General features: G+C 33.1%; 33 protein-coding genes (1 of these 33 running past the window's edge). 6 read left to right on the plus strand and 27 right to left on the minus strand.

All coding sequences use genetic code 11. The features are described from left to right. The first annotated feature begins 393 nt into the window (after positions 1-393). Entirely contained in the window at positions 394-1671 is a 1278-nt protein-coding gene (locus NTX22_09305) for a hypothetical protein (protein MCX6150707.1), read from the plus strand. A 458-nt stretch (positions 1672-2129) separates the two neighbouring features. On the opposite strand, the gene NTX22_09310 is transcribed toward NTX22_09305, so the two are convergent. The 15 genes from NTX22_09310 to NTX22_09380 all read right to left on the minus strand — a co-directional run bounded on the left by NTX22_09310 (position 2130) and on the right by NTX22_09380 (position 36381). Continuing rightward, entirely contained in the window at positions 2130-4016 is a 1887-nt protein-coding gene (locus NTX22_09310) for a hypothetical protein (protein MCX6150708.1), read from the minus strand. A gap of 123 nt (positions 4017-4139) precedes the next feature. Continuing rightward, a complete protein-coding gene (locus NTX22_09315; GenBank protein ID MCX6150709.1) occupies positions 4140-4880 on the minus strand; it encodes a prolyl oligopeptidase family serine peptidase in 741 nt (246 codons plus the stop codon). Between the two features lie 272 nt (positions 4881-5152). Then, entirely contained in the window at positions 5153-5428 is a 276-nt protein-coding gene (locus tag NTX22_09320) for a hypothetical protein (GenBank protein ID MCX6150710.1), read from the minus strand. Positions 5429-5432: 4 nt separating this feature from the next. Next, complete coding sequence (locus tag NTX22_09325) at positions 5433-5765, minus strand: hypothetical protein (protein ID MCX6150711.1); 333 nt, start codon at positions 5763-5765, stop codon at positions 5433-5435. 9 nt (positions 5766-5774) lie between these two features. Then, positions 5775-7565, minus strand: coding sequence for a flagellar filament capping protein FliD (gene fliD, locus NTX22_09330; GenBank protein ID MCX6150712.1), 1791 nt, complete (start codon positions 7563-7565; stop codon positions 5775-5777). Between the two features lies 1 nt (position 7566). After that, entirely contained in the window at positions 7567-7911 is a 345-nt protein-coding gene (locus NTX22_09335; GenBank protein ID MCX6150713.1) for a flagellar protein FliS, read from the minus strand. A 78-nt stretch (positions 7912-7989) separates the two neighbouring features. Next, complete coding sequence (locus NTX22_09340) at positions 7990-8820, minus strand: flagellin (protein MCX6150714.1); 831 nt, start codon at positions 8818-8820, stop codon at positions 7990-7992. A 581-nt stretch (positions 8821-9401) separates the two neighbouring features. Beyond that, positions 9402-10232: a flagellin gene (locus tag NTX22_09345; protein ID MCX6150715.1), complete on the minus strand. Its 831-nt coding sequence runs from the start codon at positions 10230-10232 to the stop codon at positions 9402-9404. Positions 10233-10426: 194 nt separating this feature from the next. Continuing rightward, positions 10427-11977 (minus strand): glycosyltransferase family 2 protein, encoded by a 1551-nt coding sequence (locus tag NTX22_09350; protein MCX6150716.1) that lies wholly within the window; start codon positions 11975-11977, stop codon positions 10427-10429. Positions 11978-12089: 112 nt separating this feature from the next. After that, on the minus strand, positions 12090-17282 hold the full coding sequence (locus NTX22_09355) for a glycosyltransferase (GenBank protein MCX6150717.1): 5193 nt from the start codon (positions 17280-17282) through the stop codon (positions 12090-12092). Further along, positions 17266-24138, minus strand: coding sequence for a radical SAM protein (locus NTX22_09360; protein MCX6150718.1), 6873 nt, complete (start codon positions 24136-24138; stop codon positions 17266-17268). Before NTX22_09360 ends, NTX22_09355 begins: the two co-directional genes overlap by 17 nt. A gap of 197 nt (positions 24139-24335) precedes the next feature. Next, complete coding sequence (locus NTX22_09365) at positions 24336-26201, minus strand: hypothetical protein (protein MCX6150719.1); 1866 nt, start codon at positions 26199-26201, stop codon at positions 24336-24338. Between the two features lie 148 nt (positions 26202-26349). Then, positions 26350-31593, minus strand: a complete 5244-nt coding sequence (locus NTX22_09370; protein MCX6150720.1) for a PAS domain S-box protein — start codon at positions 31591-31593, stop codon at positions 26350-26352. A 7-nt stretch (positions 31594-31600) separates the two neighbouring features. Further along, positions 31601-33691, minus strand: coding sequence for a PAS domain S-box protein (locus NTX22_09375; GenBank protein ID MCX6150721.1), 2091 nt, complete (start codon positions 33689-33691; stop codon positions 31601-31603). After that, the gene (locus NTX22_09380) at positions 33691-36381 is read right to left on the minus strand and encodes a PAS domain-containing sensor histidine kinase (protein ID MCX6150722.1); all 2691 of its coding nucleotides are present in this window, start codon (positions 36379-36381) and stop codon (positions 33691-33693) included. The genes NTX22_09375 and NTX22_09380 overlap by 1 nt, the downstream gene beginning before the upstream one ends. Before the next feature lie 240 nt (positions 36382-36621). Here NTX22_09380 and NTX22_09385 point away from each other — a divergent pair, with 240 nt between their 5' ends. Both NTX22_09385 and NTX22_09390 read left to right on the plus strand, forming a co-directional pair. Then, positions 36622-37170 carry a GNAT family protein gene (locus NTX22_09385; protein MCX6150723.1) on the plus strand — a complete coding sequence of 183 codons (549 nt, stop codon included), beginning with the start codon at positions 36622-36624 and terminating at the stop codon, positions 37168-37170. Positions 37171-37226: 56 nt separating this feature from the next. After that, entirely contained in the window at positions 37227-38393 is a 1167-nt protein-coding gene (locus NTX22_09390) for an Sb-PDE family phosphodiesterase (protein ID MCX6150724.1), read from the plus strand. 341 nt (positions 38394-38734) lie between these two features. Here NTX22_09390 and NTX22_09395 read toward each other — a convergent pair whose 3' ends face one another. The 3 genes from NTX22_09395 to NTX22_09405 all read right to left on the minus strand — a co-directional run bounded on the left by NTX22_09395 (position 38735) and on the right by NTX22_09405 (position 41180). Beyond that, the gene (locus NTX22_09395; protein MCX6150725.1) at positions 38735-39148 is read right to left on the minus strand and encodes a hypothetical protein; all 414 of its coding nucleotides are present in this window, start codon (positions 39146-39148) and stop codon (positions 38735-38737) included. 62 nt (positions 39149-39210) lie between these two features. Continuing rightward, a complete protein-coding gene (locus NTX22_09400; protein ID MCX6150726.1) occupies positions 39211-39786 on the minus strand; it encodes a hypothetical protein in 576 nt (191 codons plus the stop codon). 323 nt (positions 39787-40109) lie between these two features. Further along, positions 40110-41180 carry a hypothetical protein gene (locus NTX22_09405; protein ID MCX6150727.1) on the minus strand — a complete coding sequence of 357 codons (1071 nt, stop codon included), beginning with the start codon at positions 41178-41180 and terminating at the stop codon, positions 40110-40112. Positions 41181-41711: 531 nt separating this feature from the next. Here NTX22_09405 and NTX22_09410 point away from each other — a divergent pair. Further along, positions 41712-42908: a DUF116 domain-containing protein gene (locus NTX22_09410; protein MCX6150728.1), complete on the plus strand. Its 1197-nt coding sequence runs from the start codon at positions 41712-41714 to the stop codon at positions 42906-42908. Between the two features lie 98 nt (positions 42909-43006). Here NTX22_09410 and NTX22_09415 read toward each other — a convergent pair whose 3' ends face one another. From NTX22_09415 to NTX22_09425, 3 genes are all read right to left on the minus strand, one after another. Further along, positions 43007-43561 carry an isoprenylcysteine carboxylmethyltransferase family protein gene (locus NTX22_09415; protein ID MCX6150729.1) on the minus strand — a complete coding sequence of 185 codons (555 nt, stop codon included), beginning with the start codon at positions 43559-43561 and terminating at the stop codon, positions 43007-43009. 18 nt (positions 43562-43579) lie between these two features. Beyond that, positions 43580-44980 carry a family 1 glycosylhydrolase gene (locus NTX22_09420; GenBank protein MCX6150730.1) on the minus strand — a complete coding sequence of 467 codons (1401 nt, stop codon included), beginning with the start codon at positions 44978-44980 and terminating at the stop codon, positions 43580-43582. Positions 44981-45042: 62 nt separating this feature from the next. Beyond that, complete coding sequence (locus NTX22_09425; protein MCX6150731.1) at positions 45043-45720, minus strand: DUF4918 family protein; 678 nt, start codon at positions 45718-45720, stop codon at positions 45043-45045. A gap of 298 nt (positions 45721-46018) precedes the next feature. On the opposite strand from NTX22_09425, the gene NTX22_09430 reads away from it, so the two are divergent. Next, complete coding sequence (locus NTX22_09430) at positions 46019-47506, plus strand: M20/M25/M40 family metallo-hydrolase (protein MCX6150732.1); 1488 nt, start codon at positions 46019-46021, stop codon at positions 47504-47506. A gap of 211 nt (positions 47507-47717) precedes the next feature. On the opposite strand, the gene NTX22_09435 is transcribed toward NTX22_09430, so the two are convergent. The 6 genes from NTX22_09435 to NTX22_09460 all read right to left on the minus strand — a co-directional run bounded on the left by NTX22_09435 (position 47718) and on the right by NTX22_09460 (position 52804). Then, entirely contained in the window at positions 47718-47954 is a 237-nt protein-coding gene (locus NTX22_09435) for a 4Fe-4S binding protein (GenBank protein MCX6150733.1), read from the minus strand. A 48-nt stretch (positions 47955-48002) separates the two neighbouring features. Continuing rightward, positions 48003-48473 carry a hypothetical protein gene (locus NTX22_09440; protein MCX6150734.1) on the minus strand — a complete coding sequence of 157 codons (471 nt, stop codon included), beginning with the start codon at positions 48471-48473 and terminating at the stop codon, positions 48003-48005. Between the two features lie 208 nt (positions 48474-48681). Further along, entirely contained in the window at positions 48682-49731 is a 1050-nt protein-coding gene (locus NTX22_09445; GenBank protein MCX6150735.1) for a beta galactosidase jelly roll domain-containing protein, read from the minus strand. A gap of 100 nt (positions 49732-49831) precedes the next feature. Further along, positions 49832-50266 carry a HEAT repeat domain-containing protein gene (locus NTX22_09450; GenBank protein MCX6150736.1) on the minus strand — a complete coding sequence of 145 codons (435 nt, stop codon included), beginning with the start codon at positions 50264-50266 and terminating at the stop codon, positions 49832-49834. A 237-nt stretch (positions 50267-50503) separates the two neighbouring features. Beyond that, positions 50504-51190, minus strand: a complete 687-nt coding sequence (locus NTX22_09455; protein MCX6150737.1) for a response regulator transcription factor — start codon at positions 51188-51190, stop codon at positions 50504-50506. Positions 51191-51211: 21 nt separating this feature from the next. Beyond that, entirely contained in the window at positions 51212-52804 is a 1593-nt protein-coding gene (locus tag NTX22_09460; protein ID MCX6150738.1) for a HAMP domain-containing sensor histidine kinase, read from the minus strand. Positions 52805-53182: 378 nt separating this feature from the next. Here NTX22_09460 and NTX22_09465 point away from each other — a divergent pair, with 378 nt between their 5' ends. Continuing rightward, positions 53183-57671, plus strand: the 5' portion of a protein-coding gene (locus NTX22_09465; GenBank protein MCX6150739.1) for a T9SS type A sorting domain-containing protein. The gene runs 53 nt beyond the window's last position; 4489 of the gene's 4542 nt are visible here — the first part of the coding sequence; its start codon is at positions 53183-53185; its stop codon lies beyond the right edge, outside the window.

Here is a 57671-nt window from a genome sequence, read left to right on the forward strand (position 1 = left end):
AGGATTGTACTTGCCTACTGCAAGTAGGTTGGACTAAAGTCCAGGATTTTTTGAGGATTCCGATACTCCGGCATAAATGCCGGAGCTATTCAAGTACAAAATTTCCTTAGGTTGACGCCTATGTGCTGCAAGCAGGGATGACATATAAAAACTTTATTTATTCTGAAATCAAAACAATTGTACCAATTTTGATTGAAAAACATAATCGTTAAGTTGACGCCTATATATGGAGGGCAGGCACAATCCGGTTTATAGGACAATTTGTAAATTGGATAAATTATTTTCTTAAGTGGCTGCATCAATGGGTTTGGTTTTAGTGTTGGGTGCGTAAAGTATTTGAAATTGGGGAAACAACCTTTTTAACAAATTAGTTGAATATACAAAAGTGGGAAAATGAAAAAGTTATTGTTCCTTTTTTTTATCTCTTTACTATTTCTACCTTCGTGTAAAAAAGACGAAACTCCTGTTAGTAATCAAGATACTAATTTAAAATTTATGGGGACCTGGATTGGCAACAATAAACCTGCCCCGCATGCTGTTGACAGTTATACGTTCATTTTTACAGAGGACCGTTATTCTAAAAGTTGGGTGAATCAAGCTGGAGCCATAACTGAAAAAGGAAACTATACTACAACAGAAACACAGCTTACATTTAAACCTGATGGTGAATCCCACCAGGGATGGATGGTTGTTGACTATACCATTAATGATACAAATTTAACAATACAAAATTGGGAGGGTGATGGTTACCCGCTTATCCTAAAAAAACAAGGAACAATTGAACTTCCTCTATCTGCTCCGCTACTTATATCACCCGCTGATAGTGCAATAAATGTTTTCCTTACTCCAACACTTAATTGGGCTGCAAGCAGTGGAGCAATAAGTTACACTGTACAGGTATCATCAAGCAGTAGTTTTATTAGTTTTAATTATAATCAGAGCGAACTAACCGGAACGAATCAACAAGTAACCGGACTATCAAATAACACTAAATATTTCTGGCGGGTGAATGCCGCCAACAATTTCGGAACTTCTGCATGGGCTGAGGTTTGGTCTTTCACCGTACAAGCTGGTGGAAAAACTGGTGAACCTTGTCCTGGTATACCGACTGTAGCCTACGCTGAAAAAACGTATCATACAATTCAAATAAACGAACAATGTTGGCTAAAAGAAAACCTTGATGTGGGAACAAAGATTCTTGGATACCAAAACGCAAGTAACAATGGAACAATAGAAAAATACTGCCCTGAAAATGATCCAAGCAATTGTGCGATGTATGGCGGTCTATATCAATGGAGTGAAGCGATGGCATATGACACAACACCAGGTACAAAAGGTATTTGTCCTGATAGTTGGCATATACCCACATTAGCAGAGTTCCAAACATTGGCAACCGCAGTAGGTGATGATGGAAATAAATTAAAAGCAGCAGGGGAAGGAACCGGAATAGGAGTTGGCACAAACACAAGTGGTTTTTCCGGGTTGCTTGCGGGTTCAAGATACAACAATGGTTATTTCGGTTATTTAGGATACTACGCTTCCTATTGGTGTTCAACTGATTTCGATTCCACGCACGCATTCAGCTTAGTATTGTTCTACGATTATAATGATATTACTTTGAGCATCTTTAACAAGGTTTACGGTTTTAGTGTTCGGTGTATTAAGGATTAAGCTTTTTAGCGATTTGCGTTATCCCACGGCATTCCGTTACCGTAATTAGTAACTCATATCCCGGACGAACTGGAAACAAGCATGTAAGAATTGGTTAATCGACAAAACGGGAAGCAACGATTCTGCAGTTTTAAGAATATTCATTACTAAATTCTTTTTCCATTTTACACAAGATTTAAAAACTAATTGAATATTTACCATCTCACGCCCGCTTGCCGTGTCTGTTGCACAACTCTGAAACGTTCTTCCACTTGGCAGTCACGGTCCATGAGCCTGTCCGAGAACTTAGATTTGTTAAATTAATTTTCACAATATTGCATTTAAATAATTTATAACCCCCTCTTATTGGATTTTTATTCTTGCAATACTAGTTCTCGGACAGACTCTTGGTCCGTGACAGCCAAGCCGGGTAGTTGTACAACGGACTTGGTAGGCAAGGTTTGACGTTTGACATTTCACTACTGCTTTTCACTCCACATTAAAACAGCAAGCGCAAATTCTCCGTTGCACCATGAAAGCGGGGAAGCCGGACTGCAATCTGATTCATTTAAATAAATTCTTTCCGGCATCAAGCCATAGCTGTTGGAGTTATTTATCATCCAATCAATATGTTTTATTGCAGCAGTTGGATTGCCGGTAATAGAAAAATATTGTGATAGTGCAGCAGTTGGAAAGAAAAATGCATCTCCGCCATAACCGGATAACCACGCATTATCTTTTGCTTCGAAGTATTGCAAGCCACCGCCCAGAACTGTTGTATTCTTCAAATAAAACTCAACTGACTTTTTCACTTCATCATTTTCCGGAAATCCCCAAAGTACTCCAAACGGAATGGTTGTATCCCAAAGATTTATCTTCTCACCTTTTTTATCTGCAATACTTCTGTTGTCTTCGGTTTTAATTCCGGTAAATCGAACAGCTGTGTAGGTCTGCCTTTTCTTATCAAAAGTAAAATCAAGCGAAGAAGAAATTTTTTCGAACGCATCTTCATATTTTTCTGTGCGTTTAGGATCGCCAAATCTTTCCGCAAATTTAGATGCCGTTTTCAAAGCGGCAGCGCAAATCATATTTGTTGTTGGCAGGTAGCCAGTCCATTCAACAATCCCTCCTTCATAAAGCAATCCGTTCTCATCAATTTTACTAACCAGAAAATCTGCTAATTCAAAAATCAAAGATTTGTCCGCAAGCCATTCAAGTTTTTGTTTGTAGAACTCATTAACAAGCCATATAAAATAACCGTTAGCATCCCACTCGGGTTCATCGTAGCGTGCACCGGAGCCGGCATCTACTGCTTTTGAGTAAGCATCATATCTGGCAAAATATTCCCCGGCGCTTTTCTTTGGTATTTCTGGTTTTGCCCAAAACGAAATAATTTGTTTTGCTTCATCATAATGACCTGTTAATAAAAATGCTCTGGCTGACATCATTGCATCGCGGGGATAAAGCTGGGGCATGCCATTAGTAAGAAATTGTCCGGTAATATCAGCCGGTACCATTCCATTTAAATTAGCAGCTTTAACTGAATAAAGAGTTCGTTTATAATAATCTAAATATTTTACACCATCTTTGTTATTCTTAATCTTAGGCAGCTTTCCACTATTCATCCAACTATTCCAGAATTTGGAAGAAGCAGCAGACAAACTTTTTTCCAATCTTAAGATTTTCAAATTTGCTTTTAATTCATTTAGCGAGGTTCCAGCTAAAATTAAAATCTCTTCTTTATTACGGCAGGAAATTGTAATAATTGAATCGTTAATAGAAATTTCTTTGCCGATCACTTTTGGTGCAAAAATAATGTACGTCCCATTTGTCCATTGTGCAATTGCTACATTATCCTCTTTCTTAAATGATGAAAGAATCGTTTTCCGATCTGTAATAATATTTTTTCTAAGATGGATTTGGCAGCTTGTTGTAGTTGGAATTTTAGAATTCTTCAGATCCAATGAAAGAACAACAGCATTTTCAGGATGGACAAAACATTTTACATCCTTGTAGGATCCATTGCTAAATAAAGTACGGGTTATTGTTGTAAAGAAATTTTCCAATCCAACGGAATCTTCAACAATTTTAACTGTGTTTCCTCTTTCATCAAAAACATCAAATGTAGTTGAAGCAATGTAGTCTGTTGTATAATCATTTAAATAGAAATGTTGAATTCCTTTGCCTTTAGTAATTTTAGTCATCCTCGCATCATCGGAATAGACAAGACAGATATTTCCATTACCAAGGATGGCGTTTCCTTTCCAGGGACGTGTGGATAATTGAATATCCTGTTGCGCCATTAGGTTTGAAACCATAATTAAAAAAAATGCCGCAATAATATATTTGGAAAAATTATTTTTCATTAGTTCCTCGTTCCTTTAATTTTAATTTTGAGATCCTAAACTTAAAAATATTTCATCTTACTTTTTTTCAATTAGCTCTTACCTTAAACAAAAAATTCAATTGAACTAAATCCCTGGTAGAAATTATTTAGAGCCCAATGATTGCTGCTGCATCCATTCATACAATTCAGGATTATTATATGTCTCTGTCCAGGAGTTATGTCCTGCTTCCGGATAAACAGTAAATTTAACATTACCGCCACAGGCTTTAAGAGCATTCACCATAGTTTCCGCTTCTTTAACAGGAACTACATTATCTTTTTGACCATGAAAAACCCAAGCCGGAATATTTTTTAATTTGCAAACTGCGTCCGCATTTCCACCACCACAAATTGGAATAATTGCGGCAAATCTATCAGGGTATGTAATAGCTAAATCCCATGTGCCGTATCCGCCCATACTTAAACCTGTAACGTAAACTCTGGAAAGATCAACTTCATAATTAGCCTCTATGTTATTCAATAATGCATCAAGAACATCTGTAGACCATCTTTCATCATCTGGACATTGAGGAGAAACAATTATAAATGGAAAATTTTTCCCTTGATCAACTAACATTGGAGGACCATGCTTTTTTACTAAATTAATATCCGTTCCTCTTTCACCAGAACCATGTAAGAATAACACCAGCGGATATTTAGTTTTTTCTTTTCCATAATCTTCCGGAAGATAAAGCAGGTATCCGGTAGTAACTGTTTTCCGATATTCCTTTGTAAAATACTGCGGCTGTTGACCCGGTTTTGTTTGGATAATTTGAGTAGGTGAACAACCGGTTAAGATCATTCCAGAAATCAGAATCGAGAGAATTAAAAGTTTCTTCTGCATCAGATGTACTCCTTTAATTGAGGAAATTTTATACAAAACTTATCAATTAAAAAGGAAAATATCTATTAGCTGTTTGAAAAAACTCTTGCGGCATTTCTGGTTACTTTTGTCAAGAGGTAAACAATATAACTTGAAAAGACTTCTTCCATAAAGTATGATAACAATTATTGTAACTTTTTTGGTGAAGGATTTTTATTTGATTTAAAAGAATTGAGAGACGCATAAAAGTGCGCCTCTATAAAATTGAATTTATTATTTTGGGGATTTGAGGATTAGCTTCCCTTAATCTCTTTTAGCACTGCATCAGCAACTTTGCTAAGTACCTCATCAGAATTATAGAACCCCTTTGCTATTTTTAATTTAATCTCTTCTAAATTCTTAGAAGCAACCTTCCCCTCATTTAAAATTTTCGCTTGTTCAGAAATTTCTAATTTATCAACTTGTTTAGCCGAAACAGAATTCGAATTTACTTTCTTAGTTTCTGCATCAGAAAATTTTTGGGGATCGGGTACTAAATTAATATAATTATTTGGACCATGAACTTTCAATTTTTCACCTTTTGTATAGTGCTAATTTTTTTTGATTTGTAAGATTGCTTAGTTCAATGCTTACCCTGTTTATTTCTTCTTCCTTATCCTTAATGATATTATCGAAAGTATTTTTAGTTTTTTTAGTCACATCTTCTAATTCTAAGTCTATTTTTTTCATCTCCTCTGCAGTTGCCTGGCTTTTTATCTCATTTTCGGAGTTTTTCAAGTGAAGGGCAATTGTTTTTATCTCTCTAAAATTATCGTTAAAATTTTCATCAGTTATGCCCAAAAGTTTTTCAATAACTGAATTCCAATCCATTTTTAACGAAGCCACTTTAGTTGATAAATCAATCATATGCTAAATTTATCCTCCAAACATCATCGTTTGCATATTCACAATTAATTGCACTTGCATCTGCATTTGTTGGTATTGATTTCTTAACGATTCCACGCTTTTATCAATTCTTTTTTGGGAAGCAGTAATTGAATCATTTAGATAAACAGCCGATTTATCAACCGATGATTTAGCGCGTGTTAAATATCCGTTTGTTCCAACATATAAATTAACTCTATCATAAAGTGCGGCGGCAATGCCATTTGAAGAGGTAAAAAGGGTTGCAACCTGATTAGTATTATCACGAACCGCATTTTCAAGTTGAGTGCTGTCACTTATTGTTAAGCCAGAAGTTGAATTAAAAGTAATACCTAACTTGGAAAGATTGTTTATTTCGCTTGCACTAATTCCGCCAACTGAAGTTACAGCTAAATTGTTTAATGTAGATAAAATTGAAGATGCATTTGAATCGCCCAGCAACAAACCTCTATCTCCATTTGTTTTGGCACTGCTGTTAGTTTTAATGTAAGTATAAATATCATTAAATTTATTTATAAAACTTTCTATTTTTGATTTGATACTTGCAGTATCAACAGCAAACGAAACAGCAACAGTTGTATCAGTTGGCTGCATAACAGATTTTAAGTTTACTGTTGCACCGGATACTAAATCAGTTATGCTATTAGAATTTCTTTCAATGTTAAGACCATTAAATTCAACCATAGCATTAAGAACAGAAGTACCATAAATAAATCCTGGTGTATCATCTCCACCGGTATTTTGAACAAATGTTGTTCTCGTTCCACCAAGATTAAGACCAATGGAGCTTAGAGCTAAATTAGTTCCACCGGTTTCAGAAAGATTTGTAATTCGAAAATCATTGCCGGATTCCTTAGCGGTTAATGATAATTGCGTTTTGGAAGTAACCGGAGTAAACACAGAAGCTGTAACAATGCCAGATGCTGCTTTTTCTTTTGTTGCGCTAATGTTAAGATCAGAAACCAAATCAAATCCACTTACTGTAGAAATGGAAATATACTTAGATTGATCTTTTACTGTAAGTTTTAATTTTACATCTCCGGCGCTTGGAGAATCCACAACCTTTTCTGCAGTTATACCGGAAATATTTGTGTTTATACTTGTAATTAGCTGGTTTACTAAATCATTATAATCGGTTGCGCTTGCAATAGAAATTGTAGTTTCTGTACCATTTAAATTTATTTTGAATGAGCTTGCACCACCACTGTAAACACCTGCTCCAGATTTTGCATTGGAGGTTATTACCGCTTTATCAAGATTAATTGCATTCTGTATTTTCGCCATCACGTCTTCGTTAGTAATCCCATTGGTATCAAAATCCGAGGAAATAAAATCAACATCAACATTAGAAGTAAATTCACCTCCGCTGCCATCACCAGTTTTTATCGCAAAAGAGCGCGACCCCTCAGTCGTTATAATTGATGAATAGTCTGTTGAATTCATTTTACTTCCAATAACAAGATCATTCTTAGCCATTTGATTTACACGAAGCGAATAAGAGCTTGCTGCTGTAGTGCCGGATGCAGTAACAGAAATAAAATTTGCATTTGATGAAGAAGCTGATTTGTTGGCAAAAACCGAACTGCTGTCTGTGTTCTTTAATTCACTTAAAATAGTTTTTAGATCGCTAAGCTTTGTGTTTAAAGTCGAGTAGGCTGTAGATAGGTTTTGATACTTTGTCTTTCGGGTACTCAAAGGATCAATTCTTCTATTCACCTCCATTGCCTGGTAATTATTTACAAGCGTATCAATAACAGAGGATGTTAAAAAATTACTTGCCATTTTAAGCCTTGTAGTTTTTAATCGCGTTAACCCAGGCGTCTCTTAAATCGGTAAGCACTTGTTTTACAGAATCATGGTTACCGTTCCTCATTTCTTCCTGGCAGTAATAATATAAACGGAACAAGCCAACAGCAATTTCTCTGGAATTTTGGTCGTCAAATCTAAGAGCATTTATTAATTCCTGAATAGCATTGTTAGTTTTAATCAAGTCGTGCCTGGAACAACTGGCAATTGCAAAATCATAAATCTTTATAATTATTTGTTGTGGCGATGCCTCAAGAATTTCTTTTACTAAGTACTGGTTCAATCTATTGTTTTGAGTATTGGGATAATAAGAATAATTCATGTCTTTTCCATTTTCAATTTAGTAATTAAAAATACCCCCGGAAAAACACCGGGGGTACCACGTTTTTCAAACTGTCTCTTATCTAAAAAGTGAAAGAAGATTTTGTGGAGAAGCATTCATTTGAGCAAACATTGCTGTTCCAATCTGTTGAGCAATTTGCCCTCTGCTGGCATTCATTTGCTCTAGAACAACATCTGCATCAAATATGTTGGAAAGTGTTGATGCATTGTTTGTAATTGATGCTGTTAAGAATTCTTCTCTTGAACCAAGAGACTGCTGCAGGTTACCAATTCTGCCTAGCGCGTTTCGTACATTATTTACAACTGTTGTAGTATCAGCATTTATAACATCTGAATCAGTAGTTGACTGAAGACTGCCGGTACCAATTAGAGTTGCCATTGTACTAGAACTTAAAATACTTGTGTCCGCAAAATCCACACTAAACGAAGCTCCACCGACATCAAAAGAAGCATTTGATAATGCTGTAGATCCGTCGGTACTGGCTAACAACTGGGTGCCATTGATGTTTGTATTCTTTAGAATAGAATCAATTTCACCGGCAAGAGTTCTGATATCAGAAGCTATGCTAGCTGAGTTCTTTAATGGATCATCTGCATCAGTTTGTTTAGCTTGAATTTGATTTAATTTGTCATTTATCTGTTGTAAAGCCATTTCTGCTGTTGACAAATAATTCTTTGCAGAAGAAATATTACCAAGCTGTGCTTTCATTTTCAAGTTCTGAGCCTCAAGTTTTTTACCAACGTTGAAACCAGAAGTATCATCAGCAACAGAGTTGATCTTCTTTAAAGTAGCTAAACGAAGCTGTGCTTGCGCAGTTGCCGCATTAGTTTTAGATAATGCATTATAAGCATCAAGTGCGCCTGAATTCGTGTTAATAGAGAAACCCATTTTGTACCTCCTTGTATTTATGTTAGATAATTGCCAGGCATCCATGCCTGTATTTGTTTGTTAGTTTATTTAAATGGTTCTCAATTTCATTATCGATAGGATTTTTTTTTTTTTTAGGTTTGTTCGCAACAAAGTTTAGAAAAATATTTTGTAAAAATGATTTCTCTTTAGTTTTGCCCGATGATTTTTTTGCGAAGATAATTGTTACTACTATAAGTTTGAAATGAGGTAAGATTTTACTTTATATTTTCTTCCCACACAGCAACCTAATATTTTTTTAAACAGATAGCGAGAATTGCGTTTTACCAAAATGAAGGTAGCGGTGGTTCAAATTAAAATTAGTGTAATAGTATAATCCTATTTTGCGCAGTTTATAAGATGAAAATTTTGTAGAGGATTTAATCAATCCTTCCCGTGTATGCAATATCGAAATGAAGATTTAACCAATTAAAAAACTTGATCATTCGTTGCCAATATTTTTCTTCGTGTTCAGATTCTTTGTCATCAATTACAATAAAAATATATTTTCAAAATACCCCCGGAGCTAACCCTCCGGGGGTACCACGTATTCAGATTTCCTCTTATCTAAAGAGGGACAAAAGGTTTTGTGGAGAAGCATTCATTTGAGCAAACATTGCTGTTCCAATCTGTTGAGCAATTTGCCCTTTGCTGGCATTCATTTGCTCCAGAACAACATCAGAATCAAATATGTTTGAGAGTGTTGATGCATTATTTGTGATGGATGCTGTTAAGAATTCTTCTCTTGAACCAAGAGACTGTTGCAAGTTACCAATTCTGCCTAACGCATTTCGTACACTATCTGCAACCGTTGAAGTATCATAACCAAGAACCGTTGCATCTGTTACTGAGGTCAGGTTGGATGTGCCAATAGCTGTTGCCAATGCTGCTGTACCAAGGTAGCTGCTGCTTCCAAAATCCACACTAAATGAAGCTCCACCTACGTCAAATGCTGCGCTTGTTAATGCAGTTGATCCGTCTGTGCTAGCTAACAACTGTGTGCCGTTGATGTTTGTATTCTTTAGAATAGAATCAATTTCACCGGCAAGAGTTCTAATATCAGATGCTATGCTTGCTGCATTTTTTAACGGATCATCAGAATCGGTTTGTTTAGCCTGGATCTGATTTAACTTATCATTTATCTGTTGCAAAGCCATTTCTGCGGTTGATAAATAATTTTTTGCAGAAGAAATATTACCGAGCTGTGCTTTCATTTTCAAGTTCTGAGCTTCAAGTTTTTTACCAACGTTGAAACCAGAAGTATCATCAGCAACAGAGTTGATCTTCTTTAAAGTAGCTAAACGAAGTTGGGCTTGAGCGGTAGCGGCATTAGTTTTTGCTAATGCATTATAGGCGTCTAAAGCGCCCGAATTGGTGTTAATCGAGAATCCCATAATATACCTCCTTGTATTTTGTTGTAAAATTTCAGGCTTCCTTGCCTGATTGTATCTTTAATAGATAATTCGATTCTCAATTCTATTATCGGAAGTAATTATTTTTTTTATATATATAATGCAATTTATTTTAATAATTATTTTTTGTGTTATTAAACGATGAAAAGATTTACCAAATTCATTTGGTCACTTAATCAAAATAATGCTGTGAGTTTCTGTTTAAGCAATGGTAGCCTGGCTTTTATTTCTGGAATATTACTATAATTAGTTTCAAGAAAATTTATATAACCGGATATTTTGTTTACCTGATTTGATTTTACATAAAGAGAAATTAAGTGAAAAAGTGTAGATGGTTCACTTTCATTAGAATCAACAAGAGACTCTAAAACTGTAATTGCTTTTTCAACCAAATTATTATCAGCCAGAGTTACTCCATATAAACTCACAAAGCCTGGCTCCTTTGAAAAACTATAAGCCAGTTTCTCCAGTATTCTTAATTTTGATTCGGAGAAATTATATATCCGTAAAAATTCAAGAAAGTAATCCAAATTTTTTCTATTAATTAAACCAACAAGTTCCATTTCCTCGTTTTCACTTAAACGAATTTTTGAACATAACTTCTTTATCAAACCAATTTTTTTATCAAAATTATTTCCCGGTTGAATTCGCAAATATTTTTCTAAAGCGGTTAAATAAAAATCCAGATTTTTTTTATTTTCCGATTGTATGGCTAAGATAATTCCAAAATATATTATTTCATCTTCACTTAGAATTATATCAATTGAAGAATAATTATTTCCGGTAAACAACCTGTTATTCTGCTCCAACGCCATCGCGCAATAGTATTCGGCTTTTGATAAATTTTGCAAACGCAAATATATTTTTGATGCAAGCAAATTTAAGTAGGGTTGTTTGCCGTCAAACTTCAAACCTTCAATAACAAACTTATGTGCTGCTTCTACTTTATGTTCTTTTAAGTAAATATTAGAAATTAGACCACAAGAGATTGCCCGCTGCTGGATGTTCAATTCATTTTTTTCTAAAGCCTCAAACGAAAATTTTATGGCATTTTCATTGTCATCAAGGACATTATAAGTTTGTGCAAGCTGGTATGCACAGTATGCTGAATTGCTGGTTTCGTAATCTTCTAAAAGCAATTGAAGATTGCGTTTGGCTTTCCCCTTTTTTGCATCTGAAGAAATATTATAACCAAGATGAATTATTTCTATCGATGAATCAACAATTTTATATTTTAATTGAAGCAACGATGAATCAATTTGTTCATGCACTCGTCCGGCAAATTTTACTTCGGGTTGATTTCTGAACAACCGGGTATATTTCATCGTATTAGTGCGATTGAATTCTGCATCAATATTTTTTACAATACATTTTATTCCAATGTTTTCATTTCTGCTAACCAACACTTTTAATTCAGAAATTGATTTTGCTGATAATCTTTCATCTGCATCAAGATATAAAATCCAATCTCCGGTGCATTTACTAATTGCAAAATTTCTTGCGGCAGAAAAATTATTTATCCATGTAAAATGAAAAATATTTGAGTCGAATGATTCAGCAATTTCAAGAGACTTGTCTGACGAACCAGTATCTACAATTATAATTTCTTCTGCTACATCTTTAACAGATTCCAGACAATCTCTCAAATACTTTTCTTCGTTTTTTATAATCATGCAAAGACTTAACACAACTGCATAATCCTTTCCTCTGTTATAATTTCCATTCATCCATTTAACTCACTTGCAATATCAGGTAAGCGAAAGTATTATTCTAAAATTGAATGTGCCTGATAAAATTTCTTAGAAATGCAAAAATACACTTCAGTCACATCATCATAATTTATAAATTTATTTCTGATTCAGTTCTGTTATCAACTATCTCAAAATTTGTATCAGCAACATCCATTGATTTAAATAATGAATTATGATCTCTATCTAATCCCAATATTTCGTTTACTTTTATTAACCCATCGATGGCTGTGCTGTTTTGCAAATCATTTTTAACCGCCCACTCGAACATAGTTTTGGAAGTTTCATAAATACCTGCCTGTAAAAAAACCTCCCCCAATCCATGGCAAACTTCTGAAGAGACAGGATTCATTTCCAAAGCACTTTCAAAATATTGTTTTGCAGTTTCCAAATCCCCAATATTTAATAAGCAAAATGCCTTTGCTTTGTAAAGTTCATATTGGATGGATAACTGGTTTAACTTTGATTCAACTAATTCATCCTCAATTTTGTTAAACATATTTAATGAATCAAAATAATTGTCCGTATAATACAAACCTAGTGCTTCAAAAAATGTGGCTTTGATTACCGGGGATACATCATTCGTATAATTACTCAATTCTTTAATTGTTGAATTTAACTTTTCTATTTTCTTCGAGTATTTTATCGCAAATTCATTTTGTGGTTCAAGTAAAAGTATTTCATCAAATGCGGTTTTTGCCTTTTCATATTCTCTGTTACTCATATAAAAAGTTGCTTGCAATAAAAGAATGATTGGAAGATATGTTACCTGATCAATAAATACATTCTCGGATTTTGCGTTATCAATCAATTCAATCAACTTAATAAAACTTTTTTCAGTTATTTTGATGGCATTATTATTTACAAACACCCTAATTTGTTCTTCAACTAATAATCCCTGTTCTCTTCGCACAAGCATTTTCAAGGCTGAGTTAGAATACTGTTTATAGCTTTCCATCGATTTTAAATTTAATATTTTCTCTTTCACATTTTCTAAATCAGTTTTATTAAGGATGAATTTGCATAAATATTTTTTTTGAAGAGTAATTTTTTCCAAATTCGTTTTCTTTTTATCCCGATGTTCTGCGCTATTTTCAGAATAGTAATACACTCCTAAAAATTCATTTAAATGTTGAAAGTCCGTTTTATTACTTATTCTTAACCAAAACTCATAATCACCAGTCACTTGAAGATTCTCATCGAAATAGCCGAACTTTTCATGAAGGGCTTTTCTCCACATAGGGTGTGGTCCTATATAGCATCCAAACAAAAGAAGATCGCTATCATAATTTGCCCACACACATGTTTCATTTTTAGAGAGCGAAGAAAATGTAGAATTAGGATCTGTAGTTTTGTAATCATCTGCATATACAACCCCAATTTGGTGGTTGTCATCCAATGTTGATGCTTTTATTTCCAAAGCATCATTTCTATTTCTATCATCTGTATTAGCGTTTGTTATGTATTTGCCTTTGGCTGCTTTAATTCCTCTATTCCAGGCTGCATAAATAGATTCTCTGTTCTCGGTTTTTAAATAATTTATGTTTTTATACTTCGACTGATACTTACGAATGATAACTTCTTCATTCTGCTTAGAGCCCGAATTAATAACTATTATTTCTAATTCTCCTTTTTTATACAAGGTTTGTTCCACCAAATCTTTCAGGCACCCTTCAATAAACTTTTCAGAATTGTATGTTGAAACAATTGCACTTACTTCAAATTCTTCGCGTTTATTTTTCTTTTTAATTTTTTCAAGTAAAATTTTTGCATCTGCAAAATACTGGTTTTGTTCAATTGCCTTTCTCACCAGAAGCTTTGCTTCATCAAACTTGTTAATATCGAATGCAGAACAAGCTGCCAGATAATAAACCCGCCAATGTTTGAAGTTTTTTTTCAAGGCGGATAGAAATGAGTTTAGTGCGTTTGCTTTTTCATTTTTATAATGATAAATGGAACCGATTAAATAATCTATAAATCCATCTGTTGAATCAAGCTTTGCGAGTTGTTCTAAAATTACAAGAATATTATTGTTTGTTTTACCAAGGATTTTTTCTGCCGAAATAAATTCTGAGTTTTTTATTCTATTGCTCATTCCAAATAATTTTTTAAGATTACTTACATCCGAATCGAATTTTTTAAACTCGGCATTGCTCTTTAGCGAATATATAACTCTTTCGTAAGTGTCAAATGGATCAGAGGTGTTCAACTTTTTCCCACTTACATCATCCATTATTTTTTCAATCGCATATTTTAAAGCTTTTGCACTGTGTTCCCAGGAAAATTTTGTTGATTGCACAAATCCTTTCTCAATTAAATCATTCCTTATTTCCAACTTTTGTATTTCAATAAGCGCATGTTGCATCTCATTAACATTATCTTCATCAACAAAAACAGCCGCTTTTCCTGCAACTTCTGGAATTGAAGAATTTTTACATGTAATTACCGGGCAACCGGATTTCATAGCTTCCAATATCGGCAGCCCAAATCCTTCGTATTTAGATGGATAAACCAGGGCTACAGCCCCGCTGTAAGCAACCGATAATTCCTCATCCCGAAGAAATTGTATTTGATATTTTGTTCCCTCTAGGTAGGATTTAAAGATTGATTCCAGCTCCGGTTTTCCACCAGTACAGAAAATTTCAAATTCATTTTTGTTTTCCAGTTTAGCAAATGCTTTAAAGAAGAGAATTGCATTCTTGTATTCAAGTCTGTTACCAACTAAAATAAAATATGGTTTCTTAATATTAAACTTCGATTTAAAATTTTCTAATTCACTTTTTTTCCGGGGATGAAAATCGCCGGCAACGGCATTGCTTACCAGGTAACTTTTCTTATCACAATATTCCGGATATAATTTTCTAAAATCATCAATTGTATTTTGAGATACACCAAAATATGCGTTTGCCTTAGCCAATGCTTTTAGCTTTGCCCGCCATTCGGATTTGGTTAAATCCAAGCCCAATATTTCAGGAATCATATCATGAAGCAACAAGGCGTTGTGAGTATTTTCCGGATACGTATAATAAGTTGAAATAAAAAGACTCACTTCATTATCATCACATACTTCCTGCAAATAAAGTGAATCGCTTTCAAATTTGATATGGTCGTATTCTTTAATTGCAATGCTTTTTATTCCAGTAAACTTTGGTGCGGTTCCACCACGGTCCAATAAGATAATATCTTTTACCAATTCCGTTTTCGAAATTTCATTCAATAAAGAAATCCAAACTCTGCTAATACCGTATGGTCTGCCTTTTTGAAGTTGAAATATTACACCATCTATAGCAATTTTATTTTTATTAGAAAAATTATACTCTTTGTTTTTTTCTTTTTGAAGAGCTGGCTGGATATTTAAGCTGTTTCCTTCAAGCCACTTTAGGAACCCTGATACACGATTGTTTATGGTATGTTTTTCCATTACTTCTTTATAACCAGCTTCGGCAATTTGTCTACCATATTCAGGATTATCAATTACATATTTCACTTTTTCAATAAGTTCAGGAATGTTGTTTTCATCATACAATAATAAATTTTTACCATCTTCAAAAAGAAGATTTGTTTTGCCTCCCAGAACTTTATTCTGGAAACAAACACAACCGCTACCCATTGCTTCAAATGGACGAACAACCATTGTGGGTGACAGCGAAGGCAAACCAAGTGTAATCTGATATTCATTCATCTCTTCAATAAATTGCCGGTTGGATTGCCAATTATAATCTTCATATATCTCAAATGAGTTGCTTTGTTTTAATTGTTGAGCTATTACTCTTCTTTTCGAATATGTTTTTTCATAATAAAACGGAGTTGTTTTACCCTTAAAGAATGCTTTTTGTTTTCTTGATAAATATCGTTTAGGTTCAGGGAAAAGATTTTCATCAATTGCGAATGGCTGCCATAAAACCGGAACTCCATAATTACCAAATAATTCTTCATCAATTTCATGTGCATAAACAACAGCCTGAACTGTTTTCATTGCATTATTGATGGCTGTTATATTGTCACTCCACCAAATATTGTTTCCTTTTATGGTCGGATTATTCATGCACTCGAATGAAAAAAGCACTTTAATTAATTTATTTTCATTCCATCTTTTTTGCCAGTCATAAGTTTTGTGCAAGTACTGTGCGTGCCATTCTGTATTCATCAGAAACATTATATCAGCATTTGGATTTTTGAGATAATTATATAACTCTTTGTTATCCTTCTTATCACTTACATAAAATGATTTTCCATAAACATTAAATTTCTTTAGAGCTTCTGCATATCCTTCTCTAACAAACCAACTGTGTCCTTCCGGTAATACAATGTCCACCTTAAGGTTGCTTCCTCTAGAACGAATTATATTTAAATGATTTGTCTTTTCCTTTTGGACGGGAATTACTTTTTTAGTCTCAGGTTTTTCTTTTACAAATACTTTTCCCTTAGAATGAATCGGGATACAATCATTCGTATTTAAATATTTTTGCATTACTAAATAGAATTTTTGCCAATTTTCTTTTGCGTAATCCTCAATGTTAAATCCAAGATCATTTATTACATCCTGTTCTTGCAAAACATTAAAAAATTCTACAAGTAATCCTGGAGTTATATGAGCTTTAGAATATCTACGCATTATATTCCACAGCTCTACCCATCGTTTAATGCCGCCGTTTTTGGTTTTAATTTCATCATACCATCTATAAGCTGATAGTTCTTCGTTAACTGTAACAACTTCATACTTTTGTGCAACGCGAAGCCAATATTCAAGATCCATTGCGTAAAAAAGTGTTTCATCTAAAAAACCAAGATCTTTAATTGCTTTACTATTTATAAAAGTTGATGGCTGCAAAATATAATTTGATCCTTTTAAGAGAATATCGAAATCAAATAAAAGATCGTTTGAATATTTTCTAATCCTTTTTCCGTTTTTATCGGCAATAGCTCCATTGCCAACATATAATCCTGCTTCCGGATATTTATTATACATTTCAGCTATTAAATGAAGAGCATTTGGATAGTAAAAATCATCTGAGTTTAACCATGTTACAATTTCGCCTGTAGCTTTATTAAAACCTTTGTTGATGGCGTCAGTTTGTCCCTTATCCCTTTCACTTACCCAAAAAGAAATATTTTTTTCATACTTTTTAATAATCTCCACAGAACTATCCGTCGAACCTCCATCAAAAACCATGTACTCCAGATTAGGATAATTCTGTTCAACTACACTACGGATTGTTTCTTCTAAAAACTGTCCTTGATTATAAGATGGAGTTATAACCGTAATTTTAGGAAAATATTTCACTTCCAATCTTCTTACTCTTTATTTGTTCGTTAATTAGTATTTCAATTACATTATTTGCTTCAAAGTATCCTTTACGATCTTTGGTTAATACAATTAAAGAAATTTGATGCTTACCTTTCCCAATTTCTGAAGTAAAAATTCTTCGCGCAAAACCGGAATTAGTAAAACGATCCCCAAGTTTATTTAGTACTAACTGTTTTCTAAACCCATAATTAGTTGGAAAAAGCATGTCGTTAATCTTTATCAATATACCTCCAGCCAAATCATCATTCAGATCATCTAATGCCCATCCTTCAAAAAATAATTCTTCCCCGAATATATTTATCTGCTTCACGTTTCCGTTTTGGTTAACAATCGGATTGTTGTTAATCATTTCTATTTCATATCGTGTAGTTCTGTTTAATTTTGCAATCCCATCCAATCCAGAAAGTTGAACAACCTGTTTTAATTCTTTACGAAATATTAAATCCATTATGAAAGAAATAATCCGCTGTCTTTGATATAAGCTATTTTTATCTGCTCTGAACCAATTCTGTAAGTCTATTTTGTTGGAAATATTATTAGGATACCAACTATTTACCTCCTCAATTGAAAACTGCGACTGTTCTTGCGCTTTCCAATTTTCTAAAAATTCTTTTGCAAGTTCTTCCATATTTTGATTTTTAGCTATTCCAAACAATATTGCTGCTATTTCGGAAGCTAAAGAAAAATCGTTAAAATCCAGATGCTTGATACTATCTAAATTCCAGTATCGAGTGTTATGAAGAAGGCTGCGCATAATAAATGTTCTGAATAATCTTGTTGAAGGATTATTCTTATTATCTTCTGTGTACCATTCTGTCATATGGTTATTGGCTAAATCAAAATCTTTATAGTTTGTGTAAAGTTTACTATTTGGAAATACATACATATTATCAGGATCCAGGAATGTACCATACACTCTATATTTTAAAACAAAATCGATGGAAGAGATAAAATCTTCTGTAGTTTCCCCGGGAAAACCAATTATTAACGGCAAAAGATTTTGTATACCATTTTTATGACAGGTTTGTATTATTCTTTTTGCGTTCTCCAGCTTGAAATTTTTTTTCATCAAATCCACAACACGCTGACTTCCACTTTCAAATCCCCAAAAAATCCGCCAGCATCCTGCCTTGTACATTTTTTCAATCAATTCCTCTGTTAATTCTTCTCTTAAAGCCATAATAGAAGTCCAGATAATTGAATGCTCTTTTTTTAGGTTCAATAATAAATCTACAAACTCCTCAAAGATCTTTGAGCGTCCATTATGAATGGATTCAGCAAACATAATATGATATACGTTGTTAACCCGGGAAGCATATTTAATTCCTTCTCTAATTTCCTTAATTACTACCGCTGGATTTCGAAACCTAAATTTTTTGAAGTTAGGGCTTTCACTACAAAAATTACATCTGTTAATACAACCTCTTGTTAAGAATGATGGGAATCCACCTAATCCGGTATAAAGGCTAAAATCGAATTGTGAATAGTCAGCAATGATATCCGAGTTGAATAAATCTGGTAATTCCGGCTCCCCATTATTTATTATTTCTTTTTCAGAACGATAAGCAAAGCCTTTTATTTTAGTTCTGAAATCTCTTGTTACCTCAAACTCCAGAAGAAACTTTGGCAATGCAACTTCGCATTCTCCCTGACAAATAATATCTGGAATTGCGTTATTATTTTGAAAAAACTTTACGTTAGTATAGGCAGGGAAGCAATCAAGTCCACCAAACAGAATAGGTATTTCTGGTTTTATTGATTTTATAAACTCTGCTGCTTTAAGAACAAAGAAATTCGTCCACGGATTAATTGTAAAACCAATTAAATCCAGGTTATTATCAACAACTAAATTGAATAAATATCCTTCAATATATTCCCTGTATTTTTCATAGAGTTCTGTAACAGCTTTTTCATTTTTCCAGATAGCGCCAGATTCCCAATTTCTATTATCCTCTTCCTTAGCTTCACGATATATTTTAACATTCAAATCCTCTATCAGACATTCCCACCCAGCTTTCTTAACAACACCACCTACATAAGCCAAAGCATAGTACGGCTGTTCAACACTCCACCAGGGCATTCCTATTAAAAGCATTTTACCTTTTTTGTTAATCTTATCAAATGAGTTTTCGGTAAGATCATCTTTATTTAAATTTAAGTCTGAATTGTTATATCCTATTGAAAGCGAAGAAAACATTACCGCCAGTCTTCTTGTATCTTCTTGACCAACTAAAGATGGCATAAAATGCCCGCTGCTAATAATCTTAATTATGTAATCAGAATTGCTTTGAGGAAGGGATATTTTTATACACTGAATCTTGTTATCACTATCAAAGATTAATTTATTTATCAATTTATCATTTAATAAAACTTGTGCTTCAAACGGAAAATTTGGATAAGCATTCCCTTTAATACAATTTAAATTGAAATTTACCTCTAGTGGATATTTTATAAGATATGCCGGTATTATCATTTCAGCTTCTTTATCAATCCAGCGGAACTTACCTTCATCATTGTAAAAACCTTTATAACCAATAAAATCGAAAGAGAGTTTATTACTTATCAGATACACAATGTTTTCTATTGCTGCTTCATTATTTTCTTCCTGAATTAAAATTTGTTTAAGAATTTCAACGGCTCGTGTATAATTTCCCTCTAAGATTTCAACAACCGCCAGATCATTAAGAGCATCCACATTATCAGGATCTCTAACAAGAAGTGAACTTAAAACTTGCCTTGCACTTTGCAAATTTTCTGCCTGAATGTCCTTTTCAGCTTTGTGAATAATTTGTTTAGTAAGTTGGTTTTTTAATTGGTCGTTGGAATCAACGTTTCCATTTTGTTGTTGAACATTAGGATCATCAATTCTTGAATTGATATGCTGTACTTCTAAATATTTCTTATTACCAATTGCAACTTCATTTTCCGGATCGAGTACTAATATTTGATGTAATAATTTTTCAGCTTCCAATAGATCGTTTAGTAAAATGGAAGCAACTACAAGATCATTTAGGATATTTATATTATCAGGTTCTTTCTTAAGAATAAAATTCAAAACTTCTTTTGCTTCTAGGTTCTTTCCTTCCTGTATTAACTCTTCCGCCATTGTAAAAAGGTTATTTACTATTGCTTTTTCTGGAATGGCATTATTGGTAAAATCACGAATTATATTCTGGTAAAGTTCATTGTAGCGGAGTGCTTGTTTCTCCATTGAGTATTCTTTTTCTGCTTTTGCTCTACTATTTATTTTTAATTCATTCTGATTACCTTCAAATAAAACCCATCTAATTCCTTCTGCTAAATCTTCAACATTTTTAGCTTGTGCTAAGTATCCATTTTTTTTATGTTCAATTTCATCCTTCACTCCTCCTATATTAAAACCAACCACAGGTAAACCACATGCTAATGCTTCTATAATAACGTTAGGCAGGTTGTCTTCTATGGAAGGAAGAACGAAAACATCGGCAAGGTTATAAATACCGGCTAATTTATTTTCATCTGTTATTTTGCCAAAATTAATTAACGAGCATTTTTCTGGAATTTTAAAATTATTTGAATAGTACCCGAACACACCAAGAATAATGTTAATATCTTTAAACTGCTTACTAAAAATTTCTAAAGCATCAATTAAATAATTAAATCCTTTTCTATTCGTTTCGTAATCGGCACCAAAAAGGATTAGCTTTTTAGGTGAAAGGAATTCAAGTGTTTTTTCATATTCAACCGTAGGATGTGGAATATAAACATCTAATGGAAAGCCATTGGGAATTACCGCTATAGGAAATTTTATAAATAATGGACTTTGAGAAGCACAATCAGCAAGCCAGTTACTCGGGGTAACAATAGTAAGATTTAAATTCCTGTAGGCTTTAAATTTTTTAAGCCAAATCTGGCGAGACAAATCATTTTCATTATTAGAACCCAATTGGGGGCAAGCACCACAGCCGGTTTTATATTTATCACAGTCACCCGAATAATGGCAACCGCCGGTAAAAGCATTCATATCGTGCAGTGTCCAGACAATTGGTTTGTTATAAAATGCCAGTCGCATATAAACAGAATCCAATAACCCAGATGTCCAATGGAGATTTATTAAATCTGCATTTTGAATATCATAATTATCGTGTAGTTTAATTCCGGAATTTATATCAGTAAAAATCTCCAAACCTTTTGGTCTATCAGAATATTTTTTTACTTCAGCCTGACAGATATCCCATTGTGTAGACCAAGCTTCTTGTAAAGCAAAAGTTTTGGGTACATCAATAGTTTTTATGCTTTCATCAATTAAGGATTTATTTAAAACTAATAATGTGGAATTAAAACCACGTGCTTGAAGTCCTTTGTTTAATCTATATGCAGCTTTACCAGCTCCACCATTATCCAATGATGATAAATGGACTATATTGAGTTTCTTAAAATCCCCATCAGTCTGGTTTTCTAAAATATCCGGAAGTTTTTTATTCTCCAGCATTCTTTCAAATACTGTTTTATTTACAAAAGAAAGTTCATTTAAAGCAATAATCTTAGCGGTCTGATTTGTATCTTCAAGAAAGCCTTTTATTTTGCCTCCTGCTGTATAATCTATTGCCACAAAGTTACAGCCAACTGTAGAAGCAAAAACCACTGAATGGAATCTCATCGCAATGCAGAAATCTGCAGAAGCCATCGCGATTAGAATTTCTTCAGGACTTTGGGGTTGAATGATATATGTAACTCTTTCATCATTAGTAACATTTACTATTCTCTTTGCAAATTCTCTATCATCCTTTCCAATGGGAAAATAATGCATCGCCCACAATTCAATCTTATGTTCCGGGTACCACGAAAGCAGTTTATTTATAAAACAAATAATATTATGAAAAGCTAAATCTGGAGAAATATTCTGTGGATATTCATGTGTAAGTTCTCTAAAAAAACAACGGATTATATTTCCCTGTTTTTGGTATTCTATCTTTAAACTTTTAATAAAAGTGATTGATGGATCGGTTCTAACTATTATTTCTTTTTTAATTCCCAAGTTCCTTAGCAATGCTTTTGAAGCTGAATCTCGCACGCTTACTTTACTTGCCGTCTTAACAATTTGAACAACATTATTTCTATACTCTTCTACATTTAGCGGTCCAATTCCGCAGCCTTCTACAATTCTGGGTTTATGTTGTTCATAAAATAATCTGAATAAGTCTGCAATCATTCCTGTTTGAGGAATATCCATTAGTGGACCACCAGCCATTACAATTGCATCGCATTCAATTGTTGCAAAGTGTGCGGATTGACCGTGGTAATCCAAAATCTTAAAGGATTTACCAATCGTTTCATCCAAATTGGAAAAATTCATTTTAGAATAAGATGGAAATAAACTGAACAGGACAAATTCCAAATGGGGGTTTACTTTTAAATATTCCTGAATTATTCCTTTTAGAATTGCAATATCCCCTGCGGTTTCTGTACCATACCATCCAACCAATAATATTTTTTTTACAGATTTTAAGTCAAATTCAATGGTGGGCAACGCCTCATCAATAGCCGGTTGAAGTTTGTTGTAAAGCATTAAATTATCGTAAAAATTTTTACTGCTATTAAGGAAATTAACTGATGGTGTGTATTCAGAGTGATAATCATGAACACAGTTATTACAATGCTCTAACCTTATTTGCAGTCTCTCTTCTAAATTCGCTTCTGCTTTTTTACCAATATCGTTATCTGATTTATGTGCTTTGCCTTTAGGTGCACAATAAGCAAAGTTACCTTCGCTATCCAAATTTATTGCATTTGAAAATTGATACGGGCACTGAATTATTCTTTGTCCGCCAGAAAGAATTGATAAAATAGAATTATATGTAAATCTTATTTGCTCTTCAGGTTCATATTCGCTAATTAAAAGATGGAAAAAAGAAACCAGGTGCTTTATTTCATGGTCATTAAAATTTCTAATTTGCTCTTTTAGATTTTTATTGTAAAGTCTATTTATAAATTCGGCTACTCTGAATCTAACATAGATATTATTAGATTTACCCCAGTCCAACAGCTCGTGAAGATGATAAACATTTTCTTTAATAATTGTACAACTTGCTATTACCTGAACATTCTGTTTTCTTAAGCCAAATAAAGTTTTGGTAGCTTTTTCAAATGCCTTCTCCTTACCACGGATTTTATTATGAACGTTTTCTATTCCATCTAAAGAAACCATTCCTCCAAAATCAAAGCCCATTTTAAAATAATAATTATTGACTTTGCTATATACTTCAATTGCTTTATCAGATAAAAAACCATTAGTTATAAAAGAAGCTCCTTTAAGTTTTTTGAGCGTTTCCGGTAGAATCCTGTACAAATCAAATAAATCATTTCGGAGTGTGGGTTCACCACCAGTAATTCCAACATGTTCAACTTCTGAAAAAAATGGATTTAAAAATGTTTTACGCAGCCCATCTATACTAATTTCATAATCCCTTTTCTGCTGCCATATATTGCACATTAAACATTTGCTGTTACAAATGTTATTTGCCTGAAAATTGATTATCCGTGGTTTGTTGAAGCTAAATGATTTAATTAAAGAAATCATTTCTTCTTCCAGTAATTTTAGAATGTTTTTAAGATTACTGGAATTAGTTAACTTTATAATAGAAGCGTTAGGATAAACTTTAAGGTAATCGTCAATCTCTTTTTGCGCCAATTCAATTTTCCCAATACGGATTAACGCGAAAACAATTCCATACATTATTTGAATGTTACCCGGATACTGTTTTTGAATTTCCTTTAACTTATTTAACCCACATTGCACATTGTCCCCTGTTATATCTTGAATTGAAGAAATCAAATGCAATTTTACGTTCATACAAAAGTTTTTTGTTTTTATAAAATCGGGTTTTAAGATGGTAAGTGTTCTAATATCATACCACCAGAAAAAGGGTGAGTAAATAATAATTATGGGAAAATGAATGTGGTTATTTGACTATTGGCTAATTTTAGCCAGGTATAAAATGGGGGTATTAAAATAAAGTAATTAAAGATGGTTGAAGTTAGGAGCTTTCCTCAGAGAAATATCGAATTCAATTTATTTTGGATTGCCCCAATTTCTTCTTGAATGTTTGTCTTTAACACACCTTCCCGGATCTTTTTTTCTTCGATTAAAGTTTCAATTTGTATGCGAATCTTCTCTATTTTATTCTTTGCATTACTTTCATATTCTTTTATTCTAACCTCAATTTCCTTTTTAATTATTTCTACTTCCCGCTCTTTATTGGTTTTTATTTGAGCAATTTGTTTTAATAGTCTTTGCTTTTCATTAGAACGTTCCAGGACTTTTGAAATCATTGTTATCACCGAAATGATTAGTCCGATTATAAAAATTATCGAACTCCATTTTAAACCGCTAACCAACACAGAAAGTATTAATCCTGATGCTTGAACATCGGATAATTCCTGACCCTTTATGCCGTCAACAAAACCGCCAACAATGAACACAATAATGGAAATGATAAAATTATAAATAAGTGAATTATTGAATGCCATAAATGGATTAGAGTCCTGTGACTTATCTACACGGGATAAACGATTTTCAATCTCGGCAATTAAGTTATTATACTTCAATTCATTTTTTTCTAAATTTTCTTTCTTGGTTGCCTGAATTCTTTCTTTCGTCTTTTCAATATCGTTCTGTAACGAATTTATTTCATCAAGGAAAATCTGGTGCTTTTTATTAAACAAATTCAATTCAGAATTCATCTTTACTTCCAGGTTGGAATTGAATATACTTTTTATATTTTCTATTAATGCGTATAACTTATCAAACAGAAAATCATCAACCATATTTAGAAAAACATTTTTTTCTTTTGTAAAAAGTTTAATAAAATTTTCCAGAAATATTATCCCATCTCTTACCGCATCATTATAATGTTTTTCCACATTCAATTCTTTCAATTTTGAAATTAGAATACTTAAACTTTTCATTTTGGTTTGCTTTGTTACATTAAGCGTTTCAAAAATAAATTTAATGTTGGAATATAAAGGTGCAAATTCCTTGTGATTAAATATTTGCGGAGATACTGAATTCGTCAAGAAGAAATTAAACAATTCCAAATTATTTACTTCCAATGCAAAGGTCAATCTTTCCAGGTCAAATAGAATAATATTCTTTATATAAACAAGACTGTTTTCAAAATCGCCTGTTGCCCGAAGCGCAATTGCAAGATAAAACTGGGCTGTAATTCCGTTAGGAACAATATTTAAAGCCTCCTGTAAGTTTATTTTTGCTTCTTCAAATTCCCGATTTTTAATATTGCTGAATGATTTAAAAATATTCTGATAATACAGGAATTGAGATTTTACATCTTCAGGTAAATTGGAATGCAGTATTAAGCTATTAGCTAAATCAATTGATTGATTAAATTTTTCATTAGAATAGAATTTATCCTCATTTAGAATTAGCGTTGAAGCAAGTAGATGTTTTATTAAATCTTCCGGCATTTCACTTTTTTCAATTAAGTTCTTTGTAGTGCTAGCAAAAAAAAGTCTTTCTCGTTCAGATTTTTCAGAAGTCCACCTAATATAAAATTTTCTTATTTCATCTTTTGTTGAATTACTTCGGGGCGTTTTCTTATCTAAAGGTGAGGAATAATTCTCAAGATTTAAAGTTAAAGGATGGTTGCACACCCAAAAAAACTTTGAAGTTTCTAAAGAAACGAAATATTCATTTGTTTTTGGTGGAAGGTTATATGCAAAATGCTGTGCGGTAGTTTTTAAAAACTGTTCAAAGGATATGGTTTTTTCTACCTGGGATTGGAAATACTCTTTACCCAAATTTTTTAATTTCGAAAAATTTATTTCTTGTAATAATTCTTCTTCATTTCCTAAAAAATTTGCTTTCAGGTTTCCGTTTATTTCGGGATCCTTCATCATTCCTTCATCCTTGAAGATAAAATTTGGTTATTCCTTACCAAATCTATTATCGGAATAATTCCCTGGAAGTTTATAATAATTGCAAGAATATTTTAGGTTAGTTGAATGTTAAAACCTTCGGGGTTTTCAGAACCTCGAAGGTTTTTCATTATTTATTAGCAAGGATTTCGAATATAACTTTAATCAGCAATTCTTTGTCAAATGGTTTTGCCAGGTAATTTGTCATTCCCTGACTAATAAATTTTTCTTTATCGCCGGACATTGCGTAACCCGTTATTGCTACAATTGGAACCTTTTCGTAACCTTTTATTTTTTTAAGTTCTTTAAAAACATCAACTCCATTCATCCCTGTTCCTAAATTAATATCCATAAGCACAATAGCATATTCTTTCTGAAACGCCATCTTGATGGCTCCTAAACCATCAATAGCATGATCTACCTTGCAAATTCCTCTTAGAAAAACTTCCACAACTTCCTTATTAATAATATTATCTTCAACAAGAAGAACTTCCGGAAGTATATCGAACGATACATTTTTATTTTCCTTAAATACAATTTCTGGCGGTGCGTTAAGTTCGGGATTTAATACTTCCCCTAACACACCCGGTATTGTTAAAGTAAAAGTTGAACCAACACCTAACTGACTATCAACATTAATATCACCGTTTATAAGTCTTGCCATTTTTCTTGCAAGTGTTAATCCTAATCCGCTTCCTTCATAGCTTCTGCTTAATCCTTCACTTGCCTGCCTAAATTCATGAAAGATTAATTCTTTATCTTTATCCGCAATACCAATTCCACTATCAATAATCTGAACCTTAGCAATAAAACCATCTTCTCCTCTATCTTCATTTTCTAATTTAATTTTAATGCCACCTTTAACCGTAAATTTAATTGCATTATCTACAAGATTAATAATTATTTTATTCAGCACGGTTTCATCAACCAATGCAGATATATCATTTTCGGGTCTTTCATATTCAAAATACAATCCTTTCTGTTTTGCTTTTTCTTCATATTCTTTTAGAATATTAAAAAGCAGCGCTCCAATCTTAACTTCATTAAATGTTAGCAAAAACTCGTTGGATTCAAGTTCTGATAAATCCAAAATGGTATTTAAAGTCATCATTAATCTTTTACTGGAATGCTGAATTTTTTGCACCATCTGCTTTTGAAAAGGTTCAGTTATTTCCTCCGCTAAAAGCTGTGCAAAGCCTAAAATTCCATTCATAGGTGTTCTAAGTTCATGACTCATATTTGCCAGTAATGAAGATTTCAGTTTACTTGATTCTTCAGCTCTATCCAATGCTTGTTTTAATTCTATGTCCATCATCTTTTTATCTGTTATGTCTTCTTTTACAGCAAGATAATTGATGACCTCTCCTTTTCCATTTTTAATTGGAGAAATGGATGCCGATTCCCAGAACAGTTCTTCATTTTTTTTCTTATTAAGAAATTCACCGCGCCATTCTTTACCCATAGAGATGGTTTCCCAAAGTTCCTTATAGTTCTCAGATGACATCTCTCCTGTTTTTAAAATTCTGGGATTTTGACCGATTACTTCTTCTGGTGTGTACCCGGTTACTTGAGTAAACTTTGGATTAACATATTCAATTCTTCCAGCCAAATCAGTTAAAATAACCGAAGCTGGACTTTGATCTATTGCTCGTGAAAGTTTTAGAATTTCTTTTTCAGCCTTTGCCCTTTCTGCTGTTATAAAAGAAAGTGTTATTAAATCGGCAATTGAATTACCAAATTCTTGTTCATCAATTGACCATTCTCTATTATGTCCAATGTGTTCGTGGTTAATGAAGCCAATTATTTTGCCTTCAACCCAAACTGGAATTGTAAACATTGAAGTAATTTTATTTGGCTTAAGATATTGCTCTAATATATCCAAAGCCCTTTCATCATTATTTACGTCACTAATTGTAACAAAGCCAAATTCATTAAGCAATTTAATATACCTGTAAAGATTAGATAGCTTTAGATTAGCACTTTTTTCAAACGAATCATTCATTCGCTTGTACAGGTAGGCACAAGTAGTTTCTGTATTCGCTTCATTAATTTTCCAGAATCCAACTCTATCTGCGCCAATTGCATTAGCGTCCGATTCCAATATTTTCCGGATTGAAATATCAAAATTATTTTCATCTAACTTGGCAAGTTTTAGTAATGCCGCTTGTTGCCTAAAAATTTGTTCTGTTTTTTTCCTGGCTTTTTCTTCCTGAATTTTCCTTGAACTTATATCAGTATGGGTTCCAACCATTCTTGCTGGTTTACCATCTGCTGACCAGGAAATAACTTTTCCTCTGTCAAGTATCCAAATATAATTTCCATTTTTGCATTTAACTCTATGCTCACTTTCATAAACCTGGGATTCACCATTAAAAAGTCTGTAAACTTCACTTTGTACATAATCAATATCTTCTGGATGGGTGCGTTCTTTCCAATCATTTAAGTCATCAACAATGTCCTCGGGATTGTAGCCATGCATTTCTTTCCATCGCCTGGAATAATAAAATTTATTCTTTTCTATATCCCAATCCCATACACCATCCCCGCTGCCTTCAAGGGCAAACTGCCATCTCTGCTCACTTTCACGTAGTGCTTCTTCAGCTTTACGCTGTTCAGTATTATCTCGTTGTGTCCCCCATACTCTAATAAGTCTATTATTTTCTATTATTCCAATTGTATTATTTAAAAAGTAAAGGGTCTTTCCATCTTTACTTTTTTCAACTGTTATTGCATTTTCCAATTTAAAATTATTACGAACCCAGGAAAGCAGAGAATTTTTTTGTTCTTCAAATGTGCCACACCAAAAATCTGATAATTTATGTCCTATTACTTCCCGGATATTGTTATAACCATACATTCTGGCAAATGCATCATTACATTCAACCAGGTAAGCATGATTAATAAAAAATTCTGCCTGCTCTTTTTCAGAAAGTTCTAAAAACATTGGGATATCAAGCTCCATACAAGAAATTCCTTCCGCCGTTTGCCCGATGAATGCTTTGTATCTTTCTTCGCTTTCTAAAATTTTCTTTTCAGATTCTTTCCGCTCAGTTACATTTCTTGATGTGACTAAAATTCCATTTATTTCGGAATTATCAAGAAGATTCTTCGCAACGGATTCCATAAAAATGTAATTGCCATTAGCATGTTTAATTCTAAACTCAGTTGGTATTCCGTTATTGTTATTTTCCCTTACCTCCATCAAATCAGAACTAACTGAAGGTATATCGTCAGGATGAATAAAATCAAAACAGTTTTTACCGATCATATATCCGGGATCATAACCTAAAATTTTACTTACAGAAGGGCTTTCATAAATTATAGTGCCATTTGTATCAAGGAGATTTATTAAATCCGAAAGACCTTGAATCATTGATCGGAATCGTTCTTCACTTTTAGCAAGAATTTCTTCAGTTCGTTTTCTTTCTGTTATATTTCTAAAGATGGTAAGCATCAATGGGCGCTCCCCTGTCATTTCGAAATACGCTTCAGAAAGTTCAAACCAGATTTGCTTATTATTCCACAGTTTAACTTGTCGTTCAAGCGTTCTTTCTAATCTTTGTTTAAATCGAGTTTGATATTTTTGTACAACGTTAGCAGTAATTTGTGATAAAAGAATTACAGAAAAAGGATTTCCAATTAACTCGTTCCTCGTTTTTTCCACCATTTTACAGTAAGCATCATTAACTTCTATTATAATTCCGTTCTCATCGGTAAGCCTCATACCATCAGATGAATGCTCCCATACTAATCTGAACTGAAGTGCCGATTTTTGCATAGCCTCTTCGGTTTTTTTATTTTCAGTAATGTCTATTGATACGCCAAGAATAGCCAAATCAGTTGTTCCATTAAAAGCAAAAGGGATTTTTGTGGTTTGCAGTGTTCTTAAATTGCCGGTCGAATCAGTAATTGTTTCTTCAGGAATTAATTTGGGCAAACCGCTTTTTATAACTTCAAGGTCATCTCCACGGAAATGATTTACTTCTTCAACACTTGGGTCAAAATCTGCGTCAGTTTTACCAAGCAATTCTTCTACTGAAGTTCCATATGCTTCTGCTACAGCTTTGTTTACTAAAATGAATTGTCCTTTTTCATTCTTTGCAAAAATGAAATGCGGTACTAAATCAATTACTTGTCTTAATCTGCTTTCACTAAGCTTTAAGGATTCTTCAACTTTTTTCCGTTCAGAAATGTCAATAATAATTCCGCGTAAACCTATCCGCTTATTTTTATTAATAACTGCATTTGAATGAATAATTGCCGAGAAAGTTGTTCCATCTTTTTTCTTTAGAATATATTCAGTCACTCCAATCTCTTCACCAGTTATAATTTTTTTTATATTTTCTTTTGCTCTTGCCAAATCCTGCGGAACAACAAAATCAAAAATGTATAAACCTTTTTCAAAATCTTCCGGATTGTGTTTAAATTGATCGAAAGCGCTTTTATTCACAAAGGTTAGCTTACCTTTTATGTCTGTTTCAAAAACTACTGGTGGAAGCATATCGGCAAGTAATCTGAATTTACTTTCGCCTTCCTTTAATGCCTGTTCAGAAAGCTTCTGTTGGGTAATATCTCTTGTTACTGATGCCAGTCTAATTCCTTTTTCAGTTTTAATTGGAAAAACAGTTTGCTGCGAAAATACTTGTTCACCATTTGGTTTCTGAACTTCCGCTTCAAGTGTCTTGTAAAAAAAATCTGCTTCATGTTTTTCCAAGGCTGAATTCAGGACAGTTTTAAGATATTCATTATTTTGAGGTGACTTTTTATTTTCTGGTAACATTGAAAACTGCACATCATTATAAAATTTACCGAGAGCTTCTTCCCTTGGAATTCCTGATATGGCTGCATGAGCTTTATTCCATTCAATTATTTTCCCTTCTTCATCAAGTAAAACAAAACCATCTGTGGCTTGCTCAATAAATGCTCTGTATTTCTGTTCGCTTTCTTTTAAAGCATCTTCAGAATTTTTTCGTTTGGTAATATCGCGCCCAACTGCCTGATATTGAAAACTGCCATTAAATTGAATGGGGCAATAAGTCCATTCGTGCCATTTAATTTCTCCATTACTCAATTTTACTCTAAATTCAACCTGGTAGGTTTTTCTTTCGGATTGTAGAATATTGGATAAAACTATTATTTTCTTTCTGTCCGGTTTGTATATAAAATTAATAAAGTTTTTGTTAAGCAGTTCTTGTTTTATTTTCCCAAAGTAAATACAGCAAGATTTATTAACGTACGTTAGAACTCCATCTGGTTTAAATTTGCAGATCATAGCAGGAATTTCATCAATAAGCAATTCTTCATACTTCTCAATTCCCTTAAGAGCATCAAGTTCCTTAATTAACTGTTCCTTTGTTTTTCTACTATCTTTCATAAATCTCCTAAATCAAAAAGCTGTTCTGCTTATCTAATTGTTTATCAATTTTGATTTGTAATTTTGGCAGAGTAAAATAGAATTTACTTCCGGATTGTACTTTACTTTCCACCCAAATTTTTCCGCCGTGTTTCTTTACTATTTCTTTACAGATTATCAAACCTAACCCGGTTCCTTCTTCGTTGGCGGTTCCGCGTGTTGTATAATGTTTTTCGATTTTAAATAAATTTTTAATGTTTTCTTCTTCAAGCCCAACACCATTATCTTCTATGCAAATCTCTACTTCTGTTGTTTTTTCTATTGCAGATATATTTATCAAGCCGCCTTCGTTTGTAAATTTAATGGCATTAGAAAGTAAATTTTCCAGGATTGATTGCAGCATGTTTTCATCGGTATAAACTTTCAGCTTATCAGCAACCATATTTTTTATTTGAATGTTTTTATTTGCGGCATTAGCAAATAGAAGGTTTATAGATTGAATTAAGTTTTCATACAAACTAATAGATTCTGGTTTGAATTCAATTCGGTTGGTATGCAGCCTTGACCAGCTAAGCAAATTCTCTACTAATTTGTAAATGCTGTTTGTTATACGATGGATGTCCCCGACAAATTTTCGAATTTCAGAACTATCAAGTGTGTCAAATTCCAGAAGTAAAATATTTGCAAAACCGAGTAAACCAAGGAATGGGCTTTTCAAATCATGTGCAACAATAGAAAAGAATTTATCTTTGGAAGCATTTAGCACTTTAAGTTCTTCCGCATATCTTTTAAGCCGTTGCTCAGATTGTTTGCGTTCTGTAATATCGCGGGCGATAAAAACCATTCCATATGAAGCACCAGCTTCATCCCTTAACACTTCGCCGTTTACTTCTGCGTTAAAAAAGGTGCCATCCTTCTTTACAAAAAAATATTCTTGTGGACCAAGAGATTTGTTGAACATTAATTTTGTATTTTCAACGGCTCTTTCTCTATCAATTGGTGCAATATGAAAGACCATATTTGTACCTAACAGCTCATCAAGTGATGAATAACCGCCAACAATTAAACCGCTTATTGATTGAAAAATAATTTTTCCTTGAAGATCAGTAACAGTTACAACATCCGGCACTGCAGTAATTAGTTTACGATACAATTCCTCAGACTTTTCTAACCTTTCCTCAGCTAATTTTCTTTTTGTAATGTCCTTAACCATACAAAGTTTAAAAACAGGCGCTCCTTTTAAATCAATAATGAATGAAGCGGTTAAGCTTCCCCATTTATTTTCTCCATTTTTTGTTACATATCTTTGCTCAATCTGCAAAATCGAACTTGTGTTTAATTTCTCTGTATCTTTTTGAATTGATTCAAATGCTTTTTGTCTATCTTCAGGAAAAGTAAGTTCTGAAAAGTTTAAATTTGTCAGCTCATTTTGCGAGTAGCCTAAAAAATCTATGAACGATTCATTAACCCTAATAATTTTACCATCAAGATCTGTAATCACCATACCTATACCAGCTTTTTCAAAAATAGTCCTGAACTGTTCTTCGCTTTGCTTAAATGCAGATTCTAAGCTTGCAAGTTTTTCATTTTTTAATTCAATCTCATGCTCAAGCAACTTCAGTTCATTCGCTTGCTTTTTGATTTTTAAACTGCTTATTTTTTTTAGCTGGTAAAGTTTGTAGGCTACAACTGTTAAAATAAGCGCCAAGATTAAATTAGTTAGAAGGGAAAAAATTAAAATTGTCCTGTTAGTTCCCTCCAGTTTTTTTATCATGTTATTATTTCTTTCAAGCTCATTTGTTTGTTTGATCTTTGAAATTTTAGTTACTGTTTCTTCATTATAAATTAAATCTTTAAGCGCATTATGATGATAAAATTTTAATGCATTCTTATAATTGCCAAGCTTGGAATAATAGTCGGATAATTCGTACAAGATATCTTTCTGAAATCTTTCTAATTTTACCTCGCTTGCCAGCTTAAGGTTTCTGTTAAAGAATTCAAAAGCTGCGGCGAAATTACCATTGGCTGATTTAACTTTTTCAGCAAGCTGGGTAAAATCATTTTGGGCAAAAATTACTCTGCAAATAAAAAAAAGATATATTATAAAAGTTTTAGTCATTATTCAATTTCCATTGCTGGCAATGTGAATTTAAAACTACTTCCTTTTTTAACAGTACTCTCCACCCAAATTCTTCCATTATGTTTTTCAATCATTTCCTTGCAAAGGACAAGACCAAGCCCGGTTCCTTTTTCATTTGCCGTTCCTTTAGTAGTGTACTGTGTGTCTATCCTGAATATTTTATCAATGTCTTCTTGTTTTATTCCCATACCTGTATCGCATATGTGAATTTCTACCAATCCATTAACAGCAAATGCAGAAAGGCTAACTTCGCCCCCCTGATAAGTAAATTTAATTGCGTTAGAAATAAGATTTTGCAAAACTGATTGAAGCATATTATCATCTGCCAGAATAATTAGATTTTCCGGTACACAGTTATGGATTTTGATATTTTTCTTTAAGGCATTTGCAAATTGAATATTAACCGATTCATTAATTTTATCATATAGAACGATTTTAATTGGATTATATTCTGTTCTACCAATTTGAAGTCTCGACCATTCAAGCAGGTTTTCAAGAAACTTAAATTGATTTTTTAGTGTTTTGTTTAATTCAACATTAAACTTCTTTACTTCCTCATTTGTTAATGATCCTGTATCTTCAGCAAGTATGCCGGACAATCCCAACAAACCATGGAATGGGCTTCGAAGGTCGTGGGCAATTATGGAAAAGAGTTTATCCTTACTTGCTACCAATTCCTTTAGTTTAGCTTCGGATCCCGCTAATTGTTTATTAAGACTACTTAATTCGGAAGCTTTTTCTTCAAGCAGATTTTTATTATTCACTAAATCTTCAGCATATTTTTTAAGCTGGTACTCATATTCTTTACGACTAGTAATATCAATTAGAACAACAAGTATGGCATTATAATTTTTAAAAGTGATTGGAGCGGATCTTACAACAACGGTAATCTTTTGCCCGGATTTAGCCGTTATTGAAATCTCATAATCGGGATTAGATTCACCATTAATCCGCTTTTGCATATTTTGTGCGGCAATATTTCTATATTCTTCATCAATAAAAGTAAAGACAGATTTACCGAGCATCTCTTCTTCGGCATATCCAACTACTTCCATTATAGCTTTGTTCACAAATAAAATATTTCCATGCTCGTGAACAAGAACTAGATCCGGTAAATTAGAAATTAGCGCCTTGTATTTTTTTTCGCTCTCACTTAATTCAGCTTCAATTCTTTTTCGTTCAGTGATATCAAGCGCAAGAGAAGCCATACCTATTACTTCTTCGCTTTCATTTAACAAAGGCGTATTATACCATTCACAAATAATTTCTCTGCCTTCTCCTGTAATGTTTTTATCAATCCTGAATTGATTTTCTTTGTTTTTTTTTGTTTGTTCCCAATGCATTTTTGCTGCTTGGCGTTCCTTTATCGGAACAATTAAATCGCAGGCATGCTTGTTTAGCACTTCTTCTTTACCGAAACCAAAAATTGTTTCTGCAGAGGGATTCCAATCCATCACTTTAAAATCTTTATCCCATTCTATGTATGCCAAAGGAGTTTGGTAGAAATGAAATGAAAGTTTTTGGTTATAGTTCTGCAGTTCCTTTAAAGCTTTTTTATAATTAGATACATCTCTAAATACACTCAAGAGAAGTTTTTGATTTTTCTCTAATTCTATATACGAGTTCGATAATTCGAACCAGACTTTTTTGCCATTCCATAAATTAAGTTCTCGTTCAAAGTGTGGTTGAATTGTACCTGCCGAAAACCTGGTTCGCTGCTTTTCATTCATTATACTTTGATAATCAGCAGCATAAATAATTGTAAAAGGATTGCCTTCTAATTCTTGTTTAGTTTTACCGCACATTTTACAGAAGGCTTCATTTACTAAAAGCGTTATTCCTTTTTCATCCACCAGCCGCATTCCATCAAAAGAATTTTCCCAAACTTGCCTAAATTGAACTTCTGATTTTCTTAAAGTTACTTCGGCATTTTTGCGTTCAGAAATATCTCGTAGTGTAACAAGGTAGTCTTTATAGCCGAGCCAATCTATCCTGGTAATTAAAATCTCGGTGGTTACAACCTTATCATTTATGCATATTTCAAATTCTACTGGTTTATCGCAGGACAAAGGATATTGAAAAGTTTGCCCTATCAATTCAGTTGGGGATTTGGTTTCTGGATTTCTAAGAAGTTTTTCCGCAGCCGGATTCGTAAATCTAATTATTCCATTTTTATCAACTATAACTATTCCGTCAGAAATTCTTTCAATAAGAATCCGGTATATTTTTTCTCTTTCCAATAAAGTTTTTTCACATCTATTCCTTTCAGTTATATCCTCACCAATACTTGTAATACCAATTATTTCATCTTCCGAATTTCTTTGAATAGTGTTATTCCAGGAAATTAACTTTTGTAAACCATCCCGCGTTATTATTTCACTTTCTGTTTGATGCGGAACTAATCCCTGTCTAATAGCTTCTATATAAGTATCCTTGTATTTTGCGTCGGCATTAACAAAAATATCAAACCAATTCTTGTCGAGTACATCTTCATTTTTCCATCCGGTTGCTTTCAAAAGAGTGGAATTACAAAATTTAATACAACCATCAGGAGTAAAGTTAACAGCAAATAACCTTAGGTTATCCAATATTTCATAAAAATGTTTAGATGATTCCAAGAAACAGTTAGCCTGCTCAGTTTTGCTGAAGGTGCTTCGTAAATCATTCATTATCTTTATCCGCCTCTATAAAACCTTTTGGGTAGTCTATTATCGATTAAAATCCTTAATAACTTTATTGTAATTTGCATTAAACCCAAAATTCATATAATTCAACAAATCCATTCTGCCCGATTTACCTTCAATTTCAATTAAAATGATAAGAATTTACTTTTCTATTAATAAAATTATTTGCGTTAATTGAATAAGAATGTAAATTTCGGAAGCAAATATAAATTATTCGGACTGAACATGCGCATTATAAAATTTTTGGAAGGAAAACAAATTTACCTTCGCCCTTTAAAGGAAAATGATTTGGAATTGGTTGAATTCGGTAAAAATAACCCGGATGTTAGAGAAACACTTTTTCTTTTTGCTCCGATGACAACTGAGCAGGTGAAAGCGGAATTAAACCAATGGTCAAGCAGTAAAGAAATTATGCTTTTCACTATTTGCCGCCAGCAAGATGACGTTGCCGTTGGACAAACTGCATTAGTAAGAATTGACTATGTAAGTCGTGCGGCGGTTTTTTATGTCGCTATTTACGATCCACAATTTTGGTCTAAAGGATATGGAAGCGAAGCTACCAGGATGATGTTAAAATTTTCTTTCGATATTCTTAACCTTAATCGAGTTCAACTGCACGTTTGTGTAGATAATACAAAAGGAGTGGCTGCATATAAAAAGGCTGGATTCAAAGTGGAAGGAACATTAAGAAAAGCAATGTATCATAAAAACAAATACATAGATTTTTATGTAATGGGAATTTTGCGGGAAGAATTCTATAAAAGAAAAAAATAATTATTGCTGGAAGCTAAGTTTTTATCAACCAGTTTAGAATAAGCCAGGGATTAATAATGAATTTATTAAAAAATTTTTATTCGAAATGTGGAACCATCTTTATTTACACTGCCTTGTTTTGCTCTCTAACCATAGCCCAGACTAACGAAAGAAAGGAAATTAAAATTCCAGACATCTCCGGCTATTTAACGCTCAAATGCGATTTTCACAGTCACACAGTTTTTTCTGATGGCGACATTTGGCCCGATTTACGAGTTGAGGAAGCGTGGGCTGAAGGTTTAGATGCAATTGCTATAACGGATCATATCGAATATCAACCGCACAAAAAAGATATGGTTAGAAATCTGAATAGATCTTACGAAATCGCTTCGGAGTATGCTGATAAATTTAACATCATTGTAATAAAAGGATCCGAGATTACCAGGAAAATGCCACCAGGACATTTAAATGCACTTTTCTTAAAAGATTCAAATCCGTTAGACACCGCTGACTTTAGAGTTGCAATTAAATCGGCAAAGGATCAAGGTGCATTTGTTCAATGGAACCATCCATTCTGGCAGGGAACAATTTTTCCAAAGAAAGAGGGAAAGGTTGATTGGTTTCCAGAACATCAAGAGTTTTATGATAACGGCTGGCTAAATGGAATTGAAGTTGTAAATGAACGTGATTATTATCCAGATGTTTTTAGGTGGTGCTTAGAAAAGAACTTAACAATGCTTGGCAATTCGGATATTCATTCACCAAGCGCATATTTCTATAATTTACCCAAGGGAGATCATCGTCCGTTCACTTTAGTTTTTGCTAAAGAAAGAACCGCCGAAGGAATTAAGGAAGCGTTGATAGAACATCGCACTGCGGTTTTTTTTAGCGATACGTTGTTGGGAAAGGAAGAATTTTTAAAACCAATTTTCAAGAAATCTATTGAGATAATAACACCCAAAATTGAAACCTTAAAAGGAAAAGCATTTTACATTCAAATTGCTAACAACTCAGATATTCCATTTAAATTAACTTCCGCAGAAAGCAATAACGATTTTGAATTTGAGCAATCAATTGCTCTTCCAGCTCAGCGGGTTGTTCGGTTATATGTAAAACCAAAATCTAAAGACCTTGTTGGAAAGAAAAACTTAGTGCTTCCATATAAAATTAAAAACCTGCTTATATCTCCAACTGAAAATTTAACAGCAGAAATTAATTGTGAGGTTGAAATAAAAGAAAAATAGCATCTCAAATTTTTCCCCAAAATTATCCGTGTCTGTAGTTGAAAGATAAATTACTACTAAAGAAATAGGATTGACTTAAAACGGTTATCCTACATTTGCAACCATTTAAAAACTATTAATGTTATTATCTATAAGATCGAAGATTTTTCTGCTGTTGTATTGCAGCAAATAGTTTTATAAGTTAGCATCGATTTTAAACTAACATTTTGAATTGTGGATTTTGATATGAATAAATATATGCTCGACATTGATTTACCTACGCTTACACATGAATTTATTTCTTTAATTCCAAGCCAGATTTCTCTTACCAACAAACTAATGAAAGCAGGGAAAGTATCAAGCTATACTCTATCGGTGGATAGAACTAAGCTTTGGGTAATGATTGATGCTGAATCTGAACCAGAAGCAATCGAAATTTTTACATCATCACCATTATCCGAATCCCAGAAATGAGTTACCGTAGGTGTCCATCCATTAAAGGCACCTCCAAAACCCCAAATCGGATCATCTAGATCTTCTCTTTCCGCTGCAACTCCTATATATCCGGTTGACCATGGTTGATTATCATCGCCAGCTCCCATAAAAGAAAGACCAATTCTATCTCTAAGTTCAGGAATCGGACCTTTTTCATTTTCTAAATAGTAATAAGCCTGTTTTACAACATATTGGTGTACAGGTGCATCGTGTGCAAAAGTTGTTTTGAGCAAAATAATTGTAAAAAAAGAAATTAGTAAGTATAATCTAGTTGAATTCATTTTTTCTCCTTTCCTTGTTGATTATAATATGTTTATTATGGTTATAGATTACTCTCTCCTATTTAATTTCCTATATTAATTTCGATTCCAAACAAGTAACTAAAAAAAGAATAATTAAACCTTAAGATTTCTGCTCCCGTTTGATAACTAATCGTTGACAATAAATTAACTCTATCATTACAAAGTGGTATATTTAATTTTAAGTCTGTTCCAAAAGTAAAAACAGTATTTGTTGCTCTGGTAATATTTTCAAATGATATTGAAGGTCCAAGCAAGAGTGAAACACTATACATTTTAAATAATGAGAAATCTAACTCCAGTTTCAGCCCTTTACTGTTAATAGTTTCGGAGGGTATCTGTACAACAACAGTATTAATCTCTTTTATTTTTGATTTCCAGTAGGTAAAAGCTATTATAGAATGAACCTCATCCGATAAATTAAATTTCAGATATGCTTCAAAAAAAACACCTCTATTGAAATCAGAACTATTTTGATTCAAATTTGGAGAATGAGAGCCTACCTGAAGTCCAATATTAAAATGTATTTTCTTTTTCTTTGGATTTTCAATATTCAAACTATCATTAGTAATAATCGATTTGCCGCTGCTCTCGATTTTTATTTCATAATTATTGTTCACTCCCAAAGTATCATTATCTTTATTTTGGCTTAAGCTTAAAGAAGAAAAACCGATGGAAAACAATATTATTAACACCTTCTTTTTCATAAAACCGAGCAACAAATTAAAGCTAATAGAATGCTTTTCATTTTCACCTCTGATGAATTAAAAAAATGTTTATAAAACTATTCAACAATCATATAGCCTCCATAACTTGTAAAAAATCTTTATTTCTTCGTATAAATTTTTATAGTAATTTTTCAACCACTCATACCAGCCATTAGTTAATTACCAAGATCAAATGATCTACATTTATAAAATAGTGTTTAATTTTTTTACCTATTCTAATTTTCTTTTATTTTCCCTCTGATTATATAATTCAGTCCGTTACTTCGGTTCTCAGCCATAAAAAAAACATGCTTATCAAAAACAAGGAAAAGTCCGTTTATGGCAATGTTACTATCCGATAACTTATATAAATATTGTAAATCTGTTCCATTGTAATGCGCAATGCCATCATACATTCGTAAAAATAAATCTTTAAGACTCCTGCCGCCGTATGATAATCCAAAATTTGGCTCATTAACATAATAAGTTAGATTGAAATTGCCATTGATAAACCTATAGATTCCTCTTCCTTTCTGGAAATAAATTTTTCCGCCGATTACTTCAAAATTACCATATTCTTCTAAAATTGAACGACCTGCATATATTTCTCTAATATTCTTGCCGTCAAATTCATATATTCTAGTTGAGTCCTCACCGAGATTAGATGTGAATCCAAGCAAATAATAATTTGGATTATCATTTTTTGCTCTTCTTATTTTTACGAATGAAATTTTTACTGAAAGTATTTTTACTTCCTGCCATTTTACTCCATCATAATGCATTATAATTCCTTTATAAGAATTTCCATCTGCTGCATACCCGACTGCGTAAACATTATCCGGTGCATCACCCCATATATTTTCCAAACCGGTGCTTGAATAATTCTGAATTTCAAATTTTGTGTGCTGGCTCCATTTTGACCCGTTATAATGCCAGATCAATCCATCATCGCCGCCAAGCCATACATCGTTAGTTCCAAATCCAAAAATTGAGGTGGGAACAATTGGTTTTGAGATATTATCAGTACTCCACTTTGTTCCATCAAAATGCCAGATGGTTTTATCAAGTCCACCACCGCCACCGGTTGCCCAAACATCAGTTGGTGAACTTCCCCAGATTCTCGTTAAGGTATTAAAAGGTATATTTAATGTATCTACTGTCCATTCATAATTTCGGCTTCCGGGTTCAACATACTCTTCTTGGGTGTTGGGTTCGTTAGTATTGCAGCCTGTCTGTCCGATAGGCAGGCTTAAAAAAAGCAACTGTAAAAGTAAAATTGTAAGTGGCATATATTTTTTAAGTTTCATTTTAGTTTTCTACCTTGCTGTTAACAGTTATATACATAAGCAAAATCGATTTTTGGAATTTATATTATTTGAACTCACCTAAATCCTCTCTTAGCAGATCGGACTTAAAGCAAAATCCCTAAAACCATTTTGTTATTAGCATACCTATCACAAATAATAAATTGGTTTATCGTTCCATTATTTTATTAAGAAAGTAACAGTCATTGTTAAATTGAAATGTGCAAAAATCATTTTCAGAAAATTTATAGTAATTAATTAACTCAGATTAATTTTCACAAAAGAGTCACATAAAAGAAGAATGCGGTTCCCCTTGTTTTTTCTTGTTAAGCTTAGTTATAGAATAATATTAACCTAATCCTGCTGGCAATTTGGTTTTTTATTTTTTTATTGTCAAGTAAAAAATAAAAAAAAATGAGAAGAAAATTATTTTGTAAGAATTATATTGAGCAAAGCTGGTAAACAAAATATTTTTATTTTTTCAAACAAACATCTAAATTTGTTCTTCAAAATAGCTAAAGTTTTTGAAGAACAATGAAAACAATTACATACTCACTTAGAAACGATGAATCAAATTCCGATAGCTACTACAAGGATGTTGCTGATTTTACCAATATAGTTTTAAAGGAATCGGAAACACAACTTGAATCGATTGCTGAAGAATTTCAATTTTACCTCATCAAATCGAAAGGAGAGATTTTAAGGCGCAAATCGGAATATGTTTTTGAATTATTAACTTTAGGAGCATTACTCCGCATTTATGAACGGAATGCACTTTCACTTCCTGTTTTACCGCAAAGAATTTTAACCACACTTGCAGAACTGCGCAGGAGGTTTGCCTGGGTTAAACCATTTGCGGATTCCGTACGTGGAATTTTATCAACCATATTCTTAACAAGAAAAAATTCTTTTGTGTTTTCTAATTCCAAATTTGGAGTTGATAAAATTGAAAAACTTATAGAATGGCTTGCCGCTGCCGGAGATTTTAAACAGGATGTAATAAGATTATCCGTTTGGAAAGATTACTTCAATCAAATTCCGGAAGAAAAAGTTATCAATTATATTTTTGCTTCGATAAGATTTGCAAAATGGTTCGAGAAGCAAAGCGTTAAAGCGTTGGGGAAATACACCCTCGGCGTAGAAAATTTTCTTGAGTATAAACATGAAGAATACAAGTGGCGCGAAGATCTTATTTTCTGCGGGCGTCAGCGGGTTGAATATCATTTGAATATGGTTGGCGCAGAAATTATGAACCGTGCATGGCGTGATGAATTTCTTTCGACTAAAAAGAAAGCTGTTCTGGTTCCTTCTTGCATGAGCATTAAAACAAGGTTTCATTGTAAATCTTTTTTTAACGGAATAGATTATTCCTGCAAACGATGTACTATAAATTGTAGAGTTAACCAGCTTACAAAACTTGGCGAACAAGATGGCTTTAATGTTTTTATGATTCCGCATTCAACTGATTTTTCTAAATGGCTTAAGAAGCGTGCGGGCAATAAAGAAGTTGGAATTGTTGGTGTAACCTGTGCCTTGAATTTAATGACCGGCGGCTGGGAAGCCAAGGGATTAGATATTCCCATCAACTGCATTCTTTTAGATTACTGCGGCTGCAAAAACCATTGGGACGAAAAAGGATTTCCCACAGCAATAAATTTAAATGAACTGAAAACTGTTTTGAACATAAAAGAAAAACTAGATTTAAAAGAGGAAGCGGTTACAACCAATTAGTTCTTGAAAAATTAGGAATTGGGAATTACGAGAATATTAATGCGAATGGAAAAACTATCCTTATGTGAAATCAGTAATTCGAAATTCGTAATTTGTAATTAAAAAATAAATGGGATGAACATTTTTGTTTTTTTCATATAGTTCAAATACTCATCTCCAAAACTGGTTTTGTTTTCTTTCTCCTCAAACTCGGCGGTAAGAGTTAGAAAAATAGAAATCAGAATCAAGATAATTGCTCCCACTTCAGTAATATTTTTTAAGAACGTGCCCCAGCTAAGAAGCAACAGCGATGCATACAGCGGATGGCGAATGTAATTATAAATTCCTGTTGTAACCAGGTTAGAAGTATTCTCAAATCCAAAGTTGGCTGAGTTCTCAATCTTACCTTTCGGTTTACCAATTTTCTTCAGCAGATAAAATCCAGTAACGACAAAATAAATTGAAGTGAAAAGTAGCAGCCAGGAAATTATTTGAAGAATTGAAAAAGGATTGACAAACCACCAGTCAATATTTTTTAAAATATTTAATAGGATTAGTTCGAATGCAAAGAACCGGTAGAAACCGTGTGACTTCCGATTTCTTAAAGATTTCCAAGACAGAAATAAAATTCCAATTGATGAAATGATAAAAACGAATATTTTAATTTCAAGCATTACCAACCTCATTAGTTTTTACTTGCTTTTAAATTCTTTAATCATCTCAGGATAAGCAAGGCTTCCATTTCTTAGTTTTCTTTCCTGAGTATTAAAATCAACAGAGTAAAGCCCAAAGCGTTTAGAAAATCCTTTTGCCCATTCAAAGTTATCCATCAGTGTCCAGTAGAAATATCCTTTAACATTTATTCCTTCTGCAATTGCTTTGTTCATTACACGAAGATGATCTTTGATAAATTTTGGTCGTTTAACGTCACTATCATCAGCAATTCCATTTTCAGTAATGTAAATTGGTTTATTAGTAAAAGAATTGATCAGCTTAAGCGAACGATAAAAACCTTCGGGATAAATTTCCCAGCCCATATCGGTAGTATCCCCGCGTGAGTTTTCTTTTACCTCCTGAATAGTTTTGCCAGAGAATGGATTATAGTGAACCACAAATCTTGTGTAGTAATTCAGTCCGATGAAATCGAAAGTGTTCATAACATCACTTTCATATTTTTCTTTTACCAAACCTGGAATGTAAAAATCAAACTCTCCATTTGATAGAAAGTTAAGCACTACTTCATTCATATTTTCATTTGCGTAGTATGAAGCCAAAACATCAAACAAATTCCACTGTATGGATGGATCGAAAGCGTAAATTGCGGTTGCAATTCCAACCTGTGCATCAACATCAATTTTTTTAATTGCCAGGTAAGCCTCGGTATGTGCCAGCAACAAATTTCTAAAAACTCTTACTGCCTTTTGCGGATCTTTTTCAGCGGGAGGAAATTCTCCAAAGAAGTATCCGTTGAATGCATAAACCGTTGGTTCGTTGATTGTGCACCAAAGTTTAACTTTTTTTCTTAATCTTTTAAAAACTTTTTCAGCAAACCTGGCAAAAACTTTTGGGGAATTATCTTGAAGGAATGCTCCTTGCTTTTCGAACCAGATGGGATTTGTAAAATGATGAAGCGTGATCATCGGTTCAATTCCATTTGCACGGAGTTCATCAACAACTTTTTCATAATGATCTAAAACTGATTCATCGAATTTTCCTTCTTCGGGTTCTATCTTGCTCCATTCAACAGAAAAGCGATATGCATTCAGTCCAATCTTTTTCATCAATTGAATGTCTTCCTTGTACCGGTTCCAGTGATCACTTGCTGCTCCGGCTTTCTGATTGTTAAATATTCGCGGTTTTCCTTTTTCATCCACTGCATCTTCAAATATAGTCCAGTTATTATTTGTACAATATCCTTCAACCTGGTGTGCAGAAGTAGCGCTTCCCCAAAGAAAGCTTTTGTCAATCTTTAAAGGAATCTTCTTAATTTCATTAAAATCAAATTTAAGATTTGTATCCGGGTTGCGTAGTAAGAAAATTGCAACTGCATAGGAAATAAACAACGAAAGAATTAACCAGAAAATGATTTTCATTTCAGTACCGCAGGAAAGTTTGGAAATAACCTACGTGATAATAATTAAAAAATATTTAGCGTTCAACTCTTTACAACCATGTTGAAAACACCAAGATACTCATCAATAAATTTGTTCAGCGATTTTCTTTTGTATTGCATAATAAATCTTGGATGGTCAAGCGTTTCAACTTTATTAAACAATTCCAACTCGCCATTAAATCTTTTAAGAAACTCACCATTTTTTCTGCCGAAGGAAATTACATTTTTCCTATTAGCACCAAACGCCGTCTGTTTCCGTATTGATAAAACTATTTCTGAATGCAAAACTTTTAGCAGTTCCGGTTCATCATAATAATTATAATTTATTCCATTCTTAATTATTGCAAGCGGAAAAAGAGCGCTAAGGAAAAATCTTGAAAAGAATTTATCTGTTCCGCCATATTCTTCAATCACCTTATAAACAAATTCGCTGGAAATTTCTTTCCTTGTTCCAAAAGAATTTTCGATACCGCATTTTTCTCTCAATGCAACAGGATCTGTAAAAGATATACCTGTTAAACCGCCGCCAAATCTTCCGGGGTTAATTCCGAAGATAAAAACTCTTTCTTCCTGATCATCATAATATTTGGCAAAAAATTCTTTTACGGTTTTTTTTACATCTTCTTTTTCGTATGGATTTATAACGCTAATAGTCTTAGGAAGATTTGCAGGAGTGCCGAGATTCAAAAAATATTTTATTGCTTTATTTGCAAAAGTCATAATTCAACTTATTTTTTTTCTTGTGCTGAATGATTTTAATCCAGAATCAATCTTAATATATTTTTCAAAATTCCTTTACTCTAAAAAGCCGCGCCAGAACCCATCTTGCTCGATTGACCGCAATATCAATTACCAATAGTTCTTAAAATCATTTTGGAAAACAAGATACAAATCCTTAAAATGAAATAACACAATTTCATCACAACAATTATTTAAACTATGTTTTGCCTGCAAAAGCAATTTTATTAACTTTGCCGAGAATATTTTTCTATTTTTAAAATAAAGCATAAGATAAAAAATGAAATATAAAATTTCTCTGTTGTTAATTGTATCGTTCATTAGCCTCCATTCACAAAATAAAAATCAAACAGACGTACCAGGTTTGTCGTCAATTTCCAAACAAAGTTTAATGAAAACAGTTAGCTATCTTGCTTCAAAAGAATTAGCGGGAAGATTATCCGGCAGCAAAGGTTATAATAAAGCGGCATATTTTATTGCGAACGAATTTTCTTACCTAAACCTTAAACCGCTTGGTGATGAAAATTATTTTCAAAAATTTAAAGTTGAATACAACGAAATTAATTCACCTATAAAACTTAATTTAGTTGATGAAGGAATAATCAAAAAAGAATATAAACTTGGGAAAGATTTTGTGTGCCGCGGATTTACAGGAGCAAATCACTTAACTGCTCCGCTGGCTTTTGTTGGTTATGGATTAACGAAACCCGGAATTGGTTATGATGATTATGCCGGTATGGATGTTAAAGGAAAAATAGTAATTGCCTTTAAATACAATCCCAAATGGAGAATTAATGATACATCAGATTGGGGTGAAGGATCAATCAGATACAAAATTTCTAACGCTGCTAAACATGGAGCTGTTGCTCTGCTACTGGTTTCATTTCCCAATGATGCAAAGCCACAAAAAACTATTTTAAGTATTCTTGAAGGTGAAGGGGAGCAGAAAGAGGATTTTCCATCTTTGCATATTGATATTCCGGTTGCAGATGAATTTCTTACCGGAAGCGGATTTTCGTTAAAAGAACTTGAAACAAAAATTGATTCGCTAAAAAAACCAAATTCAATTTTATTAAAAACTTCTGCTGAAGTTGATGTGCATTCAAAATATTTTAAAGAACAGGAAACGATGAACCTTGTTGGTTTACTTGAAGGATCGGATGAAAAACTGAAGGATGAATATCTTGTTATCGGCGCTCATTTAGATCATGTAGGTAGCCAAGGTGGGGAAATATTTGCTCCTGGAGCAAATGATAATGCTTCCGGCTCAGCCGCTGTTTTAGAAATTGCAAGAACTTTTATTGCAAATAATATAAAACCCAAACGCTCAATTATTTTTGTATTATTTGCAAGTGAGGAAATTGGATTAGCCGGCGCAAAGCATTTTGTAGATAATCCTCCAGTTCCGCTTGATAAAATTACAGCAATGATTAATCTTGATTGTGTCGGTTATGGAGACAGCATCCAGGTTGGTAATGGCTTGAGTTCGCCACAATTATGGCAGCTTGCAAGGAGAAACGATTCCCTTTACACAAAAATGATGGTTAGGACTACGTGGGCTGGCGGCGGCGCAGATGCAACACCGTTTCATCAGAAAAAAATTCCGTGCGCTTACTTTGTTACAACTAACAGCTACGAACATCTGCATTGTTTAACCGATACACCAGAAACTTTAAACAAGGATTTGTTTGAAAGAATAACAAAGCTGGCTTACTTAACTGCATATGAAGCAGCTTGTGGAATTTACAAAAAAGAGGAAGTAAAATAAAATTATACCAAAAGCAGTTACTCTTTTAACCGGTTATCCTACCAAAGCGGAAACTATTTTTAACTGGGTGGAAAAATATTTGTTGCAAAGTATTTGGCTGATTAAAATCAATCAGGTTTAATAAACAGATAAATAATTGTGCAAATTTTCCCTTGTCTACAAAAAGGGGTTACGATTTACGTAACCCCCCAGGTATGTGAATGAAATTATTTTACACGTCCCAATATTTGCATTCGTCATATCCACCATTTGATTTTGCACAACACAAAACAATTTCTATAAATAATATATAGTATTTGTTAACCTGGCAGGCTTCAAGTGGACAGGCAAGGATGCATCTATCACAACCGATGCACCAATCCATATCAATTTGTAAGTTTCCATTTTTGTTGATATAAATTGCTTCCATTTCGCAAACTTTTACACAAGGGTATTGTCTTCGGACCATAATATCTCCTAAAAATTTATTAATAATTTTTAATTCTAAAATAATTATTTAACTTTTTTTAATATGGATAAATCGATTTCTTAAACCTACCCGATCAATGTTTGCAAGCAATTTAATAGTTTTACCAGGTTCCAATAACAAAACGTCACCATTAGCAAGACCGGTAACATAAGCAAAAGAGCCATCTGCATTCAATAAATTTACATTTACTGTTTGCAATTTAAACGAATCATTGTTGTTAATAATTTTTGTTACAAGATTAACACCCTTTCTGGCATTAGTAATTGAGCTTAAAGGAATTTTGGATACGTTTTCGCCGGTTGTTTTGCTTAGGTTTGCACTTACAACGTAATTTGGTTCTTTGGATATTGCTTTGTCTAACTTGGAATGTGTTTCAACATCTCCTGTATCTGTAACTTTAGAACAGGAGCTGTTTATTGAGATGAGTAAAGGAGCCCCCAATAAAATTGCACCGTATTTTAAAAAGTCTTTACGGTTTAGTTTTTTAGTAAATTGCATAGAACCTCCAATGAATGTTAAAATAAATGATTAGTTAATTGGCATTTCAAAAATATAAATTCGACAGTCTTATCCAAGATTTTTTTTAACTTTTTTAATTTGGGCTTATAACAATAATAATGCCGGACAGATGCTAAAACATCCGTTTTTAAGGTTTACATCAGCTTAAAAATTAAATTGGAAGGTAATAGATTTTCAGATAGAAGAATTAGCGGTTAAACAAAAAATCCCAAAATGATTTCGATTTTTTTTGGCTCCTCCAAAATTTAATGTATTTATCCTGTGTAATAAGTCCGATTGGTCCCTCATAAATACCCCCATCGATCCAGCCATCATAAACTCTAACAGCAATAATGTTATCACCAGTTTTTAATAAATTTTCCGGAATATAATATCCTCTAAACTTCTGATATTCCTGATCTACAGAAATTTTATTCTCTTGAACTTGCATTCGACCTGTTGAACCAATCATTTTACCATTTATGAATACTTCATCTAAATCATCTATTTTACCAAGCATTAGTACAAGTTTTTTATTTTTAAGATTTTCGGGCAAAGTGATTTTTTTTCTGTACCAGGCAAAACCATCATAGTTTTCATATCCTTGAGATTCCCAATTTGCAGGCACAAATATCTGTGACCATTCCTTATCATTATAATTTGCTCCTTTCCACTCATTCTCGTCCCCGGTTTTAAACTTCCACATTCCTTCCAAAACAACGTCAGCTTGCAATACATTGGTTTGATAATAAAATCCAATATCACCATTAACAATTCCACCACCCAGTTGCGCATCATAAACTCTAACTGCCAGAACATTTTCGCTATTAAATTTAATAAGGTAATTTGGAACATAATATTTTCTAAAAGCACTATATGCAGTATTATATTCAGGGGGAAAAGATCCCGAAGCGCCAATTGGAGTACCATTTAAATAAACTTCATCAACATCATCTATATAACCAAGAAACAAGAAAATACTTTTTCCTTTAAGATCATTTGGACAGAAAAAATGTTTGCGGTACCAGGCATATCCATCATATCCGTAGAATCCTTGATCTTCCCAGGGAGAAGGAACTTTAATTTCTTCCCAGCTCTTGTCTTTGTAATTTGGAAGAGACCATTGTTTATCATCCCCAATTGAGAATTTCCATAAACCTTTTAGGTTTAATATCCTCTCCCAATCGCGCGCAAACAGATTTTGGGATGACGTGAAAGTAATTATACTTAACAACAATATTTTTTTTATGAAGCTCATTAATGTTTTCTATTGTAATTATAATTTATAAACTATTATTAGAGAGATAGTCATAATCAAGTAAAAAATTGTAAAATTTTGTCATACCCTACTTTATTTTTTATTTTCCTACTTCAGAAATTTGAACTATTCCCATTACTTTTAAATATTCATTATAAATTGCCGTACACATTCTTCTTACTTTCTGATCATTATCTTTTTCAGCAAAAGTTTTTACCAAATCAATACCATCAGCTTCTCCAATTTGATATAAAGACAAGGCTATTAGTATTCTATTGCTTGGGAATGTTTCTTTTTTTAATTGCTCCATTAACTCATTTTTTAATTCTGACAATTTGTATTTTCCAACCATATAAATACTGCTTCTTCTTAAACCATTATTTTCAGATTTTATTCCCAGCTTTAAGTTTTCAATTGCTGCTTTGGTTTTATCAACTTTATTTGATATGGGATCGCAGGCTGAATAAGCATTTGCATATATTGCGGTTAATGCAACTGCTATTAAAAAAAATTTGGTCGTCATATTTTGTTTCATTTTTATGTCTCCTTTATTTGATGAATATTTTTCTTTATTCATCATTTTAGACGGAAACCAGAAGAGTAGAGTTGTCAAGCGAAAGTAAAGTGTTGTAAAAGAATGTCACATCTAAAAATTTAAGGGGAGTAGGCGGATCTTTTTATTTGATGAAGAATCCTCTAAGAAAAGTATAAACAATCCCAGCTTTAATATCTTAAATATTGAACCACATTTGTTTCAGTTTAATTTGATTGCTTAATCAAGCAATTTATAACCAATTCCATGCACAGTTAAAATTATCTTGGGATTGTTTGAATCAATCTCAATTTTCTGACGGAGTTTTAAAATGAAGTTATCAACAGTGCGCGTTGTTGGGGATTCATCATATCCCCAAATTTTTTGTAGAAGCTCATCACGGCTAACTGTTTTGTTTTTGTTTTCCCAAAGGTAATGGAGAATTTCAAATTCCTTGTGAGACATTTGAACTGATTCGCCATCAGCGTCGGCGTTATAAGAAGTAAAGTTTACTTCTATTTTTCCAATCCTTACCTGTACGTCTTTTTTCTCAGGCACATTTTCTTCGGATCTTCGCAGGATGGCTTTAATTCTAGCCAGTAGTTCCCGTAAGCTGAATGGTTTTGTAACATAATCATCGGCTCCTAATTCAAGTCCAAGTACTTTATCAATTTCTTCTCCTTTGGCAGTAACCAAAATTACCGGAGTCTTAATCCCTTCTTTTCTTATCCGTTTACATACATCAAAACCTGAAAGTTTGGGAAGCATAACATCAAGAAGGATTAAGTTAAACTGGTTATTAAGAATTTTATTTACCGCTATTTCACCATCTTCAGCATAATCAACTTCATAACCTTCAAATTCAAGATTATCTTTCAAACCCATTCTCATATGAGTTTCATCTTCAACAATTAAAATCTTTATCATTTTATTCTCCTAAAATTTATCTTAAATTTTTACTGGTAATGAAATTTTAAAACTGCTTCCTTTACCAGGATTACTATCCACTGTTATTTTAGCCTTATGCACATCCACAATGTACTTTACTAATGATAAGCCCAATCCCGTTCCTTTAGTGTTGTGCAAATTTCCAGAAGTAACACGGTAGAATTTTTCAAAAATTCTTTTCTGATCTTCTTTAGAAATACCAATTCCACAATCCTGAACTTCTACATATACTGATTCTTTTTCTTTACCCGTTTTTATAGTTATATCTTTTTTTGTGTCACTGTACTTTACAGCATTATCAATTAAGTTTATTATTGCTTCTGATAAAGCTTCTTTATCTGCTTTTACAGGTGAAAGATTTTCTTCTTTCTGAAATGAAAAAACAAATCCATTGCTTTGAAGATGATAGGTGTATGTATTAAAAATATTTTCCACAAGATTGTTAAGATCCGTTTCCTCTAAATGATATTTTATTTTCCCCGCTTCCATTTTGGAAAAATTAAGAATCTTATTAACAATCTTGCTTAACCTGTTAGCTTCCTGGCTGATGATCTTATAATACTCTTTCTTTTTTTCTTCAGTTTTTACACGCTCCAATTCCAATGTTTCAGCAAACATTGTAATCAAAGCTAATGGGGTTCTTAATTCGTGAGACACATTAGAAACGAAATCCGATTTTATCTGCGCCAGCTCAATTTCTTTTCTTATACTTTTATATGCTAACCACAAACCAGTAATCAGAACAATGTTTAATAGTACAATTAACGCCAGGTTAAATTGTGATCTTGCATTTACCAGACCACTAATTGTTTCCCCTTTTAGTGTAATACCAAGGCTATAATCTGGAAGGAGCCAAAGGGATTTTCTTTGTTCAATCTTATTAATATCAATTTCTTCTGTGGAATATATAATTCTATTATTTGAATTATTAAATACAGTTATTGTAAATTTTTGCTGCGAAACATTTTGTAGTTTTGGTAAAAGAATTTGCCTGATAAAAACATTCGGATCGAAAATGATAACACAAATTTTAGCTTTGCTGTATTTGGCATTTAACAAGAACATAATTACGGAATTGTTTCCTACGGTTGAATCCTGAAGGGTTTCAAATTTTTGGTAACCTCCTTGTTTATAGGTGAATAATCTTCTGGTTTTACTTTCATTAGCAAAAATAATCTTCTTTGCAGTCTCCACATTAAAGGCTGAGAATTTTTTAGCTTTAGTTGGGAAAAAATCTATGTCCTGGTTGGGAATACTGTCAGTAAAAAAAATTAAGTTGATTGATGTATTTAAACTTAAAAATTCATCGATTCGTTTCTGGAATTCCGAAACATTTTTTTGTTTATCAATTAAAGCAAGGTTTAACTTTGTTGCCCAGGTGCCAACTATATCTTCAGAATATTGGTTTACTGAAAAAAGAATTGCATCCAGTTGGTTGTTATAAATTGATTGTATTACTTTTTCATTTTCACTTAAAGAACTAAGTTCATAAATAGAAAAAAATAGCGCCGGTAACAATATTATTAAAAAAAGTATTAATCCAATTCTGGTAATTGGTTTTTGATTAGACAAAGACGATAATTTTCTATTCATATTTACCTGCTAAGAAAAATAATGAAAAGTGATAATATATGATAGAGACATTTATTGAATCATCAAATATTCGGTTCACATTAAAAATCCCCCACTAAATTTTGTTTTGTTTTTCCCAGCTACAAGAATAGTAAGCAAATTTATTCTTAACAATCCGGTTGTGAAATCAATAGAGAAGTTCTCAAAAAGAAAAGATTACTACATTTTATGTCTAAAAAAATTTAATCGGTAATAATTATCTTCAATTGGAGATATTTAACCAGTATAAATTCACCGTAAAAATTTATTCTCTTTTTTTTATCCGTTTTTCAATTTATTATTGCGGCACCTTCTTTGCTAAGTCATAAGAAGTTCTTAAAATATGCAAGGAGTGCAATTATGTTTAGAGTAACTTTAAAGGGGTCGCTCAAAATGGCACTTCTGGTAACTTTGTTATTTACAAAAGCGTTTTCTCAAAATTTTGTCTACACTCAAAATTTTGAAACCATAAATCCATTCAAATTTTGGACTTCAAACGCCACCTACACAATAAACTTTTTTGGTCCATCCAGCGATCGATTTGTTGACGGGACAAAATCTTTGAAGATGGATATTACGATTAATGGGAATGGTACAAACGATTGCTATTATTATTGGACCTTACCTGTTTCCGTTAATCTTCATGGTAAAATGGATTTTTCTGTTTACTTATGGATGGATAGTCCAACAGCGCAACTTGTAAAGCTTGGTTATGATTATGATTTTCCACCCACTGGACTTACACGAATACCCGGGGCGCCAGCGGTTACACAATTTAACACCTGGTTTAACCAAAAAATAAGTTTATCTGATGATATAATTTATCATGCAGATTACTTTGCTCACAATAAAATATATGGCTCTACCTATGATGACTTTGGCAGGCAGCTTGGGTTTATTCCTTTAATGATTAAAGCCAAAGGTTCGCATCGCTTAGTTTTTTATATTGATAAACTTGAACTAAAAGGAACCGTTCTCGATCAAACCACTTTTCCATTACAATACACCGCATGGTGGGCAGCTTTTCAAACAAAGCTATTAGGAATTGTAACACTAAAACATACTGAGCGACTTGCACTTCCTCCAATTCCCAACATTACTGGTTTAACGCTTACTTCAAAAGGACAGGCATATTACAATAGTCTTCAGAAAGCGAATACCGATATTAATAATCTATTTGGAATGATGGATGGTAAACCATACTTTGCTCCAACTGTAATGGATTCACTTGAAGAGCTTATTGGTTTATGGCCTAGTTGGGTTCAATTATTAAACGTAGAAATAAATAATCAAGCCGCTAAATTAGTTCCCTTCTCAATCAATCCAACTCAATACAATAGATTAACCGGAACCAATATACCTGGCGACATAATTTCAAATCCAAAGTTTACTGCACGCGTTTGTGCAAGTGAGTATGAACCTTTTTCTTTATTTCTTCAGGCAAGAGCTGCGGTAAATAATATTAAAGTTCAGTGGACTTCTTTAACTGGAAGCGGCGGAACAATTCCTGCATCCGCTCTTGATGCTTTTATTGCTAAAGTTTGGTACCAGAATGGTTATGATATTAATGGAAGAACGGGTAAATGGCTAACTCAGGAATTGCTTATAAAAAATGATGCTTTAATTTTAGTTGATGAAACAGCAAAAACAAATTCACTTCTTGTTCAAAGAACAGATGGAACTACTTATTATATTAATATCAGCGGAACAAGCACCTCCATCCCAACAAATGTAAAAATAAAAGATGCCGCAGTATTACAACCATTCTCTTTAACAGCGGACAGAAATAAACAACTTTGGTTTACACTTCATGTTCCAGCAAATACAGCACCTGGTAAGTATACAGGTAACATTACAATTACAGCAGATGTAATTGGAACAGTTACAACAATACCAGTGGAAATAGAAGTTCTGTCATTCAAATTAAATCCTTCTCGCTTAAGTTATTCTCTCTATTACCACGGTTATGTTGATGACGCAAATTGGCAGAAAGATCCTTTCACTTCATTTGCAAAAAGCAGCAACCAATACAAAATTGAAATGACTGATATGAAAGAGCACGGTGTTCTTTATCCAACAACTTATCAATCGCTTAACAATATTGGAGCAGATTTAACAATCCGCAACCAGGTAGGATTGCCAAAGGATAGATTATTTGTAACCGGATTTGAAACTGGTAATCCTTCAACAACCGCTGCTTTAACTACTTTAAAAAACTCAGTAACCTCGTGGAAAAATAAAATTGCACAATATGGTTATTCAAATCTTTATGTATATGGAATTGACGAAGCAGTTGGAGATGTTTTATTAAGCGAAAGACCCGCCTGGCAGGCAGTTCATGATGCCGGCGCAAAAGTTTTTGCTGCCGGTTATTATAAACATTATGATGTAGTTGGTGACTTGTTGGACTGTGCAAATATTCAACCCGATCCAAGAAAAGAACAAGCGGATTTATATCATTCATCCGGAAAGAAAATATATGATTATCATAATCCAATGGCTGGTGTTGAGGACCCGGAAGTTTACAGACGTAATTACGGTTTCCTTTTATGGAAAAATAATTATGATGGTGTAATGAATTATGCTTATCAAAGAAATTATGGACATATATGGAACGACTTTGACCCTGAACCAACACAACCGCATCCTTACCGGGATCATGTTTACTCTTATCCAATTTCAGATGGAGTTATAAGCACTGTTCAGTGGGAAGGTTTCCGTGAAGCTGTAGATGATATTCGCTATGTTTCAACCCTCCAGGATAAAATTGATTCTCTTAAAAATTTAGGAAGAGATGTTAGTTCATTTCAACAGTTCGCAAATTCTATTGATCCTACTCAGGATTTAAACAGTACGCGCTATGCAATAATTGATAAAATTAACTTATTACTTGGTTCCGGTGGAATAACGGATAATATTCCTCCCGCTATCGTTTCTGTTGTTGCTCTTACTCCAAATAATGTAACGATTAAATTTTCTGAAAAAGTTAGAACAACCGAAGTCCCAGTATTATCAAACTACACAATTAACAACGGAATAACCGTAACCAATGCTCTTTTAAATTCTGCAAGAGATGAAGTTACATTAACAACAAGTTCACTTACGGCAAATAAAACTTATGCTTTAATTGTTTCCAACATTAAGGATGATGCCGGTAATGTAATTTCCGCAAACAGTACTAATTTTCAATTTCAGCAACAACAGCAAGCAACAGCAAAAGATATTACACTGCTTGCCGAAAAAGGAATTCCTGCAAACGGAACTACATTAAAATACAAAACCGGATCGGCTGGATTAAAAGTAGCTTACTGCACTTCTACAAGCAGTACAGTTGCCTTTACGGTAAATATTCCATCGGCAGGAAACTGGTATGTGTGGGGCAGATTCTTTTGGGAAACAGCTACTACAACAGGACCAAATTCTTTCTTTATAAGTGTTGATAATGGCACTAAACTAAAATTTGGGAATAATGATGTTAATCTTAACAAATGGTATTGGGGCGGCGATGGATCAACAAGTACAGGAACACCAAAAATTTTATCTCTTGGTAATTTAACTGTAGGACAACACACAATTACAGTTTTTGGAGATGAAGTTGGAGCGACAAATATGCTTGATGAAATATTGCTTTCAACAAACCCAAATTCACATCCAACTGATGATAAAATTACACTAACCGCTGAGAACGGTACATTAACAAATGGTGCGGCTTTAAAGACTCAAACCGGTTCTCTGGGAACTAAGGTTGCATATTGTGCCGCAACAACCAGCAGTATAAGCTTTGATGTTAGATTTTTACAAACTGCAAATTATTATGTTTGGGGAAGATTTTATTTTGCTGGAACTGGTACAGATCCAAACTGTTTTTATTTAAGTATTGATGGTGGTATCAAACGCCTATTTGGTAATAACAAAGATAATTTTAACAAATGGCATTGGGGCGGTAATGGGAATGTTGAGACAGGTCCATTAACAGCTATTTCAATTGGTAATTTTGGAGCTGGTTCTCACACTGTTACAATATCAGGATTCGAGTTTGGACCGAATGTTATGGTGGATATGGTTTTAGTTACCTCAGATCCAAACTACATTCCAACTGATGCTGATTTTATTGGGAATACAATTGCTACTCCTAATGGTGATACATTTTTACTTACTGCAGAAACCGGTACTTTAGCTAATGGCTCAGCCTTAAAAACTCAGATCGGTTCAATTGGTACTAAGGTTGCATATTGTACATCAACAACCAGCACAATTAGTTTTAATGTTAAATTCCTTCAGCTTGCAAATTATTATGTTTGGGGGCGGTTTTATTTTGCAGGAACTGGAACGGATCCAAATAGTTTTTATTTTAGCGTTGATGGTGGATTCAAACGCAAATTCGGAAACAACAAAGACAATTATAACAAATGGCATTGGGGTGGAAACGGAAACGTAGAAACTGGTCCTATAACTTCTCTTGCAATTGGTTCATTTGGTGCAGGGCAGCATACAATAACAGTATCCGGCTTGGAGTTTGGACCAAATGTTATGGTTGATATGGTCTTAATTACCACAGACCCGGATTATGTTCCAACGGATGCAGGCATTGCATTATTAAAAAGAGGAAACGAACAAAATGAGATAACAGAAATTCCGACTGAATTTGAATTGAGTCAGAATTATCCTAATCCATTTAATCCAACTACAAAAATTAAATATGCCATTCCATATGATTCGCATTTAACATTAAAAGTTTTTGATATCCTCGGAAGAGAAGTAGCAACTTTAGTTAATGAAAAAAAGGTGGCTGGCTTTTATGAAGCAAACTTTGATGCCAGTAAGCTATCAAGTGGAATTTATATTTACC

This window comes from Ignavibacteriales bacterium (genome assembly GCA_026390815.1).
Taxonomy (GTDB): domain Bacteria; phylum Bacteroidota; class Ignavibacteria; order Ignavibacteriales; family SURF-24; genus JAPLFH01.

Bases quoted from the DNA above. Each gene is read 5' to 3' on its own strand.
- NTX22_09305 (MCX6150707.1), top strand. From the start codon at position 394: ATGAAAAAGTTATTGTTCCTTTTTTTTATCTCTTTACTATTTCTACCT.
- NTX22_09310 (MCX6150708.1), bottom strand. From the start codon at position 4,016: ATGAAAAATAATTTTTCCAAATATATTATTGCGGCATTTTTTTTAATT.
- NTX22_09315 (MCX6150709.1), bottom strand. From the start codon at position 4,880: ATGCAGAAGAAACTTTTAATTCTCTCGATTCTGATTTCTGGAATGATC.
- NTX22_09325 (MCX6150711.1), bottom strand. From the start codon at position 5,765: ATGATTGATTTATCAACTAAAGTGGCTTCGTTAAAAATGGATTGGAAT.
- fliD (MCX6150712.1), bottom strand. From the start codon at position 7,565: ATGGCAAGTAATTTTTTAACATCCTCTGTTATTGATACGCTTGTAAAT.
- NTX22_09335 (MCX6150713.1), bottom strand. From the start codon at position 7,911: ATGAATTATTCTTATTATCCCAATACTCAAAACAATAGATTGAACCAG.
- NTX22_09340 (MCX6150714.1), bottom strand. From the start codon at position 8,820: ATGGGTTTCTCTATTAACACGAATTCAGGCGCACTTGATGCTTATAAT.
- NTX22_09345 (MCX6150715.1), bottom strand. From the start codon at position 10,232: ATGGGATTCTCGATTAACACCAATTCGGGCGCTTTAGACGCCTATAAT.
- NTX22_09350 (MCX6150716.1), bottom strand. From the start codon at position 11,977: ATGAATGGAAATTATAACAGAGGAAAGGATTATGCAGTTGTGTTAAGT.
- NTX22_09360 (MCX6150718.1), bottom strand. From the start codon at position 24,138: ATGAACGTAAAATTGCATTTGATTTCTTCAATTCAAGATATAACAGGG.
- NTX22_09365 (MCX6150719.1), bottom strand. From the start codon at position 26,201: ATGATGAAGGATCCCGAAATAAACGGAAACCTGAAAGCAAATTTTTTA.
- NTX22_09370 (MCX6150720.1), bottom strand. From the start codon at position 31,593: ATGAAAGATAGTAGAAAAACAAAGGAACAGTTAATTAAGGAACTTGAT.
- NTX22_09375 (MCX6150721.1), bottom strand. From the start codon at position 33,691: ATGACTAAAACTTTTATAATATATCTTTTTTTTATTTGCAGAGTAATT.
- NTX22_09380 (MCX6150722.1), bottom strand. From the start codon at position 36,381: ATGAATGATTTACGAAGCACCTTCAGCAAAACTGAGCAGGCTAACTGT.
- NTX22_09385 (MCX6150723.1), top strand. From the start codon at position 36,622: ATGCGCATTATAAAATTTTTGGAAGGAAAACAAATTTACCTTCGCCCT.
- NTX22_09390 (MCX6150724.1), top strand. From the start codon at position 37,227: ATGAATTTATTAAAAAATTTTTATTCGAAATGTGGAACCATCTTTATT.
- NTX22_09395 (MCX6150725.1), bottom strand. From the start codon at position 39,148: ATGAATTCAACTAGATTATACTTACTAATTTCTTTTTTTACAATTATT.
- NTX22_09405 (MCX6150727.1), bottom strand. From the start codon at position 41,180: ATGAAACTTAAAAAATATATGCCACTTACAATTTTACTTTTACAGTTG.
- NTX22_09410 (MCX6150728.1), top strand. From the start codon at position 41,712: ATGAAAACAATTACATACTCACTTAGAAACGATGAATCAAATTCCGAT.
- NTX22_09415 (MCX6150729.1), bottom strand. From the start codon at position 43,561: ATGCTTGAAATTAAAATATTCGTTTTTATCATTTCATCAATTGGAATT.
- NTX22_09420 (MCX6150730.1), bottom strand. From the start codon at position 44,980: ATGAAAATCATTTTCTGGTTAATTCTTTCGTTGTTTATTTCCTATGCA.
- NTX22_09425 (MCX6150731.1), bottom strand. From the start codon at position 45,720: ATGACTTTTGCAAATAAAGCAATAAAATATTTTTTGAATCTCGGCACT.
- NTX22_09430 (MCX6150732.1), top strand. From the start codon at position 46,019: ATGAAATATAAAATTTCTCTGTTGTTAATTGTATCGTTCATTAGCCTC.
- NTX22_09435 (MCX6150733.1), bottom strand. From the start codon at position 47,954: ATGGTCCGAAGACAATACCCTTGTGTAAAAGTTTGCGAAATGGAAGCA.
- NTX22_09440 (MCX6150734.1), bottom strand. From the start codon at position 48,473: ATGCAATTTACTAAAAAACTAAACCGTAAAGACTTTTTAAAATACGGT.
- NTX22_09445 (MCX6150735.1), bottom strand. From the start codon at position 49,731: ATGAGCTTCATAAAAAAAATATTGTTGTTAAGTATAATTACTTTCACG.
- NTX22_09450 (MCX6150736.1), bottom strand. From the start codon at position 50,266: ATGAAACAAAATATGACGACCAAATTTTTTTTAATAGCAGTTGCATTA.
- NTX22_09455 (MCX6150737.1), bottom strand. From the start codon at position 51,190: ATGATAAAGATTTTAATTGTTGAAGATGAAACTCATATGAGAATGGGT.
- NTX22_09460 (MCX6150738.1), bottom strand. From the start codon at position 52,804: ATGAATAGAAAATTATCGTCTTTGTCTAATCAAAAACCAATTACCAGA.